At 59.9% G+C, this 57,250-nt stretch carries 51 protein-coding genes and 1 pseudogene (1 of these 52 running past the window's edge); 28 read left to right on the plus strand and 24 right to left on the minus strand.

The window, feature by feature from the left end:
* From N7U68_RS12625 to N7U68_RS12645, 5 genes are all read left to right on the plus strand, one after another.
* Positions 1–196: the 3' end of an aldehyde dehydrogenase gene (locus tag N7U68_RS12625; protein ID WP_263047026.1), read on the plus strand. The gene continues 1,295 nt to the left of window position 1, outside the view; only the last 196 of its 1,491 coding nucleotides appear in the window; its start codon lies beyond the left edge, outside the window; it ends in the stop codon at positions 194–196.
* A gap of 67 nt (positions 197–263) precedes the next feature.
* On the plus strand, positions 264–1,814 hold the full coding sequence (locus N7U68_RS12630) for a trimethylamine methyltransferase family protein (RefSeq protein ID WP_263047027.1): 1,551 nt from the start codon (positions 264–266) through the stop codon (positions 1,812–1,814).
* A gap of 1 nt (position 1,815) precedes the next feature.
* Positions 1,816–2,547: an SDR family NAD(P)-dependent oxidoreductase gene (locus tag N7U68_RS12635; RefSeq protein WP_263047028.1), complete on the plus strand. Its 732-nt coding sequence runs from the start codon at positions 1,816–1,818 to the stop codon at positions 2,545–2,547.
* Positions 2,544–3,275, plus strand: coding sequence for an SDR family NAD(P)-dependent oxidoreductase (locus N7U68_RS12640; protein ID WP_263047029.1), 732 nt, complete (start codon positions 2,544–2,546; stop codon positions 3,273–3,275). Before N7U68_RS12635 ends, N7U68_RS12640 begins: the two co-directional genes overlap by 4 nt.
* A complete protein-coding gene (locus N7U68_RS12645; protein WP_263047030.1) occupies positions 3,272–4,603 on the plus strand; it encodes an NAD(P)/FAD-dependent oxidoreductase in 1,332 nt (443 codons plus the stop codon). The genes N7U68_RS12640 and N7U68_RS12645 overlap by 4 nt, the downstream gene beginning before the upstream one ends.
* A gap of 14 nt (positions 4,604–4,617) precedes the next feature.
* On the opposite strand, the gene cueR is transcribed toward N7U68_RS12645, so the two are convergent.
* The 5 genes from cueR to N7U68_RS12670 all read right to left on the minus strand — a co-directional run bounded on the left by cueR (position 4,618) and on the right by N7U68_RS12670 (position 10,161).
* Positions 4,618–5,004 carry a Cu(I)-responsive transcriptional regulator gene (gene cueR, locus N7U68_RS12650; protein WP_263047031.1) on the minus strand — a complete coding sequence of 129 codons (387 nt, stop codon included), beginning with the start codon at positions 5,002–5,004 and terminating at the stop codon, positions 4,618–4,620.
* Positions 5,001–7,442 (minus strand): heavy metal translocating P-type ATPase, encoded by a 2,442-nt coding sequence (locus N7U68_RS12655; RefSeq protein ID WP_263047032.1) that lies wholly within the window; start codon positions 7,440–7,442, stop codon positions 5,001–5,003. The genes cueR and N7U68_RS12655 overlap by 4 nt, the downstream gene beginning before the upstream one ends.
* A gap of 160 nt (positions 7,443–7,602) precedes the next feature.
* Entirely contained in the window at positions 7,603–8,016 is a 414-nt protein-coding gene (locus tag N7U68_RS12660; protein ID WP_165194995.1) for a PaaI family thioesterase, read from the minus strand.
* 91 nt (positions 8,017–8,107) lie between these two features.
* Positions 8,108–8,539, minus strand: coding sequence for a MaoC family dehydratase (locus tag N7U68_RS12665; RefSeq protein ID WP_263047033.1), 432 nt, complete (start codon positions 8,537–8,539; stop codon positions 8,108–8,110).
* Positions 8,539–10,161 carry a long-chain-fatty-acid--CoA ligase gene (locus N7U68_RS12670; protein ID WP_308446139.1) on the minus strand — a complete coding sequence of 541 codons (1,623 nt, stop codon included), beginning with the start codon at positions 10,159–10,161 and terminating at the stop codon, positions 8,539–8,541. The genes N7U68_RS12665 and N7U68_RS12670 overlap by 1 nt, the downstream gene beginning before the upstream one ends.
* A gap of 154 nt (positions 10,162–10,315) precedes the next feature.
* Between N7U68_RS12670 and rpe the strand changes: the two genes are divergently transcribed.
* The 3 genes from rpe to N7U68_RS12685 all read left to right on the plus strand — a co-directional run bounded on the left by rpe (position 10,316) and on the right by N7U68_RS12685 (position 13,190).
* Entirely contained in the window at positions 10,316–11,011 is a 696-nt protein-coding gene (gene rpe, locus N7U68_RS12675; protein ID WP_263047034.1) for a ribulose-phosphate 3-epimerase, read from the plus strand.
* A 205-nt stretch (positions 11,012–11,216) separates the two neighbouring features.
* Positions 11,217–11,930 (plus strand): metallophosphoesterase, encoded by a 714-nt coding sequence (locus tag N7U68_RS12680; protein WP_263047035.1) that lies wholly within the window; start codon positions 11,217–11,219, stop codon positions 11,928–11,930.
* Positions 11,931–12,014: 84 nt separating this feature from the next.
* Positions 12,015–13,190 (plus strand): acetyl-CoA C-acyltransferase family protein, encoded by a 1,176-nt coding sequence (locus N7U68_RS12685; RefSeq protein WP_263047036.1) that lies wholly within the window; start codon positions 12,015–12,017, stop codon positions 13,188–13,190.
* 12 nt (positions 13,191–13,202) lie between these two features.
* Here N7U68_RS12685 and pbpC read toward each other — a convergent pair whose 3' ends face one another.
* Entirely contained in the window at positions 13,203–15,251 is a 2,049-nt protein-coding gene (pbpC, locus tag N7U68_RS12690; RefSeq protein WP_263047037.1) for a penicillin-binding protein 1C, read from the minus strand.
* 55 nt (positions 15,252–15,306) lie between these two features.
* Entirely contained in the window at positions 15,307–20,721 is a 5,415-nt protein-coding gene (locus N7U68_RS12695) for an alpha-2-macroglobulin family protein (RefSeq protein ID WP_263047038.1), read from the minus strand.
* A 144-nt stretch (positions 20,722–20,865) separates the two neighbouring features.
* Between N7U68_RS12695 and N7U68_RS12700 the strand changes: the two genes are divergently transcribed.
* On the plus strand, positions 20,866–23,109 hold the full coding sequence (locus tag N7U68_RS12700; RefSeq protein WP_263047039.1) for a response regulator: 2,244 nt from the start codon (positions 20,866–20,868) through the stop codon (positions 23,107–23,109).
* Here N7U68_RS12700 and yaaA read toward each other — a convergent pair.
* The 3 genes from yaaA to N7U68_RS12715 all read right to left on the minus strand — a co-directional run bounded on the left by yaaA (position 23,106) and on the right by N7U68_RS12715 (position 26,454).
* Positions 23,106–23,879 (minus strand): peroxide stress protein YaaA, encoded by a 774-nt coding sequence (gene yaaA / locus N7U68_RS12705; RefSeq protein WP_263047040.1) that lies wholly within the window; start codon positions 23,877–23,879, stop codon positions 23,106–23,108. The two genes, N7U68_RS12700 and yaaA, sit on opposite strands and share 4 nt — an antisense overlap.
* 33 nt (positions 23,880–23,912) lie before the next feature.
* Positions 23,913–25,952, minus strand: a complete 2,040-nt coding sequence (recQ, locus tag N7U68_RS12710) for a DNA helicase RecQ (RefSeq protein WP_263047041.1) — start codon at positions 25,950–25,952, stop codon at positions 23,913–23,915.
* 214 nt (positions 25,953–26,166) lie between these two features.
* Complete coding sequence (locus N7U68_RS12715) at positions 26,167–26,454, minus strand: YggT family protein (protein ID WP_263047042.1); 288 nt, start codon at positions 26,452–26,454, stop codon at positions 26,167–26,169.
* A 128-nt stretch (positions 26,455–26,582) separates the two neighbouring features.
* Between N7U68_RS12715 and N7U68_RS12720 the strand changes: the two genes are divergently transcribed.
* The 5 genes from N7U68_RS12720 to arfB all read left to right on the plus strand — a co-directional run bounded on the left by N7U68_RS12720 (position 26,583) and on the right by arfB (position 30,954).
* Entirely contained in the window at positions 26,583–27,134 is a 552-nt protein-coding gene (locus N7U68_RS12720; protein ID WP_165194973.1) for an acyl-CoA thioesterase, read from the plus strand.
* A gap of 58 nt (positions 27,135–27,192) precedes the next feature.
* Positions 27,193–28,524, plus strand: coding sequence for an MFS transporter (locus tag N7U68_RS12725; RefSeq protein ID WP_165194971.1), 1,332 nt, complete (start codon positions 27,193–27,195; stop codon positions 28,522–28,524).
* A 66-nt stretch (positions 28,525–28,590) separates the two neighbouring features.
* A complete protein-coding gene (mepA, locus tag N7U68_RS12730) occupies positions 28,591–29,445 on the plus strand; it encodes a penicillin-insensitive murein endopeptidase (protein ID WP_241188257.1) in 855 nt (284 codons plus the stop codon).
* A 160-nt stretch (positions 29,446–29,605) separates the two neighbouring features.
* Positions 29,606–30,232 (plus strand): queuosine precursor transporter, encoded by a 627-nt coding sequence (locus N7U68_RS12735; RefSeq protein WP_263047043.1) that lies wholly within the window; start codon positions 29,606–29,608, stop codon positions 30,230–30,232.
* Positions 30,233–30,531: 299 nt separating this feature from the next.
* Entirely contained in the window at positions 30,532–30,954 is a 423-nt protein-coding gene (arfB, locus tag N7U68_RS12740) for an alternative ribosome rescue aminoacyl-tRNA hydrolase ArfB (protein WP_165194965.1), read from the plus strand.
* Here the strand turns inward: arfB and N7U68_RS12745 are convergent, their stop codons facing one another.
* Positions 30,955–31,722: a hypothetical protein gene (locus N7U68_RS12745; protein WP_263047044.1), complete on the minus strand. Its 768-nt coding sequence runs from the start codon at positions 31,720–31,722 to the stop codon at positions 30,955–30,957.
* A 166-nt stretch (positions 31,723–31,888) separates the two neighbouring features.
* Here N7U68_RS12745 and N7U68_RS12750 point away from each other — a divergent pair, with 166 nt between their 5' ends.
* The 6 genes from N7U68_RS12750 to N7U68_RS12775 all read left to right on the plus strand — a co-directional run bounded on the left by N7U68_RS12750 (position 31,889) and on the right by N7U68_RS12775 (position 35,687).
* Complete coding sequence (locus N7U68_RS12750; protein WP_263047045.1) at positions 31,889–32,500, plus strand: ribonuclease D; 612 nt, start codon at positions 31,889–31,891, stop codon at positions 32,498–32,500.
* A 41-nt stretch (positions 32,501–32,541) separates the two neighbouring features.
* Complete coding sequence (gene lptC, locus N7U68_RS12755; RefSeq protein WP_263047046.1) at positions 32,542–33,114, plus strand: LPS export ABC transporter periplasmic protein LptC; 573 nt, start codon at positions 32,542–32,544, stop codon at positions 33,112–33,114.
* Positions 33,114–33,605 carry an LptA/OstA family protein gene (locus tag N7U68_RS12760; protein WP_241188082.1) on the plus strand — a complete coding sequence of 164 codons (492 nt, stop codon included), beginning with the start codon at positions 33,114–33,116 and terminating at the stop codon, positions 33,603–33,605. The genes lptC and N7U68_RS12760 overlap by 1 nt, the downstream gene beginning before the upstream one ends.
* Positions 33,602–34,372, plus strand: a complete 771-nt coding sequence (lptB, locus tag N7U68_RS12765) for an LPS export ABC transporter ATP-binding protein (RefSeq protein ID WP_206295684.1) — start codon at positions 33,602–33,604, stop codon at positions 34,370–34,372. The genes N7U68_RS12760 and lptB overlap by 4 nt, the downstream gene beginning before the upstream one ends.
* Before the next feature lie 241 nt (positions 34,373–34,613).
* Positions 34,614–35,177 carry a ribosome hibernation-promoting factor, HPF/YfiA family gene (hpf, locus tag N7U68_RS12770; RefSeq protein WP_165194957.1) on the plus strand — a complete coding sequence of 188 codons (564 nt, stop codon included), beginning with the start codon at positions 34,614–34,616 and terminating at the stop codon, positions 35,175–35,177.
* A 45-nt stretch (positions 35,178–35,222) separates the two neighbouring features.
* Positions 35,223–35,687 (plus strand): PTS sugar transporter subunit IIA, encoded by a 465-nt coding sequence (locus N7U68_RS12775; RefSeq protein ID WP_165194955.1) that lies wholly within the window; start codon positions 35,223–35,225, stop codon positions 35,685–35,687.
* Between the two features lie 25 nt (positions 35,688–35,712).
* Here N7U68_RS12775 and N7U68_RS12780 read toward each other — a convergent pair whose 3' ends face one another.
* The 8 genes and pseudogenes from N7U68_RS12780 to cysQ all read right to left on the minus strand — a co-directional run bounded on the left by N7U68_RS12780 (position 35,713) and on the right by cysQ (position 44,931).
* Positions 35,713–37,140 carry a sulfotransferase family 2 domain-containing protein gene (locus tag N7U68_RS12780; RefSeq protein ID WP_263047047.1) on the minus strand — a complete coding sequence of 476 codons (1,428 nt, stop codon included), beginning with the start codon at positions 37,138–37,140 and terminating at the stop codon, positions 35,713–35,715.
* A gap of 6 nt (positions 37,141–37,146) precedes the next feature.
* Positions 37,147–38,847: a DUF5927 domain-containing protein gene (locus N7U68_RS12785; protein ID WP_263047048.1), complete on the minus strand. Its 1,701-nt coding sequence runs from the start codon at positions 38,845–38,847 to the stop codon at positions 37,147–37,149.
* Between the two features lie 22 nt (positions 38,848–38,869).
* Positions 38,870–39,857, minus strand: a pseudogene (locus N7U68_RS12790) (glycosyltransferase family 2 protein).
* A 184-nt stretch (positions 39,858–40,041) separates the two neighbouring features.
* On the minus strand, positions 40,042–41,076 hold the full coding sequence (locus N7U68_RS12795; protein WP_263049157.1) for a glycosyltransferase family 2 protein: 1,035 nt from the start codon (positions 41,074–41,076) through the stop codon (positions 40,042–40,044).
* Positions 41,077–41,233: 157 nt separating this feature from the next.
* Positions 41,234–42,217: a UDP-glucose 4-epimerase GalE gene (gene galE / locus N7U68_RS12800; protein ID WP_165194949.1), complete on the minus strand. Its 984-nt coding sequence runs from the start codon at positions 42,215–42,217 to the stop codon at positions 41,234–41,236.
* 25 nt (positions 42,218–42,242) lie between these two features.
* Positions 42,243–43,136 (minus strand): UTP--glucose-1-phosphate uridylyltransferase GalU, encoded by an 894-nt coding sequence (galU, locus tag N7U68_RS12805; protein ID WP_165194947.1) that lies wholly within the window; start codon positions 43,134–43,136, stop codon positions 42,243–42,245.
* Positions 43,137–43,321: 185 nt separating this feature from the next.
* The gene (locus N7U68_RS12810) at positions 43,322–44,122 is read right to left on the minus strand and encodes a 3-deoxy-manno-octulosonate cytidylyltransferase (RefSeq protein ID WP_263047049.1); all 801 of its coding nucleotides are present in this window, start codon (positions 44,120–44,122) and stop codon (positions 43,322–43,324) included.
* A 5-nt stretch (positions 44,123–44,127) separates the two neighbouring features.
* On the minus strand, positions 44,128–44,931 hold the full coding sequence (gene cysQ / locus N7U68_RS12815) for a 3'(2'),5'-bisphosphate nucleotidase CysQ (RefSeq protein ID WP_263047050.1): 804 nt from the start codon (positions 44,929–44,931) through the stop codon (positions 44,128–44,130).
* 134 nt (positions 44,932–45,065) lie between these two features.
* On the opposite strand from cysQ, the gene N7U68_RS12820 reads away from it, so the two are divergent.
* Positions 45,066–45,887, plus strand: a complete 822-nt coding sequence (locus N7U68_RS12820) for an ABC transporter permease (RefSeq protein WP_165194941.1) — start codon at positions 45,066–45,068, stop codon at positions 45,885–45,887.
* Between the two features lie 70 nt (positions 45,888–45,957).
* Here N7U68_RS12820 and glmM read toward each other — a convergent pair whose 3' ends face one another.
* Positions 45,958–47,307, minus strand: coding sequence for a phosphoglucosamine mutase (glmM, locus tag N7U68_RS12825; protein ID WP_263047051.1), 1,350 nt, complete (start codon positions 47,305–47,307; stop codon positions 45,958–45,960).
* Positions 47,308–47,550: 243 nt separating this feature from the next.
* On the opposite strand from glmM, the gene N7U68_RS12830 reads away from it, so the two are divergent.
* Complete coding sequence (locus tag N7U68_RS12830) at positions 47,551–47,880, plus strand: VanZ family protein (protein ID WP_263047052.1); 330 nt, start codon at positions 47,551–47,553, stop codon at positions 47,878–47,880.
* On the opposite strand, the gene pncA is transcribed toward N7U68_RS12830, so the two are convergent.
* The gene (gene pncA / locus N7U68_RS12835; protein WP_263047053.1) at positions 47,864–48,463 is read right to left on the minus strand and encodes a bifunctional nicotinamidase/pyrazinamidase; all 600 of its coding nucleotides are present in this window, start codon (positions 48,461–48,463) and stop codon (positions 47,864–47,866) included. The genes N7U68_RS12830 and pncA overlap by 17 nt on opposite strands.
* A gap of 100 nt (positions 48,464–48,563) precedes the next feature.
* Between pncA and trhO the strand changes: the two genes are divergently transcribed.
* Positions 48,564–49,478, plus strand: a complete 915-nt coding sequence (gene trhO / locus N7U68_RS12840) for an oxygen-dependent tRNA uridine(34) hydroxylase TrhO (RefSeq protein WP_165194933.1) — start codon at positions 48,564–48,566, stop codon at positions 49,476–49,478.
* 38 nt (positions 49,479–49,516) lie between these two features.
* Here trhO and N7U68_RS12845 read toward each other — a convergent pair whose 3' ends face one another.
* Positions 49,517–50,740 (minus strand): MFS transporter, encoded by a 1,224-nt coding sequence (locus tag N7U68_RS12845; RefSeq protein ID WP_263047054.1) that lies wholly within the window; start codon positions 50,738–50,740, stop codon positions 49,517–49,519.
* Positions 50,741–50,888: 148 nt separating this feature from the next.
* Here N7U68_RS12845 and N7U68_RS12850 point away from each other — a divergent pair, with 148 nt between their 5' ends.
* From N7U68_RS12850 to N7U68_RS12860, 3 genes are all read left to right on the plus strand, one after another.
* On the plus strand, positions 50,889–51,848 hold the full coding sequence (locus N7U68_RS12850) for a KpsF/GutQ family sugar-phosphate isomerase (protein ID WP_165194929.1): 960 nt from the start codon (positions 50,889–50,891) through the stop codon (positions 51,846–51,848).
* Positions 51,849–52,557: 709 nt separating this feature from the next.
* The gene (locus tag N7U68_RS12855) at positions 52,558–53,229 is read left to right on the plus strand and encodes a MarC family protein (RefSeq protein WP_165194927.1); all 672 of its coding nucleotides are present in this window, start codon (positions 52,558–52,560) and stop codon (positions 53,227–53,229) included.
* A complete protein-coding gene (locus N7U68_RS12860; RefSeq protein WP_263047055.1) occupies positions 53,230–53,880 on the plus strand; it encodes a hypothetical protein in 651 nt (216 codons plus the stop codon).
* A 285-nt stretch (positions 53,881–54,165) separates the two neighbouring features.
* On the opposite strand, the gene N7U68_RS12865 is transcribed toward N7U68_RS12860, so the two are convergent.
* The gene (locus N7U68_RS12865) at positions 54,166–54,393 is read right to left on the minus strand and encodes a DUF1127 domain-containing protein (protein ID WP_165194923.1); all 228 of its coding nucleotides are present in this window, start codon (positions 54,391–54,393) and stop codon (positions 54,166–54,168) included.
* A gap of 251 nt (positions 54,394–54,644) precedes the next feature.
* On the opposite strand from N7U68_RS12865, the gene N7U68_RS12870 reads away from it, so the two are divergent.
* Both N7U68_RS12870 and N7U68_RS12875 read left to right on the plus strand, forming a co-directional pair.
* A complete protein-coding gene (locus N7U68_RS12870; protein WP_263047056.1) occupies positions 54,645–55,742 on the plus strand; it encodes an Mrp/NBP35 family ATP-binding protein in 1,098 nt (365 codons plus the stop codon).
* A gap of 112 nt (positions 55,743–55,854) precedes the next feature.
* On the plus strand, positions 55,855–56,547 hold the full coding sequence (locus tag N7U68_RS12875) for an SGNH/GDSL hydrolase family protein (RefSeq protein WP_165194919.1): 693 nt from the start codon (positions 55,855–55,857) through the stop codon (positions 56,545–56,547).
* Positions 56,548–56,597: 50 nt separating this feature from the next.
* On the opposite strand, the gene N7U68_RS12880 is transcribed toward N7U68_RS12875, so the two are convergent.
* Positions 56,598–57,116, minus strand: coding sequence for a peptidoglycan-binding domain-containing protein (locus N7U68_RS12880; RefSeq protein ID WP_263047057.1), 519 nt, complete (start codon positions 57,114–57,116; stop codon positions 56,598–56,600).
* Between the last annotated feature and the right edge of the window lie 134 nt (positions 57,117–57,250).

The raw sequence follows: 57,250 nt of genomic DNA on the forward strand, positions 1-57,250 counted from the left end.
TGCGCGCGACATCCGCGCGGGCACGGTCACGGTCAATTGCTACGGCGAGGGCGACATCGCAACGCCTTTTGGCGGGTACAAGCAATCGGGTTTTGGCGGGCGCGACAACGGGGTGCACGCACATGACCAGTTCACCGAGATTAAAACCATCTGGATCGATCTGACCGATCCCGCAGAAGGAGACAACGTGGGATGAAAGCACACCTTTGGGATGGTATAACCCATCACGCAGGGCGGGTGGGTTGCACTCACCTGACGCATCGATGAGCGCGGTTATCGAAAAGCGCGCCCGCCGGGGACGTGGCGCACGCAAGGCGATCCGTCAGACCCGCGATTTTACCATGCTGCCGGCGCTAAAGCGTGGTCTGCCGCTGACCGAGCCGATGGATGGGGATCAAATCGCACGGATTGATGCGGCGTCGATGGATATCCTTGAGAATGTCGGCGTCGTGTTTCGCGATGACATCGCGCTGGATGACTGGCGGCGCGCGGGGGCAAAGGTGGTAGGTGATCGGGTCTATCTTGACCGCGGCCTTGTGCGTGAATTGATCTCGACGATCCCCGAAACATTCACCTATCACGCCCGAAATCCGGCCAACAATCTGCCCTTCGGCCGCGATCACGCGATATTCGTGCCAATGACCGGCGCGCCGTTTCTGCGTGATCTGGACAATGTCCGGCGCAACCCGATGATGGTGGACCTCAGCAATTTTCATAAGCTGGCGCATATGCTGCCCGCGATGCACAGTTCGGCGCATCATATCGTAGAGCCCTATGATCACCCGATCAGCCAACGCCATCTGCGCATCACCTATTCAAGCATGAAACACTCGGACAAGACGTTCATGGGCATGACGACGTCGCCCAAGAATGCCGAAGACGTGATGGAGATGTGCGCGATCCTCTTTGGCGAGGACTATCTGGAAACGCACCCGGTCTGCACCGGAAACTGCAACGGTAACTCGCCTCTGGTCTGGGACGAAACCATGCTGGGCGCGATGCGTGCGTTCTGCAAACGCAACCAGCCGGTGTTGTGCTCGCCCTTTGTGCTGGGCGGGGCGAACACACCCGCATCCGTCGCGCCTACAGTGGCACAGCTGAACGCAGAGGCGCTGAGCGCGCTGGCCTATACCCAAGTGGTTCGCAAGGGCTGTCCGGCGATCTATGGCCACTATCTGAGCACGGTCAGCATGAAGTCCGGTGCGCCGATGGCGGGGACACCGGAAATCAGCCTGATGAATCTGATGATCGGCCAGATGGCGCGATTCTACGGTGTTCCTTGGCGGTCCTCGACATCGCTGGGCGGGGCTAAAACATTCGATGCACAAGCCGGATACGAGAGCGCAACGACGCTGATGGCGCTACAAATGGCAGGCACTAACTACATGTGGCACGCGGCTGGCTGGAACGAGGCGGGCATGCATTGTTCCATGGCCAAATTCGTGGTGGATGCAGAGCAATGCGCGATGGCGTATCGGATGGCCGAGGGCATCCGCTGGGATGATTTCGACGAGGCATTGGCTGCCGTTGCCGATATTGGACCCGGCGGGCATTATCTGGGCCACGCGCATACGCTGGAAAATTTCCAGCGGGCGTTCTTCATGCCTGACCTCTTTGACAACAACTCGATCGAGCAATGGCAGGCCGAAGGCAGCGTCGAGGTAACCGAGCGGGCGATCAACTATACCCGTGATCTGCTGAATGCGTATCAAGAGCCAAAGCTGGACGCAGGCGTGGATGAGGCGCTGCGCGACTACATAGCCCGGCGCGAACGCGAAATCCCGGCGGCTGATGCGCTGAATCAGGATTTGTGACATGCGGTTTGAGGGCAAGACGGCCTTGGTCACAGGTGCCGCGGGAGGGATCGGGCAGGCGATCGTGCGCGGATTACGCGCCGAAGGGGCGCGTGTCGCAGTGACGGATCGTGATACCGGCGGCATAGAGGCCGAGGCGCATTTCGATGGCGATTTGCTGGATGGTGCGTTTTGCGATGCGCTGCCGGGTCGTGTGGCCGATGCGCTGTGTGGGGTCGACATATTGTGCAACAATGCCGGCGTGATCACGCGCGGCGATATCACCACTGCCAGCGACGCGGATTATGCGCTAACGATGGGGGTGAATGTCGAGGCACCGTTTCGTATCGCTCGCGCGGCGATCCCGATAATGGCGGCGGCGGGGGGCGGGGCGATCGTCAATACCGCCTCTTGTTGGGGGTTACAGCCGGGTCCGAACCATCCCCTGTATGTGATGTCCAAGGCGGCGATTGCGTCGCTGACAGAATGTCTGGGTCGCGACCACGCGCATCAGGGTATCCGCGTGAACGCGGTCTGCCCGAATGAGGTGAATACCTCGATGCTGCGCACCGGCTTTGCCGTTCGCGGGCTGGATCCGGATCAGGCCATCGCAACGTTAAATGCCTCCGTACCCCTGGGCCGAATTGCAGAGCCTGACGATATTGCCGATGTGATCCTCTTCCTTGCGTCCGACGCGGCGCGCTACATGTGCGGGGCCTTGGTGCCGGTGAATGGCGGGAAACCGGTTGTATGAGCGTCTTTGCGGGAAAAGTGGCGCTGGTTACAGGCGCGTCCAGCGGCATGGGTCTGGCCACGGCGCGTTTGCTGGCGAAGGGCGGTGCGCGGGTCTTTGCCGCACAGCGCGGCACATCAGAGTTCGAGACTGTTTCAGCTGACTTTGTCGATCCTGACGCGCCTGAGAAGGTGGTGAAGGCAATCAGCGACGCAGCCGGGCGGCTGGACATTCTGATCAACAACGCCGGCGCTATGCGCGAAGGTACGGTAGAGGAAACCTCGCTAGATGACTGGCATCTACAGTTACAGGTGAACCTGACCGCGCCGTTTCTATTTATCCGACACGCGATGCCGCTGCTGCGGGCGTCCAAAGGCGCGATCGTCAATGTTGGTTCAATCGAAGGGTTGGGATCAAATCCACGCCACCCGGCCTATGGTGCGTCCAAGGCCGGGCTGCATGGCCTCACTCGCGCCGTGGCAGTCGATCACGGCCCTGACGGGGTGCGCTGCAACGCGGTTGCGCCGGGCTGGATTGATACCGAACTGAATGATGATTTCATCGGCAGCCAGCCCGATCCCGTCGGGTTTCGCCGTCAGATTGGCGGCATTCATCCGATGCGCCGTACGGGTGCGCCCGACGAGGTGGCGCAACTGATCTGCTGGTTGGCCTCGGATGCGGCCAGTTTCGTCACCGGGCAGGTTTACACTATCGACGGTGGACGTACCGCGCAGTTGAGCCTGCCATGAAGGTAACCAGGCTGCCGCGTGATCCCGGTGTGTCCGGCTGGAATGCGCTCTTACCGATCGCTGCCTCTGCCGAGGTGTTGGAGGACGCCATCACCGCCGATTGGCTGGTGATCGGGGCTGGTTTTGCGGGATTGGCGGCCGCGCGGCGGCTGGCACAGTTGCATCCCGGCGACCGGATCGTGATGCTGGAGGCCAGCCGCGTTGGTGCTGGCCCTGCTGGGCGCAACTCTGGGTTTATGATCGACCTGCCGCACGATCTGGCATCCGAGGATTATGGCGGTGCGTTGGAGCGGGACGCGGCCCAGACCCGCGCCAACCGTGCGGGCATCAATTTTGCCGCAGAGATGGCAACGGAATACGCGCTGGGGGATGAGGCATTTGCGCCTACGGGCAAGGTGAATGGGGCGGCCTCTGACGCGGGGCATCAGAACAATCTGGATTACGCGGCACATCTGACTGCGATGAACGAGGCGCATGAGATGCTTGATGCGTCCCAGATGCAGGAGATGACCGGCTCGAGCTACTATTGCAGCGGTCTGTTGACCCCCGGAACGGTAATGATCCATCCGGCGATGTTCGTTCGCGGGGTCGCGGATGGCTTGCGCTTATCGGGGGTTCGAATTTTCGAGAGCAGTCCGGTGATCAGCCTGTCGCGCGACGGTGCATGGCTGGCGACGACGCCGGGTGGATCCATCAGTGCGCCGCGCGCAATACTGGCGGTTAACGGACATGTGAACAGTTTCGGGCATTTTGCGCAGCAATTGCTGCATGTCTTTACCTACGCCTCGATGACCCGCGCGTTGACGTCAGAGGAATGCGCGACGCTGGGAGGAGATCTGCGCTGGGGCATCACGCCTGCGCATCCGCTGGGCACCACGGTGCGGCGTATTTCTGGGACTGGCGGCGATCGGATCATCATTCGCAACCGGTTTACGATGGATCCGTCCATGGAAGTGTCGGGCAGACGTATCGCGCGGGTGGGGCGTGATCACGACCGGGCCTTTGTCGCGCGATTTCCGATGCTGGGGGATGTGTCGATGCAATATCGCTGGGGTGGTCGGTTGTGCCTAAGCTGGAACAACGTGCCGGCGCTGGGCGAAGTGGATGAAGGGCTGTTTTCGGCTTGCTGTCAGAACGGGCTGGGCACTGCCAAGGGCACGTTGCACGGGATGTTGACGGCGGATCTGGCCTCGGGTCATCATACGCCGCTGTTGCACGACGTCATGGCGCAACCCGCGCCGCGCCGCTTGCCGCCGGGGCCGCTGACCTACCTCGGGGCGAATGCAACGATGTTGTGGGGCGAACACAAGGCCGGAAAAGAGTTCTAGGGTATGCCGGTGTTTCAGCCCTCTGCCAGATCCCGAAGAATAGGACAATCGGGACGATCATCGCCTGCACAGGCGTCAACCAGATGCGACAGGGTGGCCTGCATGGACTGAAGGGCGGCAATCTTGTCCTCAATCTGAACCAGATGATCGCGCGCTAGTTGCTTAACGTCACTCGACGATCGGCTTTCATCTTCGTAGAGGCCCAGCAATGTGCGGCAATCCTCTATCGAGAATCCCAGTGCACGGGCGCGGCCCAAAAACGTCAGCTTGTGCGCGTCGGCCTCGGAAAAATCGCGGTAGCCGCTTTGGCTCCTTGCCGGTTGGATCAGACCGATTTCCTCGTAGTAGCGAATGGTTTTTGGCGGCAATCCAGAACGCCGGGCTGCGTCTCCTATGTTCATGGCGCTTCTCCATCGCGCAGCGGGGCCTTTAACCCACGCAGGCGCAGTGCGTTGCTGACCACAAAGACTGAAGACATGGCCATCGCCCCCGCCGCCAACATCGGTGATAGCAATAGCCCCGAGATCGGATAGAGGACCCCGGCCGCGACGGGGATCAATGCCGCATTATAGGCAAACGCCCAGAACAGGTTCTGCCGGATATTGAGCATCGTTCGTTCCGAGACATGTCGCGCGGTGACCGCCCCACCCAAATCGCCCGAGATCAGCACCACATCAGCGGCCTCAATGGCGATATCAGTGCCGGTGCCGACCGCGATGCCGATATCAGCCTCTGCCAGCGCGGGCGCATCATTTATTCCGTCCCCGACAAAGGCGACCGGGCCATGGTCCGCACGTAACGCACGTATCGCGTCACGCTTGCCCTCTGGCAGGACCTCGGCGATCACGTCGTCGATGCCCAGATCCTGGGCGATGACATTGGCGGCAGCGGCGCTGTCGCCGGTGATCATAACGGTGTGCAGCCCGGCCTGATGCAATGCGGCGATTGCGCGGGCGCTGGTGGGCTTTACCGTATCAGACACGCCGATAACGGCGGCTATTTTGCCATCAATCGAAACGAAGACCAGCGTTTGACCTTTTGATGCCATTCCTGATGCCGGAGTATCCAGTTCTGTAATGTCGATACCGTGATCCGCTATCATCTTTCGATTGCCGATGATCATCGCGTGCCCGTCAACATCTGCGGTGATCCCATGCCCGGCATGTGCCTGAACATGAATCGCGCGCGGTACGGTCAGTCCCTCTGCTGCCGATTCTATGGCGCGGGCCAGCGGATGTTCTGATTGCGCCTCGACTGCTGCCGCGAGGCGCAACACCTCATTGCGATCTATGCCAGTAGCCAGTGTTACATCCACGACGCGCGGCTGGCCTTCGGTCAGTGTTCCGGTCTTGTCAAAGGCGACGACAGAGGCGCCTGCCAGACGCTCCAGCGCCTCGCCCCGGCGAAACAGCACACCCAGTTCTGCTGCTCGCCCTGTCCCGACCATGATGGATGTCGGCGTTGCCAGACCCATTGCGCAGGGGCACGCGATGATCAGAACCGCGACACCCGCAACCAGCGCATGGCTAAGCGTGGGTTGAGGACCAAACAGAAGCCATATCAGAACCGTGATCGCCGCGATGACCATAACGACGGGAACAAAGATGCCCACCACTCGGTCGGCCACGGCCTGTATCGGCAAACGGGCACCTTGGGCCTCCTGCACCATCTCGACAATGCGCGCCAGCATAGTTGCTTGTCCGACGGCCGCTGCGCGAATGCGCAGCACGCCAGAGGTGTTCGTCGTGCCACCGATTACAGGTTGTCCGGGGCCTTTGGCGACGGGCATCGGTTCGCCGGTGATCATACTTTCATCAATGTGGCTGGTGCCTTCTATCACCTCGCCGTCGACGGCAATCCGCTCGCCGGGGCGCGTCTCGATCACGTCCCCGACCTGCACCGATTTCAATGGAATAGACTCTGGTTTACCATCGCGCAGAACGCGGACGGTATCGGGCTGAAGACCGATCAGGTGCTGGATCGCGGCGCCGGTTTGGCCGCGTGCGCGGGCCTCCATCCAGCGGCCGACCAGAACGAGCGTGACGATGACGCCCGCAGCCTCGAAGTAAACGGCCGTGGCACCCGCGGGGAGCACGCCCGGCGCAAAGAGTGCGACACTACTGTAGCCCCACGCGGCAAGAGTGCCGAGTGCGACGAGGCTGTTCATCTCGGGTGCGCCGCGCAACAGGGCGGGCAGCCCCTTTTGGTAAAATACGCGGCCGGGCCACAACAGGACGAGGGTGATCAGAACGAACTGTAGCGCCCAAGACGTGGTCATTCCGATGCTGTGATGAATGACGTCATGCAACGACGGAATCAGGTGGCCGCCCATCTCGATCAGAAACACCGGCAATGTCAGCACAGCCGCGATGATCGCGGCACGCCTTGATTGCGTGATTTCGTCTTGATTTCGATCTGAATCAGACTCTGTTTCACCTGAAATCGGCTCTGATGCATAACCTGCTTCGGTCAGAGTACGCGCCAGATCATCTGGGCTGGTCGCGCCGGCCAGATAGGTGACCTGTGCCCGGCGCGTTGCCAGATTTACACGAGCGTTCAGAACGCCCGGCGCGGCGTGCAACGCGGCCTCGGCTCGTCCGACGCAGGACGCGCAAGTGAGACCGGTCACGTCCAGTTCTGCCTGCGATTGCTGGGCAGGATACCCGGCCTGCGCCAACGCGTTCGACACCTCAGACGGGGACGCTGTGCCTAGTTTAATCCTTGCGGAGCGGGTGGCGAAGTTGACTGTCGCCAGATCAATCCCGGGCAGTGTCTTCAGCGCATTCTCGACCCGGCCGACGCATCCGGCGCAGGACATTCCATCGATTTGGATAGTCATTGTGGTGTTCATCTGCCACTCCTTCGATGGCAGAGATAAGGCTTCCAGTAACTGGAAGGTCAAGGGGTAGCGTAAGGGAAATGCGACATCGGTATAACGTCGGTATCACATCGGTATCGTATCGGTGGTTGGTCCGGCGTGTGCCTGGCTGAAGCCCGGCCTACCCGCTGTTGCGGTAACGGAAAACCCCGGTGGCCGTGGCGATGACTGTACCCGTGTGATCGGTCACGCGACCTTCGGCAAAATAAGTCTTGCGCCCGCCGCCGGTGCGCCAGCCTTCGGCGATCAGTACTTCGCCGGCAGCCTGTGCCAGATAATTCACCGTCAACGACAGGGTCAGTGCCATCTGTTTACGATCCGGATCGCCAGTATAACATCCGGCATATCCCATCGCGCTGTCCAGCAGCGTCGCGTGAATACCGCCATGAGGCAGGCCCTGCCTGTTCATCAACGTATCGGCGATCGGGATCTCGATCCGGGCATAGTCCTGCCGCCACGCAGTCATCCGCATGCCCAGATGCGTCTGAAGCGGATAATTCGGTTCAATCAGTTTCGGGTCCAACGCGTCTGTCATGTCGATTGCCTCTTGTTCTGCTTGGCCCTACCGGGCTGAATTGTGTCGGGTCGTGCGGTCAGACCGCGTGCCAGAGCCTAATTTCCCATGTTCAGGCGCTGTTCTCGGTATAATAGCGGGTCAGCCACCGGGCGATCAGTGCGGGCTTTTCGCCGCCTTCAATCTCGACCCGAACGGACCATGTGTTCGACACCTGTCCCGGAATCGTATCGTCAGACCGGAGCAGCCGGAACGCGCCGCGCACCTGCGCGCCTGCATGAACCGGAGACAGAAAGCGAAGCTTGTCAAAACCATAATTCACGCTGCGGGTCACATCTGCCGGCAACGGCAGAGCATCGCAATACATCGCGGACAACAAGGAAAGACTGAGAAATCCGTGCGCGACGGTGCCGCCAAAGGGCGTCTGTGCCGCCTGAACGGGATCGGTATGGATGAATTGCCAATCTTCGGTGACATCGGCAAAGGCATCAATGCGGCTCTGATCAACCTTGAACCAGCGCGAAAACGTCTCGGTATCGGTCATTACTGTGCCCTGCGCAGATCGGGCAGAACATAGTCCGCAAATTGTTGCCTCAGGGTCAGCTTGGACACTTTGCCAGTCGCAGTGAGCGGCAGGGCATCGACGTAGATCACGTCATCCGGCAATTGCCATTCGGCGAAATGCGCGGCCATGTGATCGTGCAAAGAGGACAGGTCAGGCGGCGGCTCTGATCTGGCTACGGCGACGAGAATGGGCCGCTCGTCCCATTTTGGGTGCGGCATGGCGATCACTGCGCAGCAGGTGATACCGGGGTGGGCTGTTGCGACATTCTCGAGGTCGATTGAGCTGATCCATTCGCCGCCGGATTTTACCAGATCCTTGGCCCGGTCGTGTACGGTTAGCCGCCCTTGGGAATCTACAGTGGCAATATCTCCGGTGGCGAACCAGCCATCGGCGTCGATGGCGGCTGCGCTGGCGGCAGTATTATCGAAGTAGCCGGAAATGATGCTGTTGCCGCGCACGTGCAACTCGCCAGTGCCGTGCCCGTCGTGGGGGATCAGCGCACCGTTGTCGCCGACCAGTTTGAAGTCGACGCCAAAGCACCGCTGTCCGGCGTTGGTCTGGGCCGCCATCCGGGTGGCGGTGTCCAGCGTGGCGATGTCCGGTCCGGGGGTGCCGCGTGCGCCGACCGGGCTCATCTCGGTCATGCCCCAGCAGCGGCTGACCTGTATGCCACGTTCCTCATAGGCCAGCGCCAGCGAATTGGGCATGGCAGAGCCGCCGACAACCAGATCAAGGAACCCAGCAGGCGGGCGGCCGCGGTTTTCAATCTCGGCCAGCAGTCCGGCCCAGACAGTGGGGACGCCCCATGCTGAATAAACCTGCTCTGCCTCCATCAGGGACCACAGGCTGGTCCCGTCCAGCGCGGAACCGGGCATGACCAGCGTCATACCCATTAGCGGCGCGGCATAGGGCAGGCCCCATGCGTTGGCGTGAAACAGCGGGACGACCGGCATGGCACGATAGCCCGCGCGAAAGCTGCTGGTCTGGCTGAGTGGCACCATCATCGTATGTAAAACAGTGGATCGGTGGGTGAACAGCGCGCCCTTGGGATCGCCGGTGGTGCCGGATGTATAGCACAACGCGGCGGCAGTATCTTCGGGCAGATTGGGCCAATCATAGGCTGTAGGCTGGTCAGCGAGAAACTGTTCGTATGAAGCAAAGACAGTCTCTGTTTCGGCCTGAATCGCATTCTCCGTGAGCGTAACGAAGGCCAAGTCGGCGGGCAGACGATCCCTCAGCCGGTCAATCAGCGGGATAAAATCCGGTTCGAGAAACAGTATCCGGTCGCTCGCGTGGTTGAAGATATAGATCAGTTGGTCGTCTGAGAGGCGCGGGTTGATGGTGTGACAGACAGCGCCCATGCCGGAGATGGCGAAGTATAGTTCAAAGTGGCGGTGGGAGTTCCATGCGAGGGTCGCGATCCTGTCGCCTTGGCGTATGCCGTGGGCAGTCAGGGCATGGGCGAGTTGTGCCGCACGGGCCAGTGCGTCGGGGTAGGTATATCGATGAATGCCGTCCGGGGTCGCGGATACGATGCCCTCATGTGGTGTGACCTCTGCCGCATGGGTCAGGATGTCGATAATCCGCAGGGGCCGGTGCATCATCATCCCCTTCATCTGCCGACACCTTTCGCGATTACGTGTTCGCGCGCACGGTGGCACAAAGCGGTTTGGTGATCAATTCCCGCACCCGGCCCTTGACGTTGAACCGCCAGACCCGCAAGTAGCAGGCAATCCCTCATGCAGGAGAAAGCAGATGTCCTTGGACCGTTCCATCAAAATTGCTCCGTCGATCCTTTCGGCGGATTTTGCCAATTTCGGCCAGGAGATCGAGGCGATCGAGGCCGAGGGCTGTGACTGGGTGCATGTGGATGTGATGGACGGGCATTTCGTACCGAACCTCACCTTTGGCCCGCCGCTGGTCAAGGCGATCCGCAAACACATCAAGACGGTGATGGATGTGCATCTGATGATCGCGCCGGTCGATCCCTATATCGATGCCTTTGCCGATGCAGGCGCGGATGTTCTGACGGCGCATCTGGAGGCCGGGCCACATATCCACCGCACGTTGCAGGCCATTCGCGGTGCCGGGTGCAAGGCCGGTCTGGCGCTGAACCCCGGTACGGGGGTCGGTGATGTCGCGCATCTGTTGGATATGGTTGATCTGATCTGCGTGATGACGGTTAATCCCGGTTTTGGCGGACAGAAGTTCATTCACAGTCAGGTCGACAAGGTTAAGACCCTACGCGAGATGATCGGCGACCGGCCTATTCATATCGAGATCGACGGCGGCATCACGACCGAAACCGCGCCACTGATGGCGGCGGCGGGGGCGGATGTGCTGGTGGCGGGATCGGCTGTGTTTACGGGTGGCAGTGTCAGCAATCCGGCACCCTATGGCCAGAACATCCGGGCGATCCGGGATGTTGCCGAGGCCGCGCGCGCCCGCTGAGCAATCAGCCCTTTTGACGCGCGCCGACTACGACGGCGAGAAAGCACAACATAGGCAGCAAGGCCAGAATCGAGATAGGCAGCAAGGCCAGAATCGAGCCGATTTTTCGCGGTTGCCTCGCCGATTCTGGTACGTGAAAAATGGGGCCGTGCGCGGCGTGTGACGAAGGCTGACGCGCGGGCGCGTATCAGTATATTGGGGGGGTATGGTGATTTATGTGATTCCCGATATTCACGGGCAAAAGGCTATGCTCGACACCGCGCTGGCGCGGATCGAGGCGGATGGAGGTGCCGACGCGCCGCTGGTCGTGTTGGGTGATCTGGTGGACCGTGGGCCAGACAGCCGGGGCGTGATCGACACGCTGATGCGGGGACAGGCCGCCGGGCGCGACTGGACCGTGCTGCGCGGAAACCACGATCAACTGTTTGTGGATTTTCTCGAGCGCGGACAGATACATTCGGCCAATATTATATCGGGGCGCAGCTGGCTGAATGAGCGGCTAGGCGGGGCGCAAACGCTGGCATCCTATGGTGTCGACAGCAGCGAGGATGCGCCGAACTGGCAGGCGGCTTGCGCGGCGGTTCCAGACGCGCATGTGCGCTATCTGAAGGGGTTGCCGTATTACCACCTGCAAGATGACAAGTTGTTCGTCCATGCCGGAATCCTGCCGCAGGCACCGCTGGAGTGGCAGAGCGAAAAGGACATGATCTGGATCCGCGAGCCCTTTCTCAGCTATACGGGGCGATGGCCGTGGCTGGTGGTGCATGGACATACGGCGCAGGACTATCCCAGCCATCATGGCAACCGCGTCAATCTGGATGGCGGCGCGGGCTGGGGCAGGCCGCTTTACCCGGCGGTGTTTGATGGGGATGATTGCTGGTTATTGACCGAAACGGGGCGCGTTCCGCTGCGTCCGTGATCCGCGTTGTGACGGAAAGTCATGTTTGCCAGCGGTCCGTGATCCGCGATAACGTTCGACAAAGCAAATCAAGGGGATCGTGACATGACGGATATTGTAATTCTGGGCGGCGCGCGGACAGCCATCGGCACCTTCGGCGGATCGTTGGCCGGTGTAAAACCAACCGAATTAGGTGCGCATGTTGCGCGTGCGGCGCTGGAACGGTCCGGGGTCGAGGGGGGCCAGATCGGGCATGTGGTCTTTGGCCACGTGATCAACACTGAGCCGCGCGACATGTATCTGAGCCGTGTTGCCGCGATGGATGCGGGTATCCCCGCGAGCACGCCCGCGATGAACGTGAATCGTTTGTGCGGATCGGGTGCGCAGGCCATTGTGTCGGGCATTCAATCGCTGATGCTGGGAGATTGCGATTATGCGCTGACCGGCGGAGCCGAGAGCATGACGCGTTCGCCCTTTATCAACCCCGATCAGCGTTGGGGCGCCAAGATGGGCGATATTCGGACGCTCGACATGATGTTGGGCGCACTGAACTGTCCGTTCGGGACCGGACATATGGGGATCACGGCCGAGAATGTCGCGGCAGAGCATGAAATCAGCCGCGAGGCGCAAGATGCCTTTGCGCTGGAGAGCCAGAACCGCGCGGCGGCGGCGATCAAGGCCGGGTATTTCAAGGATCAGATCGCGCCCATCGACGTGAAAGTGCGCCGGGATATGGTGGCGTTTGATACAGACGAGCATCCCAAGGCGACGACGGCAGAGGCGCTGGCCGGGCTGCGCACGGCGTTCCAGAAAGACGGCACCGTGACGGCCGGCAATGCGTCGGGCATCAATGATGGTGCGGCGGCGATTGTTATGGCGCGTGGCGATGCCGCGCAAAAGGCAGGTCTGAAACCGCGCGCGCGGGTATTGGGCTATGCCCATGCGGGCGTGCGCCCCGAGGTGATGGGCATCGGTCCGGTCCCTGCGGTCGAGGCATTGTTGGCGCGGACAGGCTTGAGCGCGGATGATTTTGACGTGATCGAGTCGAACGAGGCATTCGCGGCGCAGGCGCTGGCGGTGAACAAGGGGCTGGGGCTGGACCCGGCTAAGGTCAATCCCAATGGCGGCGCGATTGCGCTGGGTCACCCGGTCGGCGCAACAGGTGCCATCCTGACGATCAAGGCGATGTACGAGCTGGAACGCACCGGGGGATCAAAGGCGCTGATTACCATGTGTATCGGCGGTGGTCAGGGTATCGCGCTGGCAATCGAGCGGGCCTGATAACAGCAGACTCTAATCCAGCCGGATCGTGACCCTTGAGGCGCGACCGCTGGCGTCGATCACCGATAGTTGAGAGAACCCTGTGCTGAGTCCCATCAGCTGGGCCTGACGGGTGTGCACGCCAGTCAGCAGGGGTGTGCCGTTGGCCATCCATGTAAAGGGTGGTTTGCCGTCGCGAACCTTGACCGGTAGCCCATATTCGCTGGACGCGAGCCGTGCGCCGTCGGGGGGAAAGATCAGCTTTGGTGCGTCCGGTGCGGCGGTAAAGACCGCATCGCGTGGGGTGAAGCGGCGCAGGGGTTGTGGCAGTTCAGCGGTGGACAAGATCAGTGTTTCGGGTGGTGGCGCGGGCAGGGGGTCGCGTGTTTCTTTTAGCCGCTGGAAGGCTTCGAACAGCACCGGCGCTGCCAGATCACCGCCAAAGGCGCCGGGAACGGGTGTCCCATCCGGTCGTCCGATCCAGACACCGGCCACATGCGCGCGGTCATAGCCGATGGCCCAGGCATCGCGGTGCCCGTAGGAGGTGCCGGTCTTGTACGCGAGTGTGCGGCGCGGGGCGTTTGGTGGCGGCGAGAGGCCCGCGAGGATATCACCAACCTGCCATGCAGCAGAGCGGCTGAGGATACGTTGGCGTGCCCCTGTCGGTGCCGGATCGCGCCAATAGAGCGGGGTCGCCTGACCGCCCTGAGCGATGGCGGCATAGACCTGCACCAGATCCGTCAGGCTGATCCCGACGCCCCCCAATGCCACGGCCAGTCCGGCGCGGTCGCCGGACATGGCAGTCTGCGCGCCAGTGCGACGCAGGGCGTCCATCAGATGCGCCGGGCCGATTTCGTTCATCAGCAGGATCACGGGAATGTTCAGCGATTGGCGCAGTGCCTCTGTCACCGTCAGTTCACCCCGGAACTGGCCATCAAAATTCTGCGGTGCGTAGCGGCCAAAGGCAACCGGGCGGTCATCAATCAGGGTTTGCGGATGTGCCAACCCACGGTCAAAAGCCATGCCGTAAACCAGCGGTTTGAGCGTTGATCCGGGCGAGCGCAGAGCCTGCGTCATGTCAATGAAACCCTGCCGCGCATCTGCGCCGGTCAATCCGGCAGACCCGACAGAGGCGAGGATTTCTCCGTTGCGGTGATCGGCCAGCACAATCGCGACGGACAGGTTGCGGGGCAGGCCGCGCAGGGCCTTGGCAGCCAGTGTTTCCAGCTTGGTCTGGAGCAGGGCATCCAGCGTCAGGTGATGACGGGTTTGCCCCGGTGCCGCGTTGCGTGCCCGGTCGGCCATATGTGGCGCGATGGCAGGGAAGGCGCGGCGCGTGGTTGGGACGGGTTCTGTCAGCGCGGCCTCGGCGGCCTCGGTCGTCAGTCTGCCAGCGAGAACGAGCCGGTCCAGCACGCGGTCGCGTGCGGCCCATGCTGCAGCGTGGGCGCGGTCGGGGCGGCGGGCCTCGGGCGATTGCGGCAGGGCGACCAGCAGCGCCGCCTCGGCGGGGGTCAGGCGGTTCGGTTCCTTGCCGAACCACGCCAGCGTGGCGGCGCGGATGCCCTCGAGGTTGCCGCCATAGGGGGCGTGGGTCAGGTAGAGGGTGAGGATCTGATCCTTGGTCAGTTGTCGTTCCAGTGCGAGGGCGACGCGCATCTGGCGCAATTTGCCGGTCCATTGTCCTGTGCCGCTGTCCTCAAGCAGACGGGCGACCTGCATGGTCAGGGTCGAGCCGCCGGATATGATTTCGCCATTCCATGTGGCTTGCCACGCGGCGCGGAGCATGGCGTGCGGGTCTATCCCGGCATGGGTGGCAAAGCGTTTATCCTCATACCCGATCAGCATGTCGATGAAGTTCGGGTCGACCTGCCCCAACGTAACGGCCAGCCGCCAGCGTCCGTCGGCGACGGTGTAGACGCGCAGCAGACGGTCCTCGCGGTCGCGTATTTCGGTTGATGTTTCGCTAAGGAGCGGTGGCAGCCGAGTAGCATCAACCCATAGGTCGAGGCGATCACGAGCGTAGCCCGTGACCGTCAGCATCAGTGCCAGAACCAAAAGGAGACGGTCAAGCCGCACCATGCGATCCGCCTTTGACAAGAGCGAGGCCCGTCGCGAAGGGACGGGCCTCTGGAGGTTATTCGGCGACAGTCATTGCGCCGGTGTCGGTATGGGCCCGGTATCGGGGGCGATACATATCCTCGACCGTTGCCGCCGGGTGATGGTAGCTGCCCGGTGATATGGCGCGTACGATGTAGGCCAGTGTGAGCGGATCATTACTGCGCCAGTCGACAGCGGCAATAAAGCGGTCCGAGCGGAACTCGGAATGCTCGGCATTGGCGGTTTTTAGCCAATCAAGCGAGCGCACATCGCCCGAGCGCAGCAGGTTCGGGTTGTCGATCTCCAGCCCTGCGGGCAGCGGATCGTTGATGATCAACCGGGCCTCGCCCTTGCCGGCGGGCAGCACCTTGATCACTGCGACCAGACGCGCGCCGCTGCTGACATTGTCCAGCGTTGCCGCGTTGCCGTCCAGATCGTAGTAGCTGCGTTCGATCCGGTAGCCGTATCCGCCAGCTGCCTCAGGTATCTGCGGCACGCCGAGGGTGGTCAGCGTGATGTCGGTCGCTGTACCACCGGTGTTGCGGATCGCCTGAGGTGTCAGCGTTTCGGCCTCGACCATGCGCACGAAAGGACCGGCAACGGCCTCGCCGTTCAGGGTCAGTCCGTTCGCGGACGGATCGTCGATCAGCGCGCGCGCCGCCAGCAGGGTCCATGCCTGTTCCTGCGTGGACATATGCGGACCGGTGCGGCCCAGTTCGCTGGCCAGTTGGGTGGTATCGGCGGCCTGACTGCCCGCCTCGACGATCAGCGCCAGAACGCCGGCCCGATCACGGTATTGCGTGCCGTAATCGGCGCGCCAGAGCTGGCCTTCGTCCGTGGCGGTCTTCGACATGCGGTCGACCGCCGCGCGGAACATCCGGTCGGCGCGGGTTTGATCTCCGTATGACGCGAGTGCCGCACCCAGCTGTGCCAGTGCCAGCGGCGTGGCGAAATCGCCTGCCTTGACGTCGGCGTAGTAGCGCAGGTCACCCATGCGGGCGGCACCTTCGCGGGCCAACACCATCAGCGCATAGGCGACATCCTGACCACCATTGTCGAAGTCGGGTGCATAGTTCAGCCGGTTGCGCAGGTTATCCATCGCCATCGTGAACGCGCGGTCGGGGACGTCGTGCCCTTCGGCGCGGGCGCGGCTGAGGAAGTCGGCGACGTAGGAATCAAGCCAGAAGTCACCCGATTCCGCGCGCCACAGGCCAAACGCCCCACCCGAGGTCTGACGGGTCAGGACACGTTCGATGCTCTGCTCGATGCGCAGGGCGATCTGCGCGTCATTGCCGAGGTTCAGCGCCTTTGCCACTTGGTTATAGTAAAGCAGGGGCATGGCGCGCGACGTCACCTGCTCGGTACAGCCATAGGGGTAGCGGTCAAGCGCCTGCAAGAGCGCGGGCGCATTGAGCCGCGCCAGCGGTCCGGCGGAAATCACCGCCTGTCCGCTGCCGGGCTTCATCGCGGCAAAGACAGCGTCATCCAGTGTGAACGTATCGCCTGCCGCCAGTTCGAACCGGCGGGTTTCAGATACGGCCGGATCATTGGACCGTACGGGTAAGGTCAGCGATTTGGTCAACTGCTTGCCATCGGGTGTGGTCAGCGCGATCTGCACCTCGTAATCGCCAACATCGCCAGCGGTGATAGGCAGGCTGAAGGATGCCTTGGCGTTGGTGTCCAGATCGAAACCTGACGGGATATTGCCCGCAAGCGTGACGCCCGGAGCACTGACATCAAGGCCCATGCGGCCTGTGGGGCCGGTGGCATGTACGATTTCCAGCAACAGGCGGCTTTGGTCGCCCGGAGCGAGGAACCGGGGCAGTGACGCGGTCACAACGACCGGGTCACGCACCAGCACATCGGCTGCGGCCTCGCCGACTGCGCTGCCTGACCACGCGATTGCCATTAGGCGTACGGTGCCGTTGAAATCGGGGATGTCAAACTGCGCCTCTGCGGTGCCATCGGCATTCACGGCTATCGGGCCGGTGAAATAGGCCACCAACTCGTCCGTCGGGGGCGGCGATTGCATCTGCATCCCGTTGCCTGCGTCACCGCCCGAACGGACCTGCCCCTGCGCGCCATTCATTCCGTCGATGAGACGGCCATAGATATCGCGAATTTCCACGCCAAGGCGGCGTTGGCCAAAGTAGTGTTCGGACGGGTTGGGGCTGTCGAACCCGGTAAGGTTCAGAATGCCCACATCCACGGCAGCGAGGGTCACATAGCCAGTGCTGCCCTCTGCCAGTCCGTCCACATTAACGGTCGCGGTCATTGATCCGCGTGGTGTCATCGCCTCGGGGGCGTCAATGCTGACGTTCAGAGATTTGGCACCCGGATCAATCTTGGCATAGCTCAGGCCCAGCGCACGCGCCGGGTTCTGACCGGCGGCCACATCCATCGGGCGGATCACCTGCGCCGTGACATAGGCACCGGCGCCCCAGTCATCCGTGACCGTCAGAGGGATGGTGTTTTCGCCCTCGGCAACTTCGACCGCCTGCATGTCGATCACGCGATTGGACATCACGGTGATCAGCGCGGTGCCCGCATAACGCGGTACGATCCGAAGTTGTGCGGTATCGCCAGAGCGATAGCCCTCGGCATCAAGTGACAGTTCCAGCGTATCGGGCGTCTGGCTGGTATCGGCAGGGGCGTACCAGCCTGCGTAGAAATCGTCAGATGCGGCAACATAAGCCCCATCGGTGCGTTCCACGACCAGCTCGTAGCGGCCCCATTCCACATCGCCGGAGATCGTCAGCGGGGTATCGCCCAATGCGCCGCTGCCAGAGGCAACCCGCTTGCGGGTCGTAACTGGTTCCCACTCCCAATTGCCCCATTGCTGATACCATTGATAGCGGGTGCTGACGCGGTTCAGAGTCCAGTTGACCTGCATCGGTTCGCGGTTCAGATCAGATCCGAGGCCAATGACGCTAAAGCGTGCTTCGCCGCCTTCGGGCACGACGCCGTCGAATTCTGGCTTGATGCCGATCATCGACCCTTGGGGGGCGACCATGCGTTTAATCTGGCGCTCTACCGGGCGGCCAGAGCCTTCGCGCAGGCGCAGGGCGATGGTGGCCTCGAACGGACGATCGTTGGCGTCCATTTCGGGCAGTTCCAGCGGCACGGACAGGTTGCCTGCGGCGTCAGTGGTATAGCTGTCCATATAGGACGCACGGCTGGAGGCCTGCGCGTCGTAGCGGCCAAAGACGTAGCCGGGGAATTCGTCGACGCTGCGGCGGGGGCGCAACAGCAATTCGCCCTCGGATTTCAGGCCCGCGCCGGGTGCGCCAAAGAGGTATTTGGCGGCAACCTGCAAGTCGGGCAGATCGCTGGCCTGCATCAGGCCCTCCGGCAGAGTCAGGTCAAAGTCGATCCGTTCGGGCAGGAAATCCTCGACCAGCAGTGACTGTGTTGCCAGCGCGGGGGCGTCAACGTCAGCCTTGATTTCCAACTGCCATGTGCCGCGCGGGGCGGTGCCCGCGATAGGCATGTCAAAGACGTGCCCGCCCGCCGCATCATCGGCAGAGAAGTGGCGCGCGTATTCCACCCCGTCGGGGCGGGTCAGAATCGCGGTCAAAGGCAGGCCGGTGATGGCCTCGGCGACGCCATCACGGGCCAGTGCCGTGGCATGGATCACCTCGCCCGCGCGATAGGCACCGCGATCGGTGGCAAGAAACACATCGACCGGCGGGGCTGGTGGGCGTCCCTCGACGCCACGATCGGACAGGTCAAATGCCGGGTCGGTCAGCGACAGGAACGCCATGTCCTGTTCGCCGGCCTTGGCAAGGATCAGCGCCGGTGCCGCGCCGTCGGTGCCGCGCGACAGACCGGGGTCAAAGCGTACGTGGCCTTGGGCATCGGTGGTGGCGGTGCCCAGTACGCTGTTAGCGCGCGACAGCAGGGTGATTTCGATCCCGTCCAGTGCGTCCGCATCAGACAGGCCGCGGGCAAACACATGCAGCCCGTCGGTGCCGTTGAGCGTGGTGAGGCCCAGATCGGTCAGGACGAACCATTGCAGCGCGCCGGGATCATCATAGTGCGGAACGCCTTCGATCCGCGCACCCAGCGTGTAAATACCCGGCGGTTGGTCGGCCAGCACGTCGCCCAGTGGCAGGCGGGTGGTCATATTCTGGTTGAGGGTGTTCTGTACCTCGCCGATGCCGGTCCAGACTTCCTCTGAGATGTTCTCTTCGAACGTGTTGGCCTGATAGTCGCTGATCGGGCGGCCGAAATAATCGTCCTGCATGGCGCGCAGCAGGTTGCGGTCACTGACGCGGCGCAGGACCAGATTGACCGTGTCGAGGTTCACGGTCTCGATCGGCAGGGCCGCGTCGACGGCGCGGGGCAGCACATAGGCGCGCCCTGGAAAGCTGACATTGGGCGAGCGGTCGCGGATATACAGCGACAGTTCGACATCCTTGATCAGCTTTTCGCCATTCGCCGCAGGCAGGCCCTTGCGGAAGGTGACGGTGTAACGCTGCCCGTGCTGGACGCCGTCGATGCAAATCTGACGTTCGTCAGGCTGGACCACGAGATTGGCGTCGGGAAGCTGCACAAAGGGCGTGTAATCTGTACCGGCCTCGATCAGAGGTTCGGAAAATTCGGCGCAGATGCGTGGTGCGGCTGCCTCGTTATCGGCGCGGTGTTCGGTGATGCGAAAGCCGTATTTGGCGATGGCGCTATCCAGCGCGGCGGTCACATCCGCTCGCGGCTGAATTTCGCTGGCCAGACGCAAGGCCTGAACCATGTCCCGCCCGCGGCGATCCTTTTCCAATGCGTCGGCCAGCACCATCAGCGCATTGACGCGCGCGCCGTCATTGCGGGCGCGCAGATAGCCATTGATGGACGCCTGAAGCGCCTGATATTTATACTTGTTCTGGTCTTTCTGAATCAGTAGCGACAGCCGGGCGTATTCGGTCCATTGATCGGCGGCATCGGTGATGGATGTGGCCGCCCCGGTCCAGCGCATTGCGTTGAGGTAGTCATTTTGTTGCAGGCGATCCTGCGCCGCCTTGAGCATTGCCTCGGCCGACCATTGTCCGGCGGGGTGCATGCCGCCGATGCGACGCGCCAGATCATTGGCGTTTTCGATCATGTAGCTGCCAGTGAACTCCAGATCGGCGATGCGGCTGTCCACTTGGGCCATAACTGCCTGATCGGTGGGCAGAATACGCGCGGAATACGCGCCTTCATAGGCCACTTCCTTGGTGACATCGCTCTTGGGGAAGCAGGCGTTGGATTTGGAATTGAAAGTGAACGCCTGACACGCGGGATTGTTCAGGCAGGCATTTCGGCAGGTGACATAGCTGGTGTCAAAAATTGCCTGCAAATCCGAGCCGTAGTAATCAATATCATTGGTCACGACAGCGCGTCGGTCGGGAAATCCGGATTGCGCCGCCACTTGGGCAGCAAAGACGATCAAGGCGATTACGGAAAACAATGCGCGGAGCATGGGCACCCTCCTGAAAATGGACAGCGGCATGGTGCCATGCAGTTGGGCCTTCTGGCAATGATTCCAGACCGACTATTAAATAGTTGTTCACCTTGATCGTCGAATGTCATGTCGAATGACACTGTGGCACGGCGGAGGGCGGCAATGAGCCTTGCCAATAAATTGGCGCAGGAACGGCGCTCCAGACTGGCTGCGGAGCGGCTGTTGGAGCAAAAACAGGCTGAGTTGCACGAGGCCAATCGCAAACTGGGGCATCACGCCCGCAAGCTGTCCGATGAGATCGTCGTCACCCGCGCCAAGGTGCAGACGGTTCAGGACGAAAACCAGCGCGTGAAATCCGATCTGACGGTGGCCAATGAGAAGGTCGAGATCGCCGAGCGGCGGCTGTGGCATTCGATCGAGGCTATTCAGGACGGCTTTGCCTTTTTTGATGACAACAGCCGCATGGTGGCAGCAAATCCCGCGTATATGGCCGTTTTTGAAGGGCTGGAGGATATACGGCCCGGTGTCAGCTATGTGGAAATCCTGCAATTTCTGACCGAAGAAGGTATCGTCGATATTGGCGATCAAAGGCCCGCCGCATGGCGTGAAACGATGCTGGATCGCTGGCAGAGCCCGGAACCCGAGCAGGCCATCATCCGATTGTGGACTGGGGCGTATATCAAACTGATCGACCGACGCGGGCATGGCGGCGATGTGGTCAGTCTGGCGCTGAACATCTCTGATACGGTGCGCTACGAAGAGCAACTGAAAGAGGCGCGGCGCAAGGCCGAGGCGGCAAACCGGGCGAAATCATCGTTCCTCGCGAATATGAGCCACGAGATTCGCACGCCGATGAATGGTGTCGTCGGCATGGCAGAGTTGTTGCAGGATACCCGACTGACTGACGAGCAGTTGCTTTACGCCAATACGATCAAGAATTCGGGCGAGGCGTTGTTGGTGATCATCAATGATGTGCTCGATTACTCCAAGATTGAGGCCGAGAAGCTGGTTCTGCATCCCGAGCCGTTTGATCTGGAACGGTGTATTCACGAATTGATCATGTTGATGCACCCCAAGGCGCGTGATCAGGGTTTGGACGTCGTGCTGGACTATGACCTGTTCCTTGCCACCGAATTCATCGGTGATCCGGGGCGGTTGCGGCAGGTCCTGACCAATCTGATGGGTAATGCGATCAAGTTTACCAAGGTCGGGCAGGTCGTGGTCCGCGTGACCGGCGTGCCGGATGCTGAGTCCGGGAATGTAACGGTGCATGTCGCGGTCGAGGATACCGGGATCGGTATTCCGGCTGACAAGATCGATCATGTGTTTGGGGAGTTCAACCAAGTCGATGATGAGCGCAATCGCATGTTCGAGGGCACCGGGCTGGGATTGGCGATTTCACAAAAACTGATTCGTCTGATGGGTGGTGAAATCTGGGCCGATTCAGTCGAGGGCGTGGGATCGACCTTTGGCTTTCAGATTACGATGCCGGTGGCGGGCTGCGACGCCCCTGCAAAGCCCGCGCTTTCGGGGATGTTGCAGCGTGTGATGGTGGTGGACGGCACTGAAATCAGTCGGATGATCGTGCAAAAGCAGTTGGCGCTGCTGGGGGTTGAGACCGTCTGCTGCGCGAATGCAGTCGAGGCGCTGGAGCAGCTGGACGGGCGGATAGATCTGGTGCTGAGCGATCACATGATGCCCGATATGGATGGGTTGGCCCTGACAATGGCAATTCGCGAGTCCGGCAATGACGTGCCAATCATCATCCAGAGCGCGAACACCGGGCAGATCGAAAGTGATGCGGCGCGCAACGAGCTATGCGCGGTGCTGCACAAGCCTGTCGCTCGACAAGAATTGTTCGCGACGCTGGCTGGGTTGGAGGATGTATTGCGGCGCGACGTGCGCACAGCGGCGGCGCCGGTCGTGGATATCGGCGCTGCAGGATTGTCGCCTGAATCGACGCCGAGACAAAGAACCCCACAGCCGAGCGCGCAGCGCAGTATGCGCGTGCTGGCCGCAGAGGATAACCGGACCAATCGGCTGGTCTTTGGCAAGATGGTCAAGGCGCTGGATATCACTCTGGAGTTCGCCGCCAATGGCCACGAAGCTGTCGACCTCTATCAGAGTTTTGCGCCGGATATCGTGTTCATGGATATTTCGATGCCCGGTATGGATGGCAAGGAGGCGACGCAGGCTATTCGAAAACTGGAGAAAATATCGGGCGGTCATGTTCCGATCATCGCGATGACAGCACATGCATTGAACGGCGATGACGAAAGTATTCTGGCTGCGGGGCTGGATCACTACATGACCAAACCGCTGCGCAAGGCGCTGATTCACGACCATATCCGCAACGCTTGCCCTGACGGGGTGCGCGCGCCGTTGGCAGAGATTGATAGTGCCTAGGCCGCCTTGGCGGCTACTTCTTTGCGGACAAACACCGGGCGGTCCACCTCGGACATATCCGGCTGGAATGCGTAGCCGCCCACATCGAATGCGTGGAGCGCGCCGACATCGCGCAGGCGGTGTTGCACGATGTAGCGCGCCATGGCACCGCGGGCTTTCTTGGCAAAGAAGCTGATGATCTTTGGGGTGCCGGCGCGCTCTTCCATGAAAACGGGGGTGATCACGCGCAGGTCGAGCGCGTCGGTGTCCACTGCGCCGAAATATTCCTGACTGGCGCAATTCACCAACACGTCGCTGGCGGTCTCTGCCGCCTGGGCATTCAGGGACCGCGAGATTTTCGCGCCCCACCAATCATAGAGCGATGCGCCGCGCGGGGTCTTGAGCCGACTACCCATTTCAAGGCGGTAAGGCTGTATCGCATCGAGTGGGCGCAGGGCACCATAAAGGCCGGAAAGGATGCGCAGATGATCCTGCGCGTAACGCATTTCGTCCTCGCTGAGGGTGCTGGCCTCTAGCCCCTGATAGGTGTCCCCGGCAAAGGCGAGCGCTGCTGGTTTGCTGTCCATCGTGCCGAAATCGCGGAACCGGTCGGCGTTGAGCTTGGCCAGCGGCGCGCTGATCTTCATCAGCTTTTGCAGATCGGCCTCGGTCAACTGGCGGGCGTGTTCGACCAGTGCCTCTGCCTCGTCCAGAAACGCGGGCGTGGTGGCGGTAATCCCCTCTGCCGGGTTCATATCGAGCTTTTTGGCGGGTGAGACGACGACGAGCATGTGGTCTTCCTAACTAATGGGTGCCCCTCTGATTTAGGGGTTACCGTGCAGAACGTCCAGAAATGCATCGCCGAACCGTTCGGCGCGCTTGTCGCCCAGAATACGTGCCATCTGTGCCGGATCACGCGGGCGGGTTTCGGCGATGCGGGTGATCAGGGAGGCGGAGCAACTGAGGGGTTTTTCCAATCCGTCGGTCCCGCGCGAGAGTTGCGAGCCGACTTCTGTCAGACGATCATATAGGTCGCCAGCGTCGCGACCGGCCAGCTTGCGGCGGCTGGGGTGCATCTGGGCCGCTTCGCCGTTGATCACGGCGAGAAAGGCGTCACCGTATTGATCCAGCTTTTTCGCGCCGACACCGCCGATGCGTGCCATCTGGTCCAGATTTTCGGGGCGCGCCTCGGCCATTTCGATCAGGGTGCGGTCATTGAACACTACGTAGGCCGGTACGCGCGCGGCCTCGGCAAAGGCGCGGCGTTTGGCCTTGAGCGCAGAGAGCAGCGGCGCGTCCTCGTCGGAAACCAATGCCTTGACCGCCGGGCGGCGGGCTTTCGATGTCAGCGTGTCCTGTCGCAGGGTGATTTGCGCCTCGCCCTTGAGGATCGGCACCGCAGGGTCGGTCATGCGCAGGGCGCCGTGGCGTTCGGGGTCGGGACGGATCAGGTCGTGGCCCATCATCTGGCGGAATATGCCCTGCCACATGGGGCGGGCGATGTCGCGGCCGACGCCAAAGGTGGGCAGAGCGTCATGGCCGCGCGCGCTGACCTTGTCCGTGACCTTACCAGTGAGAACGTCGATCAGGTGGCCTGCGCCAAAATATTCGCCGGTGCGCAGGATCGCCGAGAGCGCCTTGCGCACTGCTTCTGTCCCGTCAAAGGTGGCGGGGGGGCTGTCACAGAGATCGCAATTGCCGCAGGGCGCGGCATCTTCGCCAAAATAACCCAGTAGCTGCACGCGGCGACATTTCAGCGCCTCAGCCAGACCCAAGAGGGCATTCAGGCGAGTGTGATCGGCAGCGCGGCGTTCTGGTGGGGCCAGCCCTTCGTCAATTTGGGACCGGCGCAGGCGGATGTCGTCAGGGCCAAAGAGCGTGAGCGTTTCGGCGGGGGCCCCATCACGGCCAGAACGGCCGATTTCCTGATAATAGGCTTCGATAGATTTCGGCAGATCGGCGTGGGCGACCCATCTGATGTCGGGCTTGTCCACGCCCATACCAAAGGCGACGGTGGCGACGACGATAAGGCCGTCCTCGGTGTTAAAGCGGTGTTCGACATGGCGGCGCGCGTCGGCGTCCATGCCGCCGTGATAGGCGCAGGATGAATGCCCGGCCTGACCCAATGCCTGTGCCAGTGTTTCTGTGCGCGCGCGGGTGCCGCAATAGACGATGCCGGATTGACCTTTGCGCGCAGCGGCGAAATCCATGATCTGCCGACGCGGTCCATCCTTGGCCGCAAAGGCCAGATGGATGTTGGGACGGTCAAACCCGTGCAGGAAAGTGGCCGGGGGTGTGCCATCGAACAGTTTCTGCACGATCTCGGCCTGCGTTTCGGCATCTGCCGTGGCGGTGAACGCGGCGAGCGGGACATTCAGTGCGCGGCGCAATTCACCGATGCGCAGGTAATCGGGGCGGAAATCGTGGCCCCATTGGCTGACGCAATGAGCCTCGTCCACAGCGATCATGCTGACGCCGATGCGGCGCAGCATGTTCAACGACGATCCGGCAGCAAGCCGTTCAGGCGCGATATAGAGGAGTTTGAGCCGCCCATCGTCCAGTGCGCGCCAGACGTCTTCGGTCTCTTCTTCGGTATTGCCCGAGGTCAGCGCGCCCGCCTCGACACCGGCAGCGCGCAGGGCACGGACCTGATCGCGCATCAACGCGATGAGCGGCGAGATGACGACAGTCACACCCTCGCGCATCAGGGCTGGTAGTTGGAAACACAGTGATTTTCCGCCACCAGTGGGCATGATCGCCAGCACGTTCTGCCCGTCTGCGACTGCTGAAACGATATCCTCCTGACCGGGCCGGAAGGCATCGAATCCGAAAACATCGCGCAAAAGCGTGGCGGCGCCTGACATTATTGGTCCTGTTAGATTTTGTTCAACTGCTCTGACTGTCAGTTTTTCACACTAAGAATCGGTGAACAAGGGTTCGGTGGTATTACTTTGCCTGCATGATCACGAAAGCCCGGACTGCAAGGCCGCAGGCCGCCCTGGCTTTGACGAGTTTAATGGGTCCGGACCCTAAAATATTGACGGGTAAACGTGAACCGCGCGGTTCTATCGAAACGCTTCAGTAAAACGCTGTAGCGTTGTTGAACAGCACGATCCGCAATGCATAGACCGCGACCAGTGCCACAAGAGGGGCAAGGTCGATGCCGGACATCGGCGGCAGGATGCGGCGGATGCGGCTGTAGATCGGGTCAAGCAGACGTTCCAGACCGCCCCAGATCTGTGCGACCAATGGCTGACGCATGTTCAGCACCTGAAAGTTGATCAACCACGACATGATCACATGGGCGATGATCACGAACCACAGGATATCAAGGATCAACATGATGATCTGAAATAGCGATGTCATGGGCGTGCCTGTCTTTGCAAAATCGCCTCACAGGTAAGGCGCAGCGCGGCAAAGCGCAAGGCTTACGCCGGGTGACGGTTGACGTTGAGGTAATGCGGTATGACATAGCAACGCAAAGGAGCCTGCCCATGTACCCCGTCGTCCGAATGTTCTGGCAATTGTTCAAACACCGTAATGATCCGGCGCTGCCACTGACCGGCACCCATGTGTCGCATCATTACTGCCTGCCGTGGGACATTGATCTGTGGATGGAGCTGAACAACGGGCGCACCCTGACGCTGTATGATCTGGGGCGTATTCCGTTGGCGCGGCGTTCAGGTCTGGTGGGTTTGCTGCGCAAAAACCGTTGGGGTCTGACCATGGCGGGGGCGGCGGTGCGGTATCGCCGACGTATTCGCACCTTTGAGCGGATCGAGATGCGCAGTCGTGCGCTGGGATGGGACGCGCGGTTCATCTATCTGGAGCAATCCATGTGGAAGGCGAATGGTGAATGTGCCAATCAGATCGTCTATCGTTCGGCGATCACCGGGGCAAAGGGGATCGTCCCTCCTGCCGAGGCGTTGTTGGCGATGGGGCATGACGTGGAGTCGCCAGAGTTGCCGGGTTGGGTGCAGACGTGGCTGGAGGCCGAGGACCAACGCCCGTGGCCGCCGATTCAGGCCCCTGACATGCAGGAATAACTTGCCCCGATAACGCCTTGGCTGTCATATCGGGCCGAGGCATTTTCAGGGACGAGTTATGAAATCCATTTCGCACGGCAAGCGCATTTGGGGATGGTTCTTTTTCGACTGGGCGAGCCAACCCTATAACACGCTGTTGATCACCTTTATTTTCGCGCCCTACGTCAAAGAGCTGATCGGAGACGGGGCACAAGCACAGGCAGCGTGGGGCTTCGGTATCGGCGCAGGTGGTGTCATCATCGCGTTGCTGGCCCCGGTTTTGGGTGCGATGGCGGATCATTCAGGTAACCGGCTGGGATGGATCAAGCTGTTTTCAGCAATGTATGTGATCGGCGCCTTTGGCATCTGGTGGGCGATGCCGCACGATTTTGATCTGGTCACGATCCTTGTTTTCTTTGTCATCGGCATGATCGGGATGGAGTTCGCGACGATCTTCACTAACTCGATGTTGCCGGATCTGGGGACCAAGGAGGAAATCGGTCGCATTTCCGGCAATGGCTGGGCGTTCGGCTATCTGGGCGGGCTGAGCGCGCTGGTGATCATGCTGGCGTTCTTTGCCGAGAGCGGGGCGACCGGCAAGACGATGATCGGGATTGACCCGCTGTTTGGCCTCGATGCGCATACGCGCGAGGGGACGCGGTTTGTCGGGCCACTGACCGGGTTCTGGTATTTGTTGTTCATGGCGCCGTTTTTCATGTGGGTCCAAGACCCCAAACCCGCTGACAAGGCCCCCGGCGCGGTACAGCGCGCATTGGCGTCAGTCTGGACGACCATCTGCCGGTTGCCGCGCACACCTTCGCTGTTTTCATATCTCGGGGCGTCGATGTTTTACCGCGATGCGCTGAACGGAATGTATTTCTTTGGCGGTATCTATGCGGCGGGCGTGCTGAACTGGTCTGTGGTTGATGTGGGTGTTTTTGGTATCATCGCCATCATCTCTGGCGCTGTCTTTGCGTGGCTCGGCGGGCATGTCGATCAGCGTCTGGGGCCCAAGCCGGTGATCATGGGCTGTATCGTCGTGCTAAGCTTTGTCGCTGTCTCGATCATCTTTGTGTCGCGCGACAGCGTGTATGGCGTCGCCGTCGGGCCAAGGTCGGCGCTGCCGGATATCACGTTCTATGTCTTTGGCGCGATGATCGGAGCCGCAGGCGGTGTCATCCAATCTGCCAGCCGGACGATGATGGTTTTTCAGGCCCGCCCAGGCCATATGGCCGAAGCGTTCGGTCTTTATGGTCTTGCGGGCAAGGCGACCAGTTTCATCGCGCCGATCTCGATCGGGGTGGTGACGACCATGACCGGTAGTCAGCAGATTGGCGTGACTCCGTTGATAGTCCTTTTCGCGGCAGGGTTCTTGTTGTTACTCTTGGTCAAACCGGATGGCGATGACTGACGGGTGAGGTGAAGTGAAATGTTCAAAGGTCTGAAACTGATTGCCGCGATTTGTGCGCTGGCTGTAATGGCGCATCCTGCGGCGTCGCAAAACATCCCCAGTTCGATGAAGGGTGTCGAGGCCAAGCAGCTGTTTGGCAAGAAAAGGGATGGCTCGCGACATGCGCCCGCGCCGTTCGGAAGTTACGCCAAAGGGTGCATGGCAGGTGGTGTGCAACTGCCCGAGACCGGGCCGACATGGCAGGCAATGCGGCTGAGCCGCAACCGCAACTGGGGCCACCCGGAGACGATTGATTTCATTCAGAAGCTATCAGCCAAGGCAGCGCGGCAACCGGGGTGGGCGGGGCTCTATATCGGGGATATAAGCCAGCCGCGCGGCGGGCCGATGCTGTCCGGGCACCGGTCGCATCAGCTGGGGCTGGATGTCGATATCTGGATGTTACCGCCGAACCGATTGAACCTGAGCCGTAACCAGCGCGAGAACCTGTCGTCGGTGTCGATGCGCCGATCCAAGGGTGCGTATACCAATTCCAAGTGGACGCGGGCGCATCACGAGATCATCAAGGCGGCGGCCAAGGACAAGCGTACCGCGCGCATTTTCGTCTTTCCGGGGGCCAAGGTGCAGATGTGCAACGATGAGAAGGGCAACCGCGCGTGGCTGCGCAAAATCCGGCCATGGTGGGGGCATCACTATCACTTTCACGTACGGCTGAAATGCCCCAGAGGCGCGCGTGGCTGTGTCGATCAGGCGGCGCCGCCCGCCGGTGACGGCTGTGCCGATGCGCAAAAATGGGTGAACGACATTCTGAACCCACCCCCGCCAAAGCCGGTTGATCCGAACGCTCCGCCGCCCAAGAAACGCCGGGAATACACGATGGCCGATCTGCCGTCGCAATGCGTGAGCGTTCTGCAATCGAAGTGAGTGCCGGCGCAGAAAAGAGTTTTCATGCCTCCGGCGGGGATATTTCCTGCAAGAAGAAGCGACAGGTGTGTTGACGGTGCAACTTGCGGCGACTAGACCGCATCCGTTCCCGATATTCGGGGACCAAGTCTCCGCAACCTTGTGAAAACGGGAAAATATCATGCGACATCTGACTGGCATTATCGCCATGGCCGCCATTGTTGTGGCCTCGAATATCCTTGTGCAATTTCTGTTGCTGGACGGGCTGCTGACATGGGGTGCGTTCACCTATCCGCTGGCCTTTCTGGTCACCGATGTGATGAACCGCGTCTATGGCGTGGCGGCGGCGCGGCGGGTGGTGTTTGCCGGGTTTCTGGTGGGGATCGTGTGCAGCTTGATCGGTTCGCAGATCATGCTGGAATACGGACCTGCCGTGGCGCTGCGGATCGCGGTGGGATCGGCGACAGCATTTCTGGTGGCGCAACTGCTGGATGTTGCGGTGTTTGATCGGCTACGCGGCGGCGCGTGGTGGCGCGCGCCGCTGGCGTCAACCCTGATTGGATCGACGGTGGATACCGTTCTGTTTTTCTCGATAGCGTTTTCGGCCTCTATCACGGTTTTCGGTGCGGATGCCGATGCGGCGATCAGCTGGGCGTGGGGTGCGGCACCGTTCCTGATGGTGGGGTCCGATGCCCCGCTGTGGGTCACATTGGCGGTCGCGGATTGGGCGGTAAAGCTGTGCGTGGCATTGGTGGCGCTGGTGCCGTTTCGCCTCATCGTGGCGCGGTTGGCGCAAGATGTGCGCTAAAATGTTTTGACAAACGCGAAATCTATGGCAGGCTCATCTTAGGTTCAACATTTGAAAGGAGGTGGTCCAGTGTCCATAGAGGTATTGGAGCGAGGTGTCGGAACAGTTTGGGGGATGATCGCCTAGGGCAGACCCGAAGCGAATGAATGACCCGAATTGGTGCGCCTAACCGGCCCGCCTCCGGAAACTCTAGAGGGCCGTTCCCAATGTGGAACGGCCCTTTTGATTTGGTCTGGGCTGTGCTGAATTTCTGGTATGGTTCTAGGCTTGGCCGGCACACTGCCCTGAAAGGTGGCGAAATGCTGAAGATAAATGATCAGATCACCATCGAGGACTGGGAGCTGACCGAGCAGTTCGTGCGTGCCAGCGGACCGGGCGGGCAGAATGTGAACAAGGTCGCCTCTGCGGTCGAATTGCGGTTCGAAGCGGCGCGTTCTCCGAACCTGCCTGATCCGGTGAAGCGGCGGCTGCAACGGCTGGCAGGGCGGCGCTGGACCAAAGAGGGCGCGCTGATCATCCAATGCGATGAGACGCGCCATCAGGCGCGCAACCGCGATATTGCACGCACTCGGCTGGCCGAGTTGATCACCAAGGCCACGGAAAAGCCAAAGCGGCGGATCGCGACCCGCCCGACGCTGGGATCAAAGAAGCGGCGGCTGAAGGCCAAGAAGGTGCGCGGCGAGGTCAAGGCGCTGCGCGGGAACGTGACGCCGGACGAATGATCAGCGCGACATCGTGAGTGGTGCGCTGGCCGAGAAGGCGGACCCGTTCATTTCGCCGCGGAAACTGAGCAGGCCAGCGGCGGAATTGGCCGAATCGAACCGCAGGAAAATTGTCATTTCCATCTCGTTCGATCCCACGCGAGCCATGGCAGGTGCGCATTGCTCCTTGTCGTTCCGGGGAATGATCTTGACGCCGAAGAGACCGCCGACCGAAATCGGATCGTCAAACATGCTGTCTGTGTCGGGATTCGGGCAGACCACCACGGTGACGCCGTATTCGTCCGAGAATTTAGCCTTTGCCACCTCCATGTCGACAACGGTCAACGCGTCTCCGCCCGGACCTTGGAGGGCATAGGTGTTGGTCCCGACCAGCGTGGGCATCGCTGCCCAGTCGCAGCCGGCAACGTCCGCATGGACCGTTTCCATGCCGCTGTCGGTCGTTGTGTCGATATGTTCGGCAACCGCGTCGGAGACGGCGGGAAGCATTACCATCGACTGCCCCTGACCGGACAGGACGGAGAAGCCGAAATTATCCCATGCGTCCATTTCCATCTGCTGCGGCGGATGCGCCGGAAGTGGAATCGGGATCGGAACACCACCGGCGCGAGCAACACCCGCCTTCTGCCGCAGCGTCCATGAACCGTTGAGAGAGGCGAGGACATCCTGCGCTTGCGCCGTGCAGAAGCCATCATCGGCGGATGCCGTTTGGGTCTGGGCGCTGACTGCGACGATCGTCAGGAAGAATAGTGTTGCCCATGCAGGTTTCATATCATTCGCCTCCGTTTTCTTGCATCTGCTACCTTCATAGCACGTAGAAGCCGACACGGGCCAATCACTGCGCGGTGGGCCGCTGGGTTGTGCGCGTTTATATTCTTGGTGGCTCTGTGCTGCGTTCCTATATAAACCCAAGGCGCAACAGCGCGGAGGAATTTTAGTGGCGAACCATCTCTATCAGGGCGATTTGCCCGACGGTCTGGATCTGGGCCCTGTGGTGGCGATCGATTGCGAGACGATGGGACTGAACCCGCATCGTGATCGGCTGTGTGTTATCCAGATGTCGGGTGGCGACGGCAATGCGCATCTGGTGCAGGTGGCCAAGGGTCAAACAGACGCGCCGAACCTTTGTGCGATGCTGGAAAATCCGGATGTGCTGAAGCTGTTTCATTTCGGCCGGTTCGACATTGCAGCGATGCAGAACGCATTCGGCGCGGTGACAGCCCCGGTCTATTGCACCAAGATCGCCAGCAAGCTGATCCGCACCTATACGGACCGGCATGGGCTGAAAAACCTGTTGCAGGAGTTGTTGGGCGTGGACATCTCAAAACAGCAGCAAAGCTCTGACTGGGGTGCGGCTGAATTAAGCGATGCACAATTGGAGTATGCCGCATCCGACGTTCTGTACCTGCATCAATTGCGCGATGAGTTGAACGCGCGGCTGGTGCGCGAGGGGCGGATGGAAATGGCGCAGGCCTGTTTTGATTTCCTGCCGATGCGTGCGCGGCTTGATCTGGCGGGTTGGCCAGAGCAAGATATCTTTTCTCATTAATGCGGGCGGGGGACAACATCCACTCAGTCGTCGTGGCATGGATGAAGATCATCCTGCCGCTGGTGGCGCTTGGCCTGTTGTCGACCGTTTTTCTGTTCAGTCGCAAGGTCGATCTGGATCAGGTGATACCGTTCAGCCAGATCGACCTGACGCAGCGCGCCCATGATCAGGGGGTGACGAATCCCAGCTTTGCCGGGGTTGCCACGGGGGGCGAACAGGTGTCGTTCAAGGCTGACAAGGTGCGGCCCGACCGAACCAAGGAAGGGCTATTGCTGGCCGAGGAGGTGCGGGCCGAGTTGCGGCTGAATGGGGGGGCGGTGGTCAACATCACCTCCGATTTCGGCGAAAGCGACCAGATCGAATATTCGGCATTGCTGGATGGAAATGTGCATGTCACGACGACAACCGGCTATGATATACGGACGGATCGGATCAACGCCCAGTTCGACACGCTGCGCGCCGAGACGCCGGGACCGGTGAATGGTACCGGCCCGCCGGGCACATTGGAAGCCGGGAGGATGTTGCTGACTTCAGAAGAGGAGGACGGCACTGCACATTTGCTGTTCACCGATGGCGTCAAGCTGGTATACATCCCACCAAAGCAAAAGGACTGATGTACGTGTTTCGCCTCTTACAAGTGATGGCTTTGCTCGGGTTTGCGAGCATGGTGCAGGCTCAGGGTATGCAGGTCGCGTTCGGCGATCAGCAGCAGGACAAAAGCCTGCCGGTCGAAGTGACGGCGGACAAGCTGGATGTCGATCAGAATGACGGCACCGCGATTTTCACCGGCAATGTTCTGATCGGGCAGGGGCAGATGCGCCTGTCTGCGCCGTGGGTTCTGGTAGTGTATCTGGAGGATCGTTCGGGGATCGAGCGATTGCGCGCCAAGGGTGGCGTCACGCTGGTCAGTGGCGAGGATGCCGCAGAAGCAGTGCAGGCCGATTACAACGTGCAGACCGGTATGATCGAAATGGCCGGGAATGTCCTGCTGGTGCAGGGGTTGTCGGCGCTGACCGCCGACAAGATGTTCGTCGATACCGTGGCGGGAACCGCGCGGATGAACGGACGGGTCAAAACGGTGTTGCAACCCGAGGCCAAAGAGTGACCAAACCTGACCTGCATATCGCGCATGAAAGCGACGACGATGCGTTGGGGCTGAGTGTCACGAATCTGCGCAAAAGCTATAAAAAGCGTGTGGTGATCCGTGATGTGTCGATTCGGCTGCGGCAGGGCGAAGTTGCGGCGCTGTTGGGTCCGAATGGTTCCGGTAAGACGACGACATTCTATTCGATTGCGGGCCTGATTTACCCCGAAGGCGGGACAGTCCGGATTGACGGGCGCGATGTGACCAACCTGCCGATGTATCGGCGCGCCAAGATGGGTATCGGCTATCTGCCGCAGGAAATGTCGATCTTTCGCGGGCTGTCTGTCGAGGACAACATCATGTCAATCCTCGACATTTCGCAAAGTGATCGACACAAGCGGCGCGAACGTTTGGAAGAGCTGCTGTCTGAATTCTCTATCGAACACCTGCGGCGCGCGCCTGCGCTGGCGCTGTCGGGCGGAGAACGGCGGCGGGTCGAGATCGCACGTTGCCTGGCGGCTGATCCACGTTATCTGCTGCTGGATGAGCCGTTCGCCGGTGTCGATCCGATCAGCGTAGGGGATATCCGGCATCTGGTTGCAGACCTGAAGAAGCGCGGCATCGGTGTGCTGATTACTGATCATAACGTCCGGGAAACGCTGGAAATCGTCGACCGCGCCTATATCCTGCACGATGGCCGGGTGTTGATGTCCGGTAGCCCGAGCGAAGTCGTCGAGAACGAAAATGTTCGCCGCGTCTATCTTGGTGAGAATTTCAAAATTTCCTGATTTGCTGCGTTGGATTTTCGTGAAGTCTTCACGATCTTGATTGACAATCGAGCCGGAAAGCGCGTCAATTATGGTATGACATTTGAGGTTTTCGAACTGTGTGCTCAGGGATCCGGTCGAACACGACCCAACACGCGCAGCCCCTGCAAATGTCCAATTCCCGCAGCCGAAACAGAGGCTATGCGCGGCGCTTATATGCGATCCGTGCACCCGTTTCGGTGCGATAAATAAAGGAGGTAACATGCGCTATCAAATCACCGGAAAGCAGATCGATATCGGCGAGGCCCTGCAAACCCATGTGAAAGACGAGCTGGGCGCAGCCGTGGCGAAATACGCCGAGCGCCCAACAGACGCGCAAGTGGTTTTTTCCAAGAGTGCGAGCGAGTTTGTATGCGAGTCGATTGTGCACCTGTCCACCGGATTGACCGCGCAGGCCAGAGCGCATGCGCATGAAATCTACGCCGCATTTGATCAATGCTGCGAGAAAATGGAAAAGCAACTGCGTCGTTACAAACGCCGTTTGAAGGATCATCACAGGGACCGGACAGAGCCGGTTGAACTTTTCGGCGCGTCCTCCTATATCCTCGCGTCAGAAGTCGAAGAAGGGGAATCGGAACCCGAGAGCCTGCAACCCATCATCGTGGCCGAGATCGAAGCGCACATCCCGTCGCTGTCGGTCGGCGAGGCCGTGATGCAGATGGAACTGGCGGGCGCCCCTGTTCTGGTATTTAGAAACGAGGCAAAAGACGGGCTCAACGTGGTGTATCGCCGGGAAGACGGCAACATCGGTTGGATTGATCCCTGATACAAGGGCAGCGCACGGACCAGCGGCGTATGTTCGGAGCAAGAAATGGAAGTTTCAATGATCCTCAAGCCCGAGGCCGTGCGCGTACTATCGGCAGCATCGAGTAAAAAGCGTCTGATTCACGAATTGGGTGATATTGCCCATGCCGCCTATGGCGTGAACGCACAAAAGGCTGTTGAAGCACTGCAAGAGCGCGAGAGCCTGGGCCCGACGGGTGTAGGCCACGGGGTCGCCCTTCCTCATGCGCGGATCGACGACGTCGAGAGTGTCGTAGGTGCGTTGGTGCTGCTGGAGAAGCCGATTGATTTTGACGCGGTGGACCGACGTCCCATCGATCTGGCCTTTGCCCTGTTTGCCCCCCGTGATGCCGGGGTCGAGCACCTGAAGGCGTTGGCGCTGGTGTCACGGACGCTGCGCGATGCTGCGCTCTGCGCCAAGCTGCGGGCCAACCGTGATGCCGCGACGCTTTATGCGATCGTCACAGAGGCGCAATCGTCGATCGCTGCCTAGCCCGCTGGTGGGGTGAAACCCCACCCTACGCCCAGCGGTCAAATCCGAACATGATGTAGTCGCGCTGATAGATATCAGATCCCAGCGCCTCAATCTGGTCGTCGTATATGTCGGCCAGTGTGAAGGGCGTGTCGGGCGCGGTGTCGGGAATGGGCGGGGCGCCGGGATAGCCGACCTGTTTGGCCAATGCGCCCAGAGAAAGCATCATCTCATCCTCACGCAGAATAAGATCGGGTAAGGTGAATTGTGCCATACCCTGAAGGACAGCGGACTGGCTGGCCCAGTTTGCATCGACCCGAACGCTGGTCTGGCCGCGCAAGTTGGCCTTGAGAAACTCCAAAAACGCGACGAAGGCCGTGTAATGCGCGCGCCTGTCATAGGTTTCATCCGGGCCAGGGCCGGGAATCGGCAGTTTGTGAAAGTTGCGCAAGGTGCGGCGAATTTCAGTGAGGCAATCCGGGCCGCGGTTGAGGATGCGATGGCAAAAGGCGGCGTGGGCACGTGCAATGGGATGGCGCAACACGGTAAAGCAGCGATGGCCGGGATGCTGCCGCATCCATTGACGCAGCAGTTTTTGGTTCATCTTGGTGTGCAGCCCCTCGGGCGCGACCCCGTCCAGAGCGGCCAGCCAGTCCTCTACTTCGCGCTCTGGTCCGGAACGGATCGGCATATAGCACAGCGGAGCCTCCAGCGCGACGATGTGGCTGGGCACGGCCGCGCCGCGGCGCGGCTCAAAGTTGGGTGTGCGGGTCAGGTTAAACCGGTCCAGCCCGGCCAGCGCCGTGGTCATTTCATCGAAATTGGCGACCTTATCCTCTAGCGCCTGCGGATTCTGGATTTTCAGGTTGCTGTCCAGCTCCTCTAGCGCCTCTTCTGTTCCGAGGAATTTTGCCAGACCATTGATCACACCGAGATCGTTCAGATCCTCGTAGGCGATGTAGAACGCAGTTTGTCCGGTGCGTTGCAGCGTATTCAGCAACAGCAGTTGGAAATCTTGCAGGTTGTGCATATGGCTGTCGAATTCAGCGGCATCAAATGTCGCGCGGGCGTCGCGGCGGCGTTTCACATTGGTCAGTTTCCACTGGCCGGTTTCCTGCGCAATTTTCCAACTGACATAGCTTTCTGCCGGGTTGCGGGTCAGGATGATCTTGGCGCAGCGCGGGTCAGTCAGGGCGAGGTCCAGCGCGCGCGGATCATGGTCATGGAAAAACCGGAAGCCGCCGATGCCGTCAGTGTCGGATTTGATCGCGTCGATCAGGCGGGCAGGGTCGCCCTCTCGCATGGCCTGCGTGATGCCCAGAATTTCGGTTTTGTTTGGGTAGCCGATAAAGTGAGGGTTGAACGCCTCGCCGTGGCAATTCAGTGAATCAAACGAGTTAATGTTGGATTCCAACAGATTGCTGCCGGTTCGCATCTCTGCGAACACCACGAAATAGTCGAAACGTGCAACCATGCGTATTTACCGAACCAGATAGGGTTTGCGTTTACTGCTGGGGGGATCGAGCGGGTCGTGGGCGACGGGAAAATTGCCCATGAGATAGGGGTGCATGCCCTGATTTTTCAGATTTTGCAGGAATTGGCCAAAGCCGGAAAGGTCGGCCATCTTGGGCACTTCTGCGAGGCCGCGCATGTTCTGCTGTGGGCCGATTTCGTCGATGATGGTTTGCAGGGGTTCCATCGGGGCCTCGATGAACTCTGCCATTGTCCAGATGCGCACGCGGGCTTTGGTCCAGGACGAACGCAGGATTTCGAGGTGCTTGCTCTCGATTTGCTGCAGGCGGGCGGCCTCGCGACGGATGTCGGAAAAATTCTGGTTCGACTTAAAGAGCGACACCGCCCATGCCCCTGAAATCACCGAGATTTGCGCATTGGGGTCTTTGGCAATGTCCCAATTGACGGCCTGATTGTCGCGCGGGCTGAACTGAAAGCATTGCCGTTCGCCGCGCGTATTCCAGATCAGCGAAGCAAGAAACGCATGTGGATTGTAATCGCGCAGTGCGGCGCTGTCGCTGAGGGCGCCGTTTACGACCCGCTGGCCGTCGCAGAATTCGGCCCTTTCGGGGGCGAAGATATGACCATGTACGCGAGTGCTGGTCGCGCGCGACAGCCACGCCTCGAAATTCTCAAAGAGGGCGGAAAATCCCTGAAACACCGAATATTGCGCGGATGTCAGGCCATTTTCGCGGGTTTCCACGGGAAAGCGGCTTTGCATATAGAGGCCGGGCCGACCACGTGTGCGCCGCTCGACCGCCTTGGCAAATATGCGATCGATCTTACCGGGATTGGGTTCGGTTTTCTTCATCGCATGGGCGGCGTCAGTGAGGAAGGCATCGTATAACCGGTTGGCATGTGGCCAAATCTTGCGCGCGACGAAGCAATCGGAACGACGTAACAGCTGTAGGTGGTCGTCGTAGAAGATGTGCGGTTTACCCTGATAGTCGAACTTGCTCAGGGTCAATGAGCGGCTTTCGATCTGGCGGGAATATTGTCGTGCGAGGGTTTGAAAATAGCTCTCGTCCGGGATCCACACCTTTGAGAAATAGCGGTCGTACACAGGCCGTTCAGGATCACTGAGGATCGCTGACAGGGTTTGTCGTGTCAGGCACCACCATTGGCTGCCCATATGGGGGACGATGCCGCCGGGGATGCGGCGCCTTAACCCCAAGCCGCGCTGTATCGCGACGTATTTATCAAAGAGATAGCGGTTTTTGCGCCACGAGAACGGGAACCGCAAAGTAAAGCGTTCGCTGTCCAGTCCGCCAATGGTCCAAGGGACATCGGCGGTGGTCGCGCTCTCGATGAAATCGGTCTGGGGGCGGTTTTTCAGATAGTCGATCAATTCCTCGACCGGGCGTAGCGGCAGACACGAGCCAGAAGCGAGGTAGATATGGCGGACGTCAGGGAATTCATCCAGCATCATCTGTGAGGCAGATTGCGACGCAGCAACCAGCCCCCATGTGCCCCACTCACAGCGGTGGCGTTTGGAAAACCGCACATCGGGCAAATCTGACAGTGCTTTGACGAAGGCGTTGTAGGTCTGTTTGGGTACTGAGACGTCGGCATGGATCACCAACGGACAGCCCGCGGCGGACCAGTGGCGCGCGACCTGTTCCGCGCGTCCCAGCGCGGTGTGAACCAGCATGACGATACCAACGCTCATGCGGGGTTTGCCTTCCTGCTCTTCATGCCCAATTGCCCTTGGACATCAGGCCAAGGATCTCCAATTGGCGCCAGTTTATATACTTTTCCGACCATTTGCACCAAAGCTCTGGTGTGTCGCGAAGGTTTTCAACGTAGGCTTTATATTCCAGCGATGCGCGATAGTGCTGTTGGCGTTCCATTTCCTCTTCGGCTTTCTGGGTGAAGGTATCCAGAAACTTGGCGTGCAACAGGACGCCACTGGCGGTTTCGCCGCCCCATTCGTCATAGACAAGGTTCAGACCACGCGGCAGCAGCATGTGGGTCGAACTGATGTAGGTGTTGCGGCGGTTCCACTTTACCAGAGGTATTTTGTTCAGGGCGGGTGCCTTTTTCGGGGCATCGGGAAAAAAGACCCGCGCACGGGGGGCCGCCTTGAATCCAGAGATTTCCGTATTTGCGGTTCTTTTCAATCATATAGTTGCCGGGATCGAACCACGCGGCGATTTCGATCGGATCCTGCCCGCGCCGGTAGGGCACCGCATCAAGCCGTCCCTTGGGGTACATATCCAGCAGCATCGCGCCAAAGCTGCGCACGTTTGATCCGTCCAGCCAGTCGGTCAGAGCGCGGATCGAGCGTGTGTCGCAGAAGGGGTAAACAAACAGCTCGTCCGGGTCGACGACCAGCGTCCAGTGCCCGTGACCATAGCGCGATTGCAGCCAGTTCAGCCAATCGACGCCAAAACGTGCGCGTTTATAGCTGCTGCGCGTGTGCCAGAGGGACACGTCGGGTTGGTCGGCCAAATAATCACCGCCACCATCGCTGCTGTCATTGTCCACGATCAGGAAATGATCCACGCCCATGTCGCGATAGTAATTCAGGAAGTACGGCAGACGGATATGTTCGTCCCGCAGGGTCGAGAACAACAATACCTGACCCGGTTTGATGTGTTTCGTGCGGTCAATCACCGGGGTGAGCGCGAAATGCTTGCGATAGGCGCGCACCTTGGCGTGTTTACGCCGCAAACGCATGCGGTAGGATTGGACGATACTCACGTCATACGCTCCCTCAGTACATCGATACCGCCCCACGGTTGACGAGCAGCATAGGCGCACGGTCTTAAGCGAACATTGTCAGTCCTGCAATCAGTGCCGCCCCAGTTACGCACAGGATAAGGTGTTGAGCCTCTTGGGTAAATGGGTATTGCATAACGGGTCATAGCCATGTTCCCCGTGACATCAGTCCCATTGCCTCTAGCTGTCGCCAAGAGATGAGCCGGGTCGAGCCGTCGCACCATAAATCCGGGCTTTGGGTGAGGCGGTCATAGTAGTCGTCATAGAGGGCGGAATTGGCGAAATGTTCGCCGCGGTTTTTCTCTTCGGCAGACTTGTCGGCGATCATGTGCAGGAATTTCGTGTGCAGGAGGATGCCGCTGGTTTTTTCACCGCCCTGATCGTCATAGACGTGGTTCAGCCGCCGGGGCAGCAGCGAATGGGTAGAGCTGACATAGGCATAGCGGCGATCCCATTTGACCAGAGGAACCTTGCCCATCGTCGGCGCGCGGCGGGGATTCGTGGCAAAGAAATTGCGTGCCCTTGGGCCGCCTTGGATCCACAAGTTCTGAAGATCCTTTTTCTTTTGAATCATATAGTTGCCACCATCAAACCATTGCAGGATTTCAAACGGATTGCTGCCGGCCTGGTAGGTCTGGGCGTCGAGCGGTCCCTTGGGGTACATGTCCAGCATCAGCGCGCCGAAGGAGGTAAACTCCTTGCGGTCGAGCCATTCTGTGAGCGCCCGGAGGGGACGCGTATCGTGATATGGATAGATGAACACTTCGTCAGCGTCCAAAGTCAGGCACCAGTGGCTGTGACCATGTTGGATCTGTAGCCAAGTCAGCCAATCGACTCCGAATCGCGACAGGCGATAGCTGTCCGGGGTGTGCCAAATCGACGTGTCGAGTTGCTGTGCGAGGTATTCGGCGGTGCCGTCGTCGGATGCATTGTCCACGAATAGGAAATGATCGACACCCAGCTTGCGATGATGATCAAGAAAGTACGGCAGCCGCACGGCCTCGTTTCGGACTGTTGTGAAACACAGGATTGAATCTGGTGCGATTTGGTCCGTGCGGTTGTGGACTTCGCGGAGCTGGCGGCGTTTGCGCAGCGCGCGCAGCAACAGGCGGCGCCGTTTCCAGCGCAGACGATAGGCCATCGTGGCGGTGCCGATCTGCTGCGTTATGTCCTGCATCTGCCTCTCGGGTGGCGCACCGGTATGGTCCGCCTGACTGAACGCAGTGTAATCATAGATTTGTGGCAAAACACGGGTGGTTTTGGGCTGTTCGCGCGGAAAGCGTTAGCCGCAGGGCGGGCCTTGGCGATTGCGCCCCGGGGCAGGCCGTCCCGGCCTACTTGTCGTAATGCCCCGTTTGATGCCAGCGCCACGCGTCGGTGATCATCTGCTTCATGGTGGAGCGTTTCGGTTTCCAGCCCAGTTCAGCCTCGGCGCGGGTGGAGCCAGAGACAAGGCGGGTGCAGTCACCCGGACGACGTGGGCCGTCGATCACCGGAACATCGCGGCCAGTGACGGCATGAGACTGGTCGATCACCTCGCGCACAGAAAAACCACTGCCGGTGCCAAGATTGAACACGCGGCTGGGCTTGTCATTCTCCAGCCACTTCAGGCCCAGAATATGGGCATCAACCAGATCCATCACATGCACATAGTCGCGGATGCAGGTGCCATCGGGTGTATCCCAATCGGTGCCAAACACGGTCAGCGCATCGCGTTTGCCGTCAATTGCGTCGAGCATGAGGGGGATGAGGTGTGTCTCGGGCTTGTGAAACTCTCCGATTTCGGCCTCTGGATCGGCGCCGGCGACGTTGAAGTAGCGAAAGATGACATGATGCAGGTCATGCGCGACCTCGAATCCGTGCAACATATCCTCGATCGCGCGTTTTGAGGCGCCGTATGGGTTGATGGGATGTTGCGCGCATTCCTCGTCCAGAACGACATTATCCTGATCCCCATATGTTGCGCAGGTGGAGCTGAACACAAAGTTGCGGCAGCCCGCGTGTACAGCAGCCTGCATCAGGGTCAGCGATCCGGCGACATTGTTGTGCCAATAGGTTTCGGGACTGCGGATGCTGTCGCCCACCTGACTGAGCGCGGCAAAGTGCATGACGGCGGCAGGTTGATAAGCGGCAAAAACCTGATCCAGTCGTTCGCGGTCGGTCAGGTCGCCCTGCTCGAACGGTCCGAATTTGACGGCATCCTGCCAGCCAATGCTGAGGTTGTCATAGGTGACGGGCGTATAGCCTGCCGCCTGTAGCGCCTTGCATGCGTGACTTCCGATATAGCCCGCGCCGCCTGTTACCAGGATATTCGTCACAATGTCGCCTCTGGCTGCTCAAATGTTACTGAGCAGCCTTATCAGCGTTGACGATTTCGTAAAGGAAGTTCTGCAAATCGTCGCGTAACTCTGGCCGATCCAGCGCGAATGATACGGTCGCTTGCAGGAAACCGGCCTTGGACCCGCAATCGAACCGCTGGCCGCGGAAACGGAAGCCGTAGACCTCTTCGCCCTCGTCGCGGGCATCGTCGATGGCGTCGGTCAGTTGAATTTCTCCACCTGCGCCAGTCTTCTTCTGGTTCAGCATTTTCAGGACGGTGGGCGTCAAAACATAGCGACCGATCACGGCGAGGTTCGACGGTGCGGTGCCGGGGGCGGGTTTTTCGACCATGCCCTTGGTCGATACCATAGACCCCATATCTTCTTTGATATCGAGGATCCCGTAGGAGGAGGCCTTGTCATCGGGGACCTCCATCGCGGCGACGATGTTGCCCGGCGTTTCCTCGAATGCCTCGATCATCTGTTGCAGGCAGGGTTTCTCGGCGGCGATCACGTCATCCGGCAGTATCACGGCAAAAGGTTCGTTGCCAATCAGGCGGCGCGCGCACCAGACGGCATGCCCCAGACCAAGCGGTTTGTGTTGGCGCAGATAGGCGATTTCGCCCGAGTCCATGTTCGTAGATTTCAGAATATCGAGAAGCTCGGTCTTACCCTTCCTACGCAACTCCTGCTCCAGCGTGGGGGCGTTGTCAAAATAGTCCTCAAGCGCACCTTTGCCGCGTGAGGTGACAAAGATGAACTCCTTGATCCCTGCCTCGCGCGCCTCGTCGATCGCGTATTGCACCAGCGGACGGTCCACCAGTGTCATGATTTCCTTAGGCACGGATTTTGTCGCCGGTAGAAACCGCGTTCCCATTCCCGCAACGGGAAAAATGGCCTTTGTAACCTTGCGCCGCATTTTTATACCCTTGCCGTTCCCCATTGTTCACCCACCTACCACAAAAATACTAAATCTTGTATTGAGATAAGGGGGAAATTGGGCAAATTTTTGGCGGAATTGCAAAAATCACAAAATGACAAATGATTAGTAATATATTGAAGTATAGGCAGAAAATACGAAAATGGCAACCTCGGGTTGATTTTTCAGGCCATATCCATCTCTGTCATCATCGTTTCAATTCTGGAAACATCTTCCGGGTTGTTCAGTTCCCAGAACTGTCGGTTGCGGGCCTCTACCTCGACGCACAGGATGGATCGACCGTGTTCGAGAAAGCGAAGTTGTTCCAGTCCTTCGAGCTGTTCCAGCGGGCCGGGGGCAAAATCGGGATAGGCCGTCAGAGCCGCGGGGCGGTAGGCGTAGACGCCAACGTGATGAAAGACCGGGGTGGTGTCCGCATCGGCATAGGTGCCGGGGGTGTAGGGGATCACTTCCTTAGAGAAATAGAGCGCGTGGTTCTGTGTGCCAAAGACAGCGGTGGTGCCGCCAACGCGGCCATTGCGGCGATCCTCGAGAAATCCGTTCAGCGCGCGACCATCACAACGTAACACCGGTGTGGCGACCTCTGCCGCCGGATCGGCACGCAGACCCGCCACCAGATCTTCGACGAACCAATGGGGGGTCAGGGGTGCATCGCCCTGCAGGTTCACCACGATATCAAACCCGCCGCCCAGTGTCTGCGCAGCTTCGGCGCAGCGTTCGGTACCATTGGCACAGTCAGCAGAGGTCATCACCACCTCTGCGCCAAAGGCAACGGCGGCCTCGCGGATGCGATCATCGTCGGTTGCAACCACGACCCGGTCCGCGCCATTTACGAGGCAGGCAGCCTCCCATGATCGCTGAATCAGCGACTTCGTCTCTCCGGTGGCGCCGGTGAGGGTCGCCAATGGCTTGCCCGGGAACCGGCTGGAGGCATAACGGGCGGGGATGGCGATGAGGACGCTCATTTGGGTCAGCCCTCCTTGAGGTCTACGCTGGGGGCGTAGGCGATGAAGAACGGATTGGCATATCCGTCCTTGCCATAGGCCAGATCGGTATGGTCATCGAACCGTACGACGCGTCCGCCTGCGCCGGTCAGAACTGCGTGACCGGCCGCAGTGTCCCATTCCATGGTCCGGCCCACGCGGGGATAGATATCTGCCTCGCCCGTTGCGATCAGGCAGAACTTGAGCGAGGAACCGGCGCTCTTCATATCCTTGACGGCGTATTTGCCGATATAATCGTCGGTGGCCTGATCGCGGTGCGATTTTGAGGCAACGACCATCAGCGCGGAGTTGTCCGGATCCGATACGCGAATGGGGCGGATTGTGCCGATCACGTCCTTGTCGAGGTCTCCGGTTTCCTCGACGGCGTGACCGTCGGGCATGGTAAAGAACATGCGCCCCTTGGCGGGTGCATAGACCACGCCCCGGATCGGTACGCCGTTTTCGACATAGGCGATGTTGACGGTGAAATCGCCGCGGCGGTGGATGAATTCCTTGGTTCCGTCCAATGGATCGACGATCAGAAAGGTGTCGCCGCGCAACTGGTGGCTGTCGGATTGTTCCTCTGTCACCAGTGTTATGTCCGGAAACGCAGCCCGCAGCCCGGTCGAGATCAGTGCATCAGCGGCCTCGTCGGCCTCTGTCACGGGACTGGAGTCGGATTTGGTTTTGATGTCGAAATCGTCGGAATTGTAGATATTCATAATCACGTCACCAGCCTCCAACGCGAGGCGTCGAATGGTGGTGGTCAACTGATCGTGGTCCAAATTCATGCTCCTGTCGGGGGGCGTCTAAGTGCCAATACGCAAGTGTTGCGGGAATGTGTTTGGACTCTTATGCTGCGCACGTAACGGGACAGCAAGAATTCCGTGCGAAATTTCGCCAGCGCAGGTACAGGCACGAGATAATGTTTCAGCAGGCCAAACAGAAATCCACGCTCTTGACGGCGGTCTCTATCGCCGAGCTGATCTATCATGGGACAGTTCGCGAAGTGCGCAAGGCGCATGGAAATGCGTTGATGGCGCTGGGCATCAACCTGTTGCAGGCCGTTGTTTTCATTGGATCATTCTACCTGATGTTTTCGGTTCTTGGTCTGCGTGGCGCGGCACTGCGCGGTGATTTCCTGTTATATATCATGTCGGGCATTTTCCTGTTTTTGTCGCATGTCAAAACACTGAGCGCGGTGGTGGGCGCCGAAGGGCCGTCGTCACCGATGATGAAGCACGCGCCAATGAACACAATGATCGCGATCTGCGCCGCGGCGTTTGGTGCGCTCTATATCCAGTTGCTGACGTTGTTTTTAATCCTGTTTGTCTATCATGTGGCATTCACACCCTTCACGGTCGAGCAACCATTCTGGGCATTTCTGATGCTGATGCTGGCTTGGTTCACGGCCGTGGCGCTGGGTCTGGTACTGTTGGCGATCAAGCCGTGGTTCCCGACATTTACGCAGACATTCGTCACAGTTTATCAGCGCGCAAATATGATCGCGTCGGGCAAGATGTTCGTCGCCAATGCGCTGCCGCCGACCATGCTGGCGATGTTTGACTGGAACCCGCTGTTTCATCTGATTGATCAGTCGCGCGGGTTTGTCTTCGTCAATTACATTCCCCGAAATTCATCAATCGAGTATCCGGTGACAGTTGGGATCGTATTTATCGTTGTGGGGTTAATGGGTGAATTCTATACCCGGCATCACGCCTCGGCCAGCTGGGACGCACGTCGCTAGTTTCTTGTCGTTTCGACACCGTAGATTCGGTGAAGCGGCCCAGGTGTTTGCAACGAAGCGGGCCGTCGTTTCAGGTTTTGCCGGCCTCGCGTACTGAATCGGCGATGGTATGGACCACATCCTTTAGCAGGGCTTCATCCTCGCACTCGGCCATCACACGGATCAGCGGCTCGGTCCCGGATTTGCGGATCAGGATGCGACCCTGACCCGCGATCCGCTGTTCCTGATCTGCAATCAAGGCCGATACAACATTCGAGCCAAGCGGATCGGCGCCGGGGCTGAATTTCACGTTCTCCAGCATCTGCGGCACTGCCTCGAAATTGCGGATGAGTTCGCTGGCTGGTTTGCCAGATTTTACCATCGCTGCCAGGAATTGCAGTCCGGCGATCAGCCCATCGCCGGTGGTGGCGTAGTCGGTCATCACGATATGGCCCGACTGTTCGCCACCCAGATTGAAACCACCCTCGCGCATCCGCGCGACCACGTGTCGGTCGCCGACATTCGTGCGTTCCATCGTAAGGCCACGCCCGTTGCAGTACCGTTCCAGCCCGAGGTTCGACATCACGGTGGTGACCAGTGTTTCGCCGCGCAGCATACCAGTGTCGGCCCACATCCCCGCAAAAAGCGCCATGATCTGATCGCCATCGGCGACGGTGCCGGCCTCATCGATGATGATGATCCTGTCGGCGTCGCCATCCAGACATATACCCAGATCTGCGCCATGCTCTCGGACTGCGGCGACTGCGGTCTGCGGGCTGGTTGAGCCGCAATCGAGGTTGATGTTGTATCCGTTCGGAGCAACTCCGATCGGGACGACCTCGGCACCCAGTTCCCACAGCACCTCGGGGGCGGCGCGGTGAGCGGCGCCGTTCGCACAATCCACCACCACCTTGAGCCCGCTGAGGCGTACTTCGCGAGGAATGGTCGTCTTGGCATATTCGACATACCGGCCCTGACCGTGTTCGATCCGTTTGGCGCGGCCAATATTGACCGGCTGCACCGGCGCGATATCGCCTGCGAGAATACGTTCGATCTCGGCCTCGGAATCGTCGTCCAGCTTGAACCCGTCAGGACCAAAGAATTTGATCCCGTTGTCATAGTGCGGATTATGGCTGGCCGAGATCATAATGCCCAGATCGGCGCGCATGGATCGGGTCAATAACCCGACGGCAGGTGTGGGTACCGGGCCGAGCAGCAGAACATTCATCCCGGTTGAGGTCAGCCCGGCAGTCAGTGCGTTTTCCAGCATATAACCTGAACGGCGGGTATCCTTGCCAATCACGACGCGGTGACCGTTGGATTTGTCTCGTCGAAAGTGGCGTCCTGCCGCCGCGCCGATACGCAACGCGTTGTCGGCGGTCATGGGATATGTGTTGGCAGTGCCGCGAATGCCGTCGGTACCGAAAATTTTGCGCGTCATCTAAATCTCTTTCCGCAATACAGGACCCTGCCGGGCGCAATCGGAAACGTCATATACACGACGCGGCGATTTGGCGAGTGCCAAGGCGGTATGCGCGTGGATGTGCGTATTATCGCCGTTCGTGATGGCGTTGCTTGCGGTATTGGCCCAGTTGGTCCAGACCAGCGCAAGATGGTAGAGAGTAGCGGTAACAGCATGGTCAATACAGCAGGCAGAGTCAGGTATCGCAGGCGGGCTTGGGCAGTGAGTATCGCCCTGTTTCTAGTGGTGGGAATTGCGACGCTGAGTCCGATGCCGGAGCAGCAGGATTTGCCGGGTTCGGATAAACTGCATCACCTGATCGGGTTCGCGGCGTTGGCGTTTCCGCTTAGCTGGGTTTACCCGCGCCATGCGTGGCTGATCTTTGCAGCGGCCACTGTCTATGGCGGGCTGATCGAAGTGATACAGCCGCAAGTGGGCCGATATGCCGAGTTCAGCGATGGTCTGGCTGACCTTGCGGGCGCGGCAATGGGCGCGGGGTTCGGGCGCTGGTTGGGTCTGCGCCGATTCGCGTATCTCAGTCGCGCAGCCTGACGCCTGCTGTCTGCATGCGGGCTCGTGCCGCTGCCATAGAACCATCGAGATCAATACCCCGGCAAAGCGGCGTTTCAACAGTGACCGAATAACCCAGACGTGCGGCATCTTCTGCCGAATAGGCCACACAAAAATCGGTTGCCAACCCAACCATGGTCAGCGTGTCGATGCCGCGGGTCTGCAAATAGCCGTGCAGCCCGGTTGGAGTCGTATGATCATTCTCGAAAAACGCGGAATAGCTGTCGATGGCGGGATTAAAGCCTTTGCGGATGATCATATCGGCGCGGTCGGTGTTCAGTGCATCGTGAAACGCGGCGCCTGCACTGCCCTGAATGCAGTGATCCGGCCATAGGACCTGTGGGCCATAGGGCATTTCTGTCATTTCCATCGCGGCCTTGCCCGGATGGGACGAAGCAAAGGATGAATGCCCCGCCGGGTGCCAGTCCTGCGTCAGGATCACCGCGTCCGCGTCGGCCATGCGCGTGTTGATGCCTGCGACAATATCAGCACCACCCGATACAGCCAGCGCACCACGGGGGCAAAAATCGTTCTGGACGTCGATCACGATCAGGGCGTGTGTCATGCGGCTCTCCTTGCTGCTCGTGTCATGGGTAGGCAGCGGCAGGGCCTGCGTCAACCATGCCCCTTGTTCGATGGGCCATGAGAGCGTAGAGACCCGGCCCATGTATACGATCGCTGCTCTTTATCACTTCACCCGGTTTGATGACCCTGCGGCGCTGCGTGCGCCGCTGTTGGCGCTGTGCGAGCGTGAAGGGATCACCGGGATTCTGTTGCTGGCAGGCGAGGGGCTGAACGGGACCATTGCCGGATCGCGTGCGGGGATTGACGCGGTATTGGCGCATCTGCGCAGCCTGCCGGGGTGCAGCGGGTTGGAGCACAAGGAAAGTCATAGTGAATTCCGTCCCTTTGGCCGCCTCAGGGTACGGCTAAAGCGGGAAATCGTCACGATGGGTCAGCCGGATGTCGATCCGGTCAGCGCCGTCGGCCATTATGTCGACCCGTGCGATTGGAATGCGTTGATTTCCAGCCCGGATGTCGCAGTCATCGACACGCGCAACGATTACGAAGTGGCGATTGGCACGTTTGACGGTGCGATTGATCCGAAAACCGACAGCTTTCGCGACTTTCCCGCGTGGTGGGAGAAGAACAAGGAACGTTTTCACAATAAGCGGATTGCGATGTTCTGCACCGGCGGTATCCGCTGCGAGAAAAGCACGAACTATCTGCTGGGGCAGGGGGTCGAGGATGTCTATCACCTGAAGGGTGGCATCCTGAAGTATCTAGAAGAGGTGCCCGAGGCGCAAAGTGCGTGGCAGGGCGAGTGCTTTGTTTTTGATGGTCGGGTGTCGGTCGGGCACGGTTTGCAGGTGGGATCGCATGAGCTGTGCCATGCATGCCGCCGTCCGATCCTTCCCGAGGACACCGCGCGACCAGAGTTCGAGAAAGGTGTTTCCTGTCACCAATGTGCGGGTGAAACGTCAGAAGCGGACAAAGACAGGTTTCGCGAGCGGCAAAAGCAGATCGCATTGTCGGCAGCGCGTGGCGAACGGCATATGCGGAATATCCCGGGGGACTGACCGGCGTCTTCTTTGTTAAATACGCGGAAAACCTGCTGTCAGGCTGCCACGGCCTGCGGTTCTTTGCGCTTGCGCGTGCGCAGCAGGATCGTGACCATGATCGCGATATTCAGGAAATTGAACGCGATACCATTTAGGAACGCGGCCTGATAGCTGCCCGTCATGTCGTAGATCCATCCCGACATCCAGCCGCCGATGGCCATACCGCCGACGGTGGACATCATCACGAATCCCACACGGCGACCCGCCTCGCGCGAGGGCATGTATTCACGCACCACAAGCGTATAGCTGGGCACGATCCCGCCCTGCGACAGACCAAAGACCAGCGACACAGTGTATAGCGACACCAATCCACCCGCGGGCAGATAGAGAAAGAGCGCGGCACATTGCAGGCCAGCGCTGATCAGCACAGTGCGCACACCGCCCAGCCTGTCGGCCACCATCCCGAAAAAGAGCCGCGAGATGACCCCGCCGAAAAGCATCAGCGACAGCATCTGCCCACCTGCGACCGCGCCGAATCCCATATCGACACACAGGCTGACGATATGGACCTGCGGCATGGCCATGGCTATGCAGCATCCCATACCGGCCACGGCCAGCATGTATTGCAACATGCGCGGGCTGATACCGGACGCACCGGCGCGCTGTCCTGACAGGGTGTCGGAATGGCGCAGCGCCCCATCGGGCACCCGGCGGCGCAACAGCAGCGAAAGCGGTATCATCAGGCACGGCACAAGGATCGCCAGCAGCATGTAGACCGCGCGCCAGCCATCGGACGCCAGCACGCCGGTGAGGACAAGCGGCCAAAAGGCACCAGCGACGTAGTTGCCACTGGCCGTGACGGCGACGGCGATCCCAAGTCGCCGCATGAACCATAGGGATACATCCGCCATGAGTGGGCCGAATGTGACCGCGGTGCCGAGGCCGATCACAGCGTGCAATGCGATGACGGCCGTCGCCGTCGGAGATACCGCCACGAGCGCCATCGAGCCGCCAATCAAGATTGCCGATCCGATCAGGGCCGAGGTCACGCCGAACCGGTCCACTACCCGCCCAACCACGAAATTGCCAAAAGCAAAGGCAATCATAAACACCGTGTAGGGTAGCGATGCGTCGGCGCGTTCCAGTCCGAATTCGGCCTGCACCCCCGGCATCACCAGAACGATCGACCACATCCCTGCACTGCCCACCGCTGCGATCACCAAAGAGATGGCGAGGCGCGTCCAGGAATAGCGGCTGTCGAGAATGTCAGCATCGGTCATGGCCGGACGTTAGTACCGCACCGTGACCCTGTATAGAGCGCGATTGTACCTCTCTGCCAAAGGTACAAAGCAGGCGGAACAGGTGCCGGGGCTTTCCTCGGGCGGGGTGGCACGGTATCACCCTGCCAAAGCGACAGGAGCGACACGCATGACCCAAGAGCCCAGCCCGACAGAGATCGCGCGAGATGTTCTCGCCATTGAAGCTGCGGCGCTCTTGGCGATGCGCGATGCAATGCCCCCCGATTTCGAGGCGGCAGTCGAGGTGTTGCTGGACGTGGCTGGCAGGGTCATCGTATCGGGCATGGGAAAATCGGGCCATGTCGCGCACAAGATCGCGGCCACGATGGCCAGCACCGGCACCCCGGCGCAGGCGGTCCATCCGGGCGAAGCCAGCCATGGCGATCTGGGCATGATCACGTCCGAGGATGCGGTGATCCTGATTTCGAACTCGGGTGAGACACGCGAACTGGCGGACATTATTGCCCATACACGGCGGTTCTCGATCCCGTTGATCGCCGTGACCAAGAACGCGGGCAGCACATTGGCGGCGCAGGCCGATCATCTGTTACTGTTGCCGGATGCGCCAGAGGCCTGCGGCATTGGCATGGCACCTACGACCAGCACGACCTGCACCATGGCGCTGGGTGATGCATTGGCGGTGGCGTTGATGAAGCTACGCGGATTCGAGCGAGAGAATTTTCTGGCGTTCCACCCTGGCGGAACGTTAGGGGCGCAGCTGTTGACGGTCGGTGCCGTCATGCACACCGGTGACGCGCTACCGGTGGTTCACGAGCATACCGGAATGGGCGAAACACTGATCGAAATGACTGCCAAAGGGTTTGGCGTTGCTGCCATCGTCGAGCGCGGCATGTTGACAGGTGTGATTACCGATGGCGATTTGCGCCGCAATCTGGCGCATCTGATGGAACGCGAGGCAGGCGAGGTTGCCACGCGCGGACCGCGCACCACACGGCCCGATGCGCTGTTGTCAGAGGCGCTGGGCGTGATGAACGCCCAGAAAATCAGCGCGCTCTTCGTCGTCGGCGAGGATGGTGCGCTGCTTGGGCTGGTGCATATCCATGATGTGCTGCGGACCGGGGTGGCCTGAGGCCGGACCCCGGCCAAAATCCAGATGCGCGCCCCGCTGGCGAGGCGCGCAGAGATGCCTCGGGTTTAGCTGTCTTTTTCATCCGGCTTGGCATTGATCTTGGCGGCGGGTGCGCCTTTGGTTTCCGCGTCTTCCTTGGTTTTGCGCAATTCGATTTCTTTCGAGAACAGGGCATTGAATGACATTGTCGGGTTCCTCTTTGAACAGGGCTTGATTGCGTGATATTGGTTCAGGCATTGAAGACATAGACGAATGCGCTGAGTGTCAGAGTGATGGCCAAAAGGATGGCTATTCGGAAACGGCTGCTGGGATTGCGCAGAAACCCATTGTCAGATTTTATGCGGGTTCCCAATCTTTCGTTGAGATCGCTGTTTGCCAATGGTTGCAACCTTTCTTGTGCGTGAAATTCCCCGCGCTGCAAGCTGGGGTAAACGACACATCCATGCCTGTGCATTTGGATTGACACAGGACGAGAGCTACATTTTTCGAAATACCGTGGTTAATCGGTGTCGGCAGCACAGCGACGACGATTTCTGTCAACCACAGTGCACAAGTACACAGATTACCTAGCTAGGTCAAAGTTTGTCAGCATTGCTACGGCCAGGACCAAGTTGGGGCTTTGCCCTCATGCGGGGCTATGACTAGAAACGAGCAATACACCGGTTGGAATTTTGGGTATGATTTCCGCCGGGCAAGAGTGAAAGGATGAATGTTGGACTGGACGCCGATTATATTGGATTTTGTGACACTGCTGGTGGTGATTGACCCGGTTGGGACTATCCCTGTTTTCCTGTTTGCGGTGCGCGGCGTTCCCAGAAAACTGCACCGGCGTTTCGCGGTGCGCGGGGTCATCATCGCGACGTTCGTCTTGCTCGGTTTTCTGGTTGGTGGGCAGGCGCTGCTAGAGGCGCTCGGCCTGCGGCTTGGGTCGTTTCAGATCGCGGGTGGGGTGATTCTGTTCCTCTTTGCCCTGACGATGATATTTGGCGATTCCAAGCCTGCCCGAGAGATCGAAGAGGCCGAGGGCGGTCATCTTGCCGGTGCGGTATTTCCGCTAGCCATGCCATCTATTGCGTCGCCGGGTGCCATGCTGGCGGTGGTGGTGTTGACCGACAATCACACTGAATCCATCCGCGATCAGGCGATCACCGCCGGGCTGCTGGTCGTTGTTTTAATCATCACGTTGATACTGTTGATCATGGCGAGCGCGGTGCACCGGTTGATCGGAAACAGCGGCGCCAGCGTCATTAGCCGGGTGATGGGAATTATTCTGGCCACGATTGCGGTCGATGCCATTCTCGGTGGTTTTGATGCACTGGATCTGCTGGATGTTCCGCCGCCTGCTGTCGAAGGTCCGATCACGTCTGAGCCTGAAGGGTAGGTGACACTTGGGGGTGTCGTTCAACCGATAAATTCAAAACTTGATTGGTTGATATATTTTGTTAGCATCCCCGCTATTTATGGGGGAATTATTGTGCGAAATCTATTTCGTGGATCTGCATGTATTGCTGCCACTGCTATTGTATTTTCCGGAGCGGTAAGCGCCTGCCCCGATCTGGATGAGGGGCCGCCCAACGGCTATGTCGATGTCAGCAATACCGATGATGTGATATTTTACGAAACGTCCATTTATGCGGGTGGATTTTCGACATTTTATGAATGCTATACTGACGAATGGGGCGAGATCGAGGGTTACATCGGAAGCTTCGCCGCTACGGCGTTTAACTGGACCGGAACAGGCGGATTTATGGTTGAAGTCGTCCTTGATGAAAAGTCGCCAGATATTCATCCTAAGGGCTTTGTCATCGGTCCAGAAGATACGTTTTTACCTATTCTGGAAGGTGTGCCTTGGGGAAAGGCGAACATGCCACAAGGTAAATATATGGTTTATGTTGGCCTCGAGAGGCCTAAGTTGGGCGAGGAATTTTCGCTTTCTGACGGGGATGATTACCAGACTCAATTGTTGAATGCATTAAGGACGGAAGCCCACTACAGGGACGCAACGTTTTTTATAAGAAGGTATGAAGAGTGAGCTCAATAATCTTCTTGGAAATGGTTCTTTGAATGCTTGGCAGGTGAAATGTAAGTGCGTTTCAAGCCAACGGAATACTTTGTCTAAAACAAAAAAACGGCGGCACCAGGGGAGGAGCGGTGCCGCCGTTCTATTAACCGATGGCTCAGGGGAGGAGCGAGCCGACGGATCTGGTGTGGACCCACAAAGGCCCGGGTATTTTGGGCTGCAACCCCTAGGGAGGAGGAGCGGGGCTGCAGCCATATCAAATGCCCCTAGGGAGGAGGAGCGGGACACCTGATGTCGTTACGCCGTGTGGCGTGTTCCGTAGACGCAATCGGATGCCTTTGCGGCAATCTGGCTGCGGATGATTCCCAGATCGCTGAGTTCGCGATCGGTCAGCGTAGAAAGCGTTTTGACCGTGTTCACATAGGCGCGGCGCTTGGCGATCATCAGGCGCATCTGATTCCACGCTTGGATCAGGGTGCGGCTGTGGCCGGAGCGGCGAACCAGGGCATTGGATGCGATAATCATCGCTGTTCTCTACTTTCGTGTTTCTCATGGCGCGCTTTCGGCGGGCCGTCATGTTCTCTTGTTGCCAATAGATATGAGAATGCTGCGCATGCACAATAGCGGAAAACTTCAATGCCGCTATGCAGCAAACGCATAAGTAAGGCTGACCTAAAGTCAGGCAAACAGTACATTTTTTAGGCATGGTTGGTATCGCCCTTGCCCTCGCTGGAAAAACTGCCACCTATTGCGGCATCAATGACAGGAGATCAGGCATGAGTGTGACGCGCGCCCAAGTAGAAGCCCGGCTGGCCGAGTTGGAACTGCCCGATGGGGGGACGCTGATCGGCCGCGATATGGTCCGCGCGCTGAGTGTCGAAGGTGCGCAGGTGCGATTCGTTATCGAAGCCCCCAGCCCGGACGTTGCCCGCCAGATGGAGCCGCTGCGTGCTGCTGCTGAACGGGCGGTCGCAGAGCTGGACGGTGTGACGGGCGTCAGCGTCGCCTTGACCGCGCACGGACCGGCGGCCAAGGCACCGCCCGCCGCGGGTGGCCCGGCAGGTGCGCCACCCAGCCTAAAGATCGGCGGCCACCCCAAGCCAACGCAAGCCAGCCTCAAGCCTGCGAGTGTTGCGTCGATCATCGCCATCGGATCTGGTAAGGGCGGCGTGGGGAAATCCACGGTGTCATCCAATCTGGCGGTGGCACTGGCGCGGGCCGGCCGCCGGGTAGGTCTGCTGGATGCGGATATTTATGGACCCAGCCAGCCGCGCATGATGGGCGTCAGCAAACGCCCGGCCAGCCCTGATGGCAAGATCATCGAGCCGCTGCATGCACATGGTGTCACGATGATGTCTATTGGTCTGATGCTGGACCCGGACAAGGCCGTAGTCTGGCGTGGTCCAATGCTGATGGGGGCGTTGCAACAGATGATCTCTCAGGTGAACTGGGGCGATCTGGATGTGTTAATCGTGGATTTGCCGCCGGGTACGGGGGATGTGCAGCTAACGCTGTGCCAGAAGGCAGAGCCAACCGGAGCAATCGTGGTATCGACGCCGCAGGATGTGGCGTTGCTGGATGCACGCAAGGCGATGGATATGTTCAAGACGCTGAAAACCCCGGTGTTGGGTCTGATCGAGAATATGTCGACCTATGTCTGCCCTGAATGCGGAAATGAGGCGCATATCTTTGGACATGGTGGGGTCGAGGCCGAGGCGAAGAAAATGGACCTGCCGTTTCTGGGTGCGTTGCCAATTGATCTGGACACACGGCTGGCGGGAGATAGTGGGACACCTGTTGCTGCGGGCAGCGGTCCGATGGCCGATGCCTATGCGCAATTGGCAGAGCGGCTGATCAAGGGCGGGATCGCCTAAACCTGCCGAGCAATCTATGGTTGCGAGATGTGGTCCGCAAAGGGTAGTCTGCGCCTCAAATGGGCCGCTAGAGCCCCGATTTTTGAGCAGCTGCAAGAGAGTAACCCCGCCCATGCGACGCTATCTACTGGCGCTTGTCACCGCCGTTTCGGTGATGTTTCCCAACACGTTCACGCAAGCGGCAGAGCCGCTGCGCATTCTGGCGATGGGCGATTCGATGATGGCCTCGCATCGGCTGTCCCGGCGGGCGGTGTCACATTCGATCGCGCGTGCCTTGGGGGCGAAGGTCACGGATCAGTCCGTCATGGGCGCGCGAATCATCTATCGGCTGCCTATCACCGGCGCGATGGGTCTGAATATCGGGCGGCAGTACAGAAAAGGCGACTGGGACTGGATCGTGCTGAATGGTGGAGGCAACGATCTGTGGCTGGGGTGCGGGTGCAGCCGGTGCCACCGGCGGATGGATCAACTGGTCACAAAAAAGGGTAATGGCGGCGAGATCGCCAAGCTGATCGTGAAATTGCGTAAAACCGGGGCCAAGGTGGCCTATGTGGGCTATTTGCGCAGCCCCGGTGCAGGGTCTCCGATTGAACATTGCCGCGACGACGGGGACGAGCTTGAGCGGCGGCTGAAACGGCTGGCCGGTCTGGTAGATGGGTTTTACTACGTGTCGGTCGCTGATCTGGTGCCGCACGGAGACATGTCGTTCCACGCGCTGGATATGATACACCCGTCGTTAAAAGGCAGTCGGGTCATTGGGCAGCGTGTGGCCGCGACGATCAAGGCTGTTGAGGCGCGGCGGTAAGGATGGTTCGACCTGAGCCGCGTGCCGGGCTGAAGCCCGGCCTACGGGCCTCAGCCTCGTTCCACCGCGACCAGCCCCAGCTGTCGGGCGGCCGCCAATGACAGGATGCCGCTGTCCAGTCCCTCGGGCTTTTGATAGCGGCGAACGGCGGCGCGGGTCCGGGAATCCATCATACCGGTGATTTGCCCACGATAGAGGTTTCGCGCCATGAGCGCGCGTTGCAGCGTCGAGACAAATTCAGACGTGAGGTCTGCCGCACAAGGGGTTTCAAACCACGTTACTTTGCGCTCTTGCACGATGGCCTGCCGGGTCTCTGTCTTGTAGACGGCGGGGGCGACAACGGTCCCATCGGCCAGCACTTCGGCAGGTTGCAGGATGATCTGATCGGTGACTGTTTCGATCACGGCGGGTGTGACCACCTTGCCCCAGCAGGTGCCGGGGGCGGCCCCGGGCGGTGCCTCGGCCAGCGTCTGGATCAGAGCCGGTTCTTTGGCACCGCCGGGCAGGGGCGCGTCACAGCCCGACAGCAGGCTGACCGCCATCAGCAGCAAGGGAATGTTTCGGCGCATCTATGCTCGGGCCTCTGGAGCGGGTTTTGCGGTGCAGACTATCTGCTTTTGTCAGAGTGGGAAAGGCGGCGATGAGTGGCGCGCGTGCCAAGATGTTGCGAACAAAAGGGGAAAATCTTGATTTTGTCGCAACT

It is taken from the genome of Roseovarius pelagicus (genome assembly GCF_025639885.1).
GTDB classification, from domain to species: domain Bacteria; phylum Pseudomonadota; class Alphaproteobacteria; order Rhodobacterales; family Rhodobacteraceae; genus Roseovarius; species Roseovarius pelagicus.

What these genes read in the sequence shown, in the direction of transcription:
- N7U68_RS12630 (WP_263047027.1), top strand. Translation starts at nt 264, where the DNA reads ATGAGCGCGGTTATCGAAAAGCGCGCCCGCCGGGGACGTGGCGCACGC.
- N7U68_RS12635 (WP_263047028.1), top strand. Translation starts at nt 1,816, where the DNA reads ATGCGGTTTGAGGGCAAGACGGCCTTGGTCACAGGTGCCGCGGGAGGG.
- N7U68_RS12640 (WP_263047029.1), top strand. Translation starts at nt 2,544, where the DNA reads ATGAGCGTCTTTGCGGGAAAAGTGGCGCTGGTTACAGGCGCGTCCAGC.
- N7U68_RS12645 (WP_263047030.1), top strand. Translation starts at nt 3,272, where the DNA reads ATGAAGGTAACCAGGCTGCCGCGTGATCCCGGTGTGTCCGGCTGGAAT.
- cueR (WP_263047031.1), bottom strand. Translation starts at nt 5,004, where the DNA reads ATGAACATAGGAGACGCAGCCCGGCGTTCTGGATTGCCGCCAAAAACC.
- N7U68_RS12655 (WP_263047032.1), bottom strand. Translation starts at nt 7,442, where the DNA reads ATGACTATCCAAATCGATGGAATGTCCTGCGCCGGATGCGTCGGCCGG.
- N7U68_RS12660 (WP_165194995.1), bottom strand. Translation starts at nt 8,016, where the DNA reads ATGACAGACGCGTTGGACCCGAAACTGATTGAACCGAATTATCCGCTT.
- N7U68_RS12665 (WP_263047033.1), bottom strand. Translation starts at nt 8,539, where the DNA reads ATGACCGATACCGAGACGTTTTCGCGCTGGTTCAAGGTTGATCAGAGC.
- N7U68_RS12670 (WP_308446139.1), bottom strand. Translation starts at nt 10,161, where the DNA reads ATGCACCGGCCCCTGCGGATTATCGACATCCTGACCCATGCGGCAGAG.
- rpe (WP_263047034.1), top strand. Translation starts at nt 10,316, where the DNA reads ATGTCCTTGGACCGTTCCATCAAAATTGCTCCGTCGATCCTTTCGGCG.
- N7U68_RS12680 (WP_263047035.1), top strand. Translation starts at nt 11,217, where the DNA reads ATGGTGATTTATGTGATTCCCGATATTCACGGGCAAAAGGCTATGCTC.
- N7U68_RS12685 (WP_263047036.1), top strand. Translation starts at nt 12,015, where the DNA reads ATGACGGATATTGTAATTCTGGGCGGCGCGCGGACAGCCATCGGCACC.
- pbpC (WP_263047037.1), bottom strand. Translation starts at nt 15,251, where the DNA reads ATGGTGCGGCTTGACCGTCTCCTTTTGGTTCTGGCACTGATGCTGACG.
- N7U68_RS12695 (WP_263047038.1), bottom strand. Translation starts at nt 20,721, where the DNA reads ATGCTCCGCGCATTGTTTTCCGTAATCGCCTTGATCGTCTTTGCTGCC.
- N7U68_RS12700 (WP_263047039.1), top strand. Translation starts at nt 20,866, where the DNA reads ATGAGCCTTGCCAATAAATTGGCGCAGGAACGGCGCTCCAGACTGGCT.
- yaaA (WP_263047040.1), bottom strand. Translation starts at nt 23,879, where the DNA reads ATGCTCGTCGTCGTCTCACCCGCCAAAAAGCTCGATATGAACCCGGCA.
- recQ (WP_263047041.1), bottom strand. Translation starts at nt 25,952, where the DNA reads ATGTCAGGCGCCGCCACGCTTTTGCGCGATGTTTTCGGATTCGATGCC.
- N7U68_RS12715 (WP_263047042.1), bottom strand. Translation starts at nt 26,454, where the DNA reads ATGACATCGCTATTTCAGATCATCATGTTGATCCTTGATATCCTGTGG.
- N7U68_RS12720 (WP_165194973.1), top strand. Translation starts at nt 26,583, where the DNA reads ATGTACCCCGTCGTCCGAATGTTCTGGCAATTGTTCAAACACCGTAAT.
- N7U68_RS12725 (WP_165194971.1), top strand. Translation starts at nt 27,193, where the DNA reads ATGAAATCCATTTCGCACGGCAAGCGCATTTGGGGATGGTTCTTTTTC.
- mepA (WP_241188257.1), top strand. Translation starts at nt 28,591, where the DNA reads ATGGCGCATCCTGCGGCGTCGCAAAACATCCCCAGTTCGATGAAGGGT.
- N7U68_RS12735 (WP_263047043.1), top strand. Translation starts at nt 29,606, where the DNA reads ATGCGACATCTGACTGGCATTATCGCCATGGCCGCCATTGTTGTGGCC.
- arfB (WP_165194965.1), top strand. Translation starts at nt 30,532, where the DNA reads ATGCTGAAGATAAATGATCAGATCACCATCGAGGACTGGGAGCTGACC.
- N7U68_RS12745 (WP_263047044.1), bottom strand. Translation starts at nt 31,722, where the DNA reads ATGAAACCTGCATGGGCAACACTATTCTTCCTGACGATCGTCGCAGTC.
- lptC (WP_263047046.1), top strand. Translation starts at nt 32,542, where the DNA reads ATGAAGATCATCCTGCCGCTGGTGGCGCTTGGCCTGTTGTCGACCGTT.
- N7U68_RS12760 (WP_241188082.1), top strand. Translation starts at nt 33,114, where the DNA reads ATGTACGTGTTTCGCCTCTTACAAGTGATGGCTTTGCTCGGGTTTGCG.
- hpf (WP_165194957.1), top strand. Translation starts at nt 34,614, where the DNA reads ATGCGCTATCAAATCACCGGAAAGCAGATCGATATCGGCGAGGCCCTG.
- N7U68_RS12775 (WP_165194955.1), top strand. Translation starts at nt 35,223, where the DNA reads ATGGAAGTTTCAATGATCCTCAAGCCCGAGGCCGTGCGCGTACTATCG.
- N7U68_RS12780 (WP_263047047.1), bottom strand. Translation starts at nt 37,140, where the DNA reads ATGGTTGCACGTTTCGACTATTTCGTGGTGTTCGCAGAGATGCGAACC.
- N7U68_RS12785 (WP_263047048.1), bottom strand. Translation starts at nt 38,847, where the DNA reads ATGAGCGTTGGTATCGTCATGCTGGTTCACACCGCGCTGGGACGCGCG.
- N7U68_RS12795 (WP_263049157.1), bottom strand. Translation starts at nt 41,076, where the DNA reads ATGCAGGACATAACGCAGCAGATCGGCACCGCCACGATGGCCTATCGT.
- galU (WP_165194947.1), bottom strand. Translation starts at nt 43,136, where the DNA reads ATGCGGCGCAAGGTTACAAAGGCCATTTTTCCCGTTGCGGGAATGGGA.
- N7U68_RS12810 (WP_263047049.1), bottom strand. Translation starts at nt 44,122, where the DNA reads ATGAGCGTCCTCATCGCCATCCCCGCCCGTTATGCCTCCAGCCGGTTC.
- cysQ (WP_263047050.1), bottom strand. Translation starts at nt 44,931, where the DNA reads ATGAATTTGGACCACGATCAGTTGACCACCACCATTCGACGCCTCGCG.
- N7U68_RS12820 (WP_165194941.1), top strand. Translation starts at nt 45,066, where the DNA reads ATGTTTCAGCAGGCCAAACAGAAATCCACGCTCTTGACGGCGGTCTCT.
- glmM (WP_263047051.1), bottom strand. Translation starts at nt 47,307, where the DNA reads ATGACGCGCAAAATTTTCGGTACCGACGGCATTCGCGGCACTGCCAAC.
- pncA (WP_263047053.1), bottom strand. Translation starts at nt 48,463, where the DNA reads ATGACACACGCCCTGATCGTGATCGACGTCCAGAACGATTTTTGCCCC.
- trhO (WP_165194933.1), top strand. Translation starts at nt 48,564, where the DNA reads ATGTATACGATCGCTGCTCTTTATCACTTCACCCGGTTTGATGACCCT.
- N7U68_RS12845 (WP_263047054.1), bottom strand. Translation starts at nt 50,740, where the DNA reads ATGACCGATGCTGACATTCTCGACAGCCGCTATTCCTGGACGCGCCTC.
- N7U68_RS12850 (WP_165194929.1), top strand. Translation starts at nt 50,889, where the DNA reads ATGACCCAAGAGCCCAGCCCGACAGAGATCGCGCGAGATGTTCTCGCC.
- N7U68_RS12855 (WP_165194927.1), top strand. Translation starts at nt 52,558, where the DNA reads ATGTTGGACTGGACGCCGATTATATTGGATTTTGTGACACTGCTGGTG.
- N7U68_RS12865 (WP_165194923.1), bottom strand. Translation starts at nt 54,393, where the DNA reads ATGATTATCGCATCCAATGCCCTGGTTCGCCGCTCCGGCCACAGCCGC.
- N7U68_RS12870 (WP_263047056.1), top strand. Translation starts at nt 54,645, where the DNA reads ATGAGTGTGACGCGCGCCCAAGTAGAAGCCCGGCTGGCCGAGTTGGAA.
- N7U68_RS12875 (WP_165194919.1), top strand. Translation starts at nt 55,855, where the DNA reads ATGCGACGCTATCTACTGGCGCTTGTCACCGCCGTTTCGGTGATGTTT.
- N7U68_RS12880 (WP_263047057.1), bottom strand. Translation starts at nt 57,116, where the DNA reads ATGCGCCGAAACATTCCCTTGCTGCTGATGGCGGTCAGCCTGCTGTCG.